43 protein-coding genes (1 of these 43 running past the window's edge) are annotated in these 57,671 nt (G+C 68.6%); 23 read left to right on the forward strand and 20 right to left on the reverse strand.

The genetic code is table 11. From position 1 onward, the window contains the following. Positions 1-111: 111 nt before the first annotated feature. The 5 genes from H5T77_RS07290 to H5T77_RS07310 all read right to left on the reverse strand — a co-directional run bounded on the left by H5T77_RS07290 (position 112) and on the right by H5T77_RS07310 (position 8,295). Positions 112-2,196: a RecQ family ATP-dependent DNA helicase gene (locus H5T77_RS07290; RefSeq protein ID WP_292647015.1), complete on the reverse strand. Its 2,085-nt coding sequence runs from the start codon at positions 2,194-2,196 to the stop codon at positions 112-114. Positions 2,197-2,586: 390 nt separating this feature from the next. After that, positions 2,587-4,251, reverse strand: a complete 1,665-nt coding sequence (locus H5T77_RS07295) for a M4 family metallopeptidase (RefSeq protein WP_292647018.1) — start codon at positions 4,249-4,251, stop codon at positions 2,587-2,589. A 162-nt stretch (positions 4,252-4,413) separates the two neighbouring features. Further along, positions 4,414-6,366, reverse strand: coding sequence for a M13 family metallopeptidase (locus H5T77_RS07300; RefSeq protein WP_292647020.1), 1,953 nt, complete (start codon positions 6,364-6,366; stop codon positions 4,414-4,416). 50 nt (positions 6,367-6,416) lie between these two features. Then, entirely contained in the window at positions 6,417-7,631 is a 1,215-nt protein-coding gene (locus H5T77_RS07305; protein WP_292647021.1) for a M15 family metallopeptidase, read from the reverse strand. Positions 7,632-7,722: 91 nt separating this feature from the next. Continuing rightward, on the reverse strand, positions 7,723-8,295 hold the full coding sequence (locus H5T77_RS07310) for a TetR/AcrR family transcriptional regulator (RefSeq protein WP_292647022.1): 573 nt from the start codon (positions 8,293-8,295) through the stop codon (positions 7,723-7,725). A gap of 123 nt (positions 8,296-8,418) precedes the next feature. Between H5T77_RS07310 and H5T77_RS07315 the strand changes: the two genes are divergently transcribed. The 3 genes from H5T77_RS07315 to ppgK all read left to right on the forward strand — a co-directional run bounded on the left by H5T77_RS07315 (position 8,419) and on the right by ppgK (position 12,239). Further along, the gene (locus H5T77_RS07315; RefSeq protein ID WP_292647024.1) at positions 8,419-8,982 is read left to right on the forward strand and encodes a TetR/AcrR family transcriptional regulator; all 564 of its coding nucleotides are present in this window, start codon (positions 8,419-8,421) and stop codon (positions 8,980-8,982) included. 24 nt (positions 8,983-9,006) lie between these two features. Further along, a complete protein-coding gene (locus tag H5T77_RS07320) occupies positions 9,007-11,349 on the forward strand; it encodes an MMPL family transporter (protein ID WP_292647026.1) in 2,343 nt (780 codons plus the stop codon). A 134-nt stretch (positions 11,350-11,483) separates the two neighbouring features. Further along, on the forward strand, positions 11,484-12,239 hold the full coding sequence (ppgK, locus tag H5T77_RS07325) for a polyphosphate--glucose phosphotransferase (protein ID WP_292647028.1): 756 nt from the start codon (positions 11,484-11,486) through the stop codon (positions 12,237-12,239). Between the two features lie 2,128 nt (positions 12,240-14,367). On the opposite strand, the gene H5T77_RS07330 is transcribed toward ppgK, so the two are convergent. Both H5T77_RS07330 and H5T77_RS07335 read right to left on the reverse strand, forming a co-directional pair. Further along, a complete protein-coding gene (locus H5T77_RS07330; protein WP_292647031.1) occupies positions 14,368-16,392 on the reverse strand; it encodes a hypothetical protein in 2,025 nt (674 codons plus the stop codon). Positions 16,393-16,501: 109 nt separating this feature from the next. Continuing rightward, positions 16,502-17,137 carry a YitT family protein gene (locus H5T77_RS07335; RefSeq protein WP_292647034.1) on the reverse strand — a complete coding sequence of 212 codons (636 nt, stop codon included), beginning with the start codon at positions 17,135-17,137 and terminating at the stop codon, positions 16,502-16,504. A gap of 98 nt (positions 17,138-17,235) precedes the next feature. Here H5T77_RS07335 and H5T77_RS07340 point away from each other — a divergent pair, with 98 nt between their 5' ends. Continuing rightward, positions 17,236-18,708: a hypothetical protein gene (locus H5T77_RS07340; RefSeq protein ID WP_292647037.1), complete on the forward strand. Its 1,473-nt coding sequence runs from the start codon at positions 17,236-17,238 to the stop codon at positions 18,706-18,708. Between the two features lie 57 nt (positions 18,709-18,765). On the opposite strand, the gene pntB is transcribed toward H5T77_RS07340, so the two are convergent. The 3 genes from pntB to H5T77_RS07355 all read right to left on the reverse strand — a co-directional run bounded on the left by pntB (position 18,766) and on the right by H5T77_RS07355 (position 22,929). Continuing rightward, positions 18,766-20,166 (reverse strand): Re/Si-specific NAD(P)(+) transhydrogenase subunit beta, encoded by a 1,401-nt coding sequence (pntB, locus tag H5T77_RS07345; RefSeq protein WP_292647040.1) that lies wholly within the window; start codon positions 20,164-20,166, stop codon positions 18,766-18,768. Positions 20,167-20,168: 2 nt separating this feature from the next. Further along, positions 20,169-21,698, reverse strand: a complete 1,530-nt coding sequence (locus H5T77_RS07350) for a Re/Si-specific NAD(P)(+) transhydrogenase subunit alpha (protein WP_292647043.1) — start codon at positions 21,696-21,698, stop codon at positions 20,169-20,171. 238 nt (positions 21,699-21,936) lie between these two features. After that, on the reverse strand, positions 21,937-22,929 hold the full coding sequence (locus H5T77_RS07355; protein ID WP_292647046.1) for a DUF2332 domain-containing protein: 993 nt from the start codon (positions 22,927-22,929) through the stop codon (positions 21,937-21,939). A 113-nt stretch (positions 22,930-23,042) separates the two neighbouring features. On the opposite strand from H5T77_RS07355, the gene H5T77_RS07360 reads away from it, so the two are divergent. After that, complete coding sequence (locus H5T77_RS07360) at positions 23,043-24,140, forward strand: citrate synthase (RefSeq protein WP_292647049.1); 1,098 nt, start codon at positions 23,043-23,045, stop codon at positions 24,138-24,140. Positions 24,141-24,158: 18 nt separating this feature from the next. Here H5T77_RS07360 and H5T77_RS07365 read toward each other — a convergent pair whose 3' ends face one another. Together H5T77_RS07365 and H5T77_RS07370 are read right to left on the reverse strand one after the other, a co-directional pair. Beyond that, complete coding sequence (locus H5T77_RS07365) at positions 24,159-25,403, reverse strand: glycosyltransferase (protein ID WP_292647052.1); 1,245 nt, start codon at positions 25,401-25,403, stop codon at positions 24,159-24,161. Then, complete coding sequence (locus H5T77_RS07370) at positions 25,400-27,427, reverse strand: ArnT family glycosyltransferase (RefSeq protein ID WP_292647055.1); 2,028 nt, start codon at positions 27,425-27,427, stop codon at positions 25,400-25,402. The genes H5T77_RS07365 and H5T77_RS07370 overlap by 4 nt, the downstream gene beginning before the upstream one ends. Positions 27,428-28,042: 615 nt before the next feature. On the opposite strand from H5T77_RS07370, the gene H5T77_RS07375 reads away from it, so the two are divergent. Then, positions 28,043-29,305, forward strand: a complete 1,263-nt coding sequence (locus H5T77_RS07375) for an HNH endonuclease signature motif containing protein (RefSeq protein WP_292647058.1) — start codon at positions 28,043-28,045, stop codon at positions 29,303-29,305. A 547-nt stretch (positions 29,306-29,852) separates the two neighbouring features. Here the strand turns inward: H5T77_RS07375 and H5T77_RS07380 are convergent. After that, positions 29,853-30,869 carry an LCP family protein gene (locus H5T77_RS07380; RefSeq protein ID WP_292647060.1) on the reverse strand — a complete coding sequence of 339 codons (1,017 nt, stop codon included), beginning with the start codon at positions 30,867-30,869 and terminating at the stop codon, positions 29,853-29,855. 50 nt (positions 30,870-30,919) lie between these two features. Beyond that, complete coding sequence (pepN, locus tag H5T77_RS07385) at positions 30,920-33,382, reverse strand: aminopeptidase N (protein ID WP_292647063.1); 2,463 nt, start codon at positions 33,380-33,382, stop codon at positions 30,920-30,922. Positions 33,383-33,561: 179 nt separating this feature from the next. Between pepN and H5T77_RS07390 the strand changes: the two genes are divergently transcribed. Then, entirely contained in the window at positions 33,562-34,176 is a 615-nt protein-coding gene (locus H5T77_RS07390) for a 50S ribosomal protein L25/general stress protein Ctc (protein ID WP_292647066.1), read from the forward strand. Beyond that, positions 34,173-34,796: an aminoacyl-tRNA hydrolase gene (gene pth, locus H5T77_RS07395; protein WP_292647069.1), complete on the forward strand. Its 624-nt coding sequence runs from the start codon at positions 34,173-34,175 to the stop codon at positions 34,794-34,796. The genes H5T77_RS07390 and pth overlap by 4 nt, the downstream gene beginning before the upstream one ends. Here pth and H5T77_RS07400 read toward each other — a convergent pair. Then, complete coding sequence (locus H5T77_RS07400; protein ID WP_292647071.1) at positions 34,793-35,404, reverse strand: response regulator transcription factor; 612 nt, start codon at positions 35,402-35,404, stop codon at positions 34,793-34,795. The genes pth and H5T77_RS07400 overlap by 4 nt on opposite strands. 419 nt (positions 35,405-35,823) lie before the next feature. Between H5T77_RS07400 and H5T77_RS07405 the strand changes: the two genes are divergently transcribed. The 5 genes from H5T77_RS07405 to H5T77_RS07425 all read left to right on the forward strand — a co-directional run bounded on the left by H5T77_RS07405 (position 35,824) and on the right by H5T77_RS07425 (position 41,958). After that, positions 35,824-36,798, forward strand: coding sequence for a sensor histidine kinase (locus H5T77_RS07405; protein ID WP_292647074.1), 975 nt, complete (start codon positions 35,824-35,826; stop codon positions 36,796-36,798). Next, positions 36,779-37,471: a LuxR C-terminal-related transcriptional regulator gene (locus H5T77_RS07410; protein ID WP_292647076.1), complete on the forward strand. Its 693-nt coding sequence runs from the start codon at positions 36,779-36,781 to the stop codon at positions 37,469-37,471. The genes H5T77_RS07405 and H5T77_RS07410 overlap by 20 nt, the downstream gene beginning before the upstream one ends. A gap of 160 nt (positions 37,472-37,631) precedes the next feature. Further along, positions 37,632-38,978: an exopolysaccharide biosynthesis polyprenyl glycosylphosphotransferase gene (locus H5T77_RS07415; protein WP_292647079.1), complete on the forward strand. Its 1,347-nt coding sequence runs from the start codon at positions 37,632-37,634 to the stop codon at positions 38,976-38,978. Positions 38,979-39,081: 103 nt separating this feature from the next. Then, positions 39,082-41,142: a serine/threonine-protein kinase gene (locus H5T77_RS07420; RefSeq protein WP_292647082.1), complete on the forward strand. Its 2,061-nt coding sequence runs from the start codon at positions 39,082-39,084 to the stop codon at positions 41,140-41,142. A 9-nt stretch (positions 41,143-41,151) separates the two neighbouring features. Further along, positions 41,152-41,958 carry a 3'(2'),5'-bisphosphate nucleotidase CysQ gene (locus H5T77_RS07425; RefSeq protein WP_292647083.1) on the forward strand — a complete coding sequence of 269 codons (807 nt, stop codon included), beginning with the start codon at positions 41,152-41,154 and terminating at the stop codon, positions 41,956-41,958. Positions 41,959-42,141: 183 nt separating this feature from the next. Here the strand turns inward: H5T77_RS07425 and H5T77_RS07430 are convergent, their stop codons facing one another. Further along, positions 42,142-42,612 carry an SRPBCC family protein gene (locus H5T77_RS07430; RefSeq protein ID WP_292647085.1) on the reverse strand — a complete coding sequence of 157 codons (471 nt, stop codon included), beginning with the start codon at positions 42,610-42,612 and terminating at the stop codon, positions 42,142-42,144. 83 nt (positions 42,613-42,695) lie between these two features. Between H5T77_RS07430 and H5T77_RS07435 the strand changes: the two genes are divergently transcribed. Next, positions 42,696-43,193 carry a gluconokinase gene (locus H5T77_RS07435; protein ID WP_292647087.1) on the forward strand — a complete coding sequence of 166 codons (498 nt, stop codon included), beginning with the start codon at positions 42,696-42,698 and terminating at the stop codon, positions 43,191-43,193. A gap of 145 nt (positions 43,194-43,338) precedes the next feature. Here H5T77_RS07435 and H5T77_RS07440 read toward each other — a convergent pair whose 3' ends face one another. Further along, positions 43,339-44,235: a crotonase/enoyl-CoA hydratase family protein gene (locus H5T77_RS07440; protein WP_292647089.1), complete on the reverse strand. Its 897-nt coding sequence runs from the start codon at positions 44,233-44,235 to the stop codon at positions 43,339-43,341. A gap of 206 nt (positions 44,236-44,441) precedes the next feature. On the opposite strand from H5T77_RS07440, the gene H5T77_RS07445 reads away from it, so the two are divergent. Further along, positions 44,442-45,581 (forward strand): sensor histidine kinase, encoded by a 1,140-nt coding sequence (locus tag H5T77_RS07445; protein ID WP_292647092.1) that lies wholly within the window; start codon positions 44,442-44,444, stop codon positions 45,579-45,581. Beyond that, positions 45,578-46,255: a response regulator gene (locus H5T77_RS07450; protein ID WP_292647095.1), complete on the forward strand. Its 678-nt coding sequence runs from the start codon at positions 45,578-45,580 to the stop codon at positions 46,253-46,255. The genes H5T77_RS07445 and H5T77_RS07450 overlap by 4 nt, the downstream gene beginning before the upstream one ends. Positions 46,256-46,291: 36 nt before the next feature. On the opposite strand, the gene H5T77_RS07455 is transcribed toward H5T77_RS07450, so the two are convergent. The 3 genes from H5T77_RS07455 to H5T77_RS07465 form a co-directional block, all read right to left on the reverse strand. Then, positions 46,292-47,080, reverse strand: a complete 789-nt coding sequence (locus H5T77_RS07455) for an ABC transporter permease subunit (RefSeq protein WP_292647097.1) — start codon at positions 47,078-47,080, stop codon at positions 46,292-46,294. Then, on the reverse strand, positions 47,080-47,805 hold the full coding sequence (locus H5T77_RS07460) for an ABC transporter ATP-binding protein (protein WP_292647099.1): 726 nt from the start codon (positions 47,803-47,805) through the stop codon (positions 47,080-47,082). The genes H5T77_RS07455 and H5T77_RS07460 overlap by 1 nt, the downstream gene beginning before the upstream one ends. 95 nt (positions 47,806-47,900) lie before the next feature. Beyond that, entirely contained in the window at positions 47,901-49,238 is a 1,338-nt protein-coding gene (locus H5T77_RS07465; protein ID WP_292647101.1) for an LCP family protein, read from the reverse strand. A 161-nt stretch (positions 49,239-49,399) separates the two neighbouring features. On the opposite strand from H5T77_RS07465, the gene H5T77_RS07470 reads away from it, so the two are divergent. The 7 genes from H5T77_RS07470 to H5T77_RS07500 all read left to right on the forward strand — a co-directional run. Then, positions 49,400-50,926, forward strand: a complete 1,527-nt coding sequence (locus H5T77_RS07470) for an LCP family glycopolymer transferase (RefSeq protein WP_292647103.1) — start codon at positions 49,400-49,402, stop codon at positions 50,924-50,926. Positions 50,927-51,000: 74 nt separating this feature from the next. After that, the gene (locus tag H5T77_RS07475) at positions 51,001-51,945 is read left to right on the forward strand and encodes a glycosyltransferase (protein WP_292647105.1); all 945 of its coding nucleotides are present in this window, start codon (positions 51,001-51,003) and stop codon (positions 51,943-51,945) included. Continuing rightward, a complete protein-coding gene (locus tag H5T77_RS07480) occupies positions 51,942-52,841 on the forward strand; it encodes a glycosyltransferase (RefSeq protein WP_292647107.1) in 900 nt (299 codons plus the stop codon). Before H5T77_RS07475 ends, H5T77_RS07480 begins: the two co-directional genes overlap by 4 nt. 67 nt (positions 52,842-52,908) lie before the next feature. Next, complete coding sequence (glf, locus tag H5T77_RS07485; protein ID WP_292647110.1) at positions 52,909-54,102, forward strand: UDP-galactopyranose mutase; 1,194 nt, start codon at positions 52,909-52,911, stop codon at positions 54,100-54,102. Continuing rightward, on the forward strand, positions 54,099-56,114 hold the full coding sequence (locus H5T77_RS07490) for a glycosyltransferase (RefSeq protein WP_292647113.1): 2,016 nt from the start codon (positions 54,099-54,101) through the stop codon (positions 56,112-56,114). Before glf ends, H5T77_RS07490 begins: the two co-directional genes overlap by 4 nt. Continuing rightward, entirely contained in the window at positions 56,098-56,997 is a 900-nt protein-coding gene (locus H5T77_RS07495) for an ABC transporter permease (protein ID WP_292647116.1), read from the forward strand. Before H5T77_RS07490 ends, H5T77_RS07495 begins: the two co-directional genes overlap by 17 nt. Beyond that, a protein-coding gene (locus H5T77_RS07500; RefSeq protein ID WP_292647119.1) for an ABC transporter ATP-binding protein crosses the window boundary here: on the forward strand, positions 56,994-57,671 show its 5' portion. 147 nt of this gene lie beyond the right edge of the window; 678 of the gene's 825 nt are visible here — the first part of the coding sequence; its start codon is at positions 56,994-56,996; its stop codon lies beyond the right edge, outside the window. Before H5T77_RS07495 ends, H5T77_RS07500 begins: the two co-directional genes overlap by 4 nt.

A 57,671-nucleotide genomic window follows, 5' to 3' on the forward strand; every position in this document is an offset into this window, starting at 1 on the left:
GAGCGAGCGTGTCGAGACCAACACAGTGCCCTCGGCGCTCGAGCCGACTGTGTTGGTCTCGACACGCCTCCGCCTAGCGGCTCCGGCGGCTCGACCAGCGGTGGGGCAAGGTCAGGTGGTGGTGGCGAGGACGAGGGGGTGGACGGTGGCGGCGCCGGCGTCGAGGAGGGCGCGGGCGGCGAGGGTGACGGTCCAGCCGGTGGCGACGCGGTCGTCGACGAGGAGTACGTCGGCGCCGGGCGGGACCTCGGCGTTCAAGGAGAAGCGGCGGCCGACGGCGGCGACGCGCTGGGCGGAGTTGGCGGCGCCCTGGCCGGGGGCGACGTCGGGGTCGACGATGGCCCACGAGCCGAGGACGGGGACGCGTAGGTAGCGCGCGAGGCCTTCGGCGAAGTCACGGGTCAGGGTGGGACGGGTCGCGGACTCGACGTAGACGATGCCGCTGACCACGGGGCGCCAGTCGCCGAGGACCTCCACGACCGCCTTCACCAGCGGGATGGGCACCGGGCCGTCCTGGGCGGGTTCGCGGAAGAGGTCGCGCAGCGCTTGGCCGTAGCCGAGGTCGGTCAGTCGCGCGACGGCGCGTCCCTCGAGCGGTCCCTGCTTGATCTTGCCCTTGAGGGCGATGCCGAGCCGGTCGAGGCCGGTGGGCCACATCTTCTTGGGCTCCACGACCACCCCGGGCCGCGCCAGCCGCGCCGAGGCCTCCTCCACCGCTCCCTCCGACACCGACGACGTCACCTCGAAACCACCGCAGTTGTCGCACCGGCCGCAGTCGACAGCACCGGGGTCGTCGAGCTGCTCGCGCAGGAACCGCATCCGGCACTGGTCCGTCGAGATGTAGGCGAGCATCGCGTCCTGCTCCCGGCGCCGGGCCTCGGCGACCCGCGCATACCGCTCCGCGTCGTACTCCCACGGAACACCGGTCGCCTCCCAGCCACCGCCGACCCGGCGGGCGGCGCCGTCGACATCGAGCACCTTCAGCATCTGCTCCAAGCGGGACCGCGACAGGTCGACGTACGTCTCCAGCGCCTGGGTCGAGAGCGCCCGTCCTGCCTCGGACAGGACTCCCAGGGTCTGGCGCACCTGCTCCTCACGAGGAAAGGCCAGCGATGCGAAGTAGGCCCAGATGTCGCGGTCCTCGACGCCCGGAAGGAGCACGACGGAGGCGTCCGAGGTGCCGCGGCCGGCGCGGCCGACCTGCTGGTAGTAGGAGACCGGCGAGGACGGGGCGCCCATGTTGACCACGAACCCGAGCGTCGCGTCGAAGCCCATCCCGAGCGCCGAGGTCGCCACCAGCGCCTTCACCTTGCCCGCCGCCAGCGACTCCTCCAGCGCGGCCCGCTCCGCGGCCTCCGTACGCCCCGAGTAGGCCGCCACATCGTGCCCGCGCGAGCGCAGGTAGTCGGCGATCTCCTCGGTCGCGGCCACGGTCAGGCAGTAGACGATGCCCGACCCCGGCTGCTCAGCGAGGTGGTCGGAGAGCCAAGCCAACCGCTGCTCGGGGGTCTTCAACGAGACCACCCCGAGCCGCAGCGACTCCCGATCCAGCGAGCCCCGTAGTACGAGAACATCCGAACCCATCTGCTCGGCGACGTCCGCGGTCACCCGCTCGTTGGCGGTCGCCGTCGTCGCGAGCACCGGGATCCCGGGGGGAAGATCGGAGAGCAGCGTACGGATCCGGCGGTAGTCGGGCCGGAAGTCGTGGCCCCAGTCGGAGATGCAGTGGGCCTCGTCGACCACCAGCAGGCCGCACTCGGCCGCCAGCCGAGGTAGCACCGCGTCGCGGAACTTCGGGTTGTTGAGCCGTTCGGGGGAGACCAGCAGGACATCCACCTCGCCCGCGTGGATGGCCGCCTCGATCGCGACCCAGTCCTCGGGGTTGGTCGAGTTGATCGTCACCGCCCGGATCCCGGCGCGCTGCGCGGCCGCGATCTGGTTGCGCATCAGCGCGAGCAGCGGCGAGACGATCACGGTCGGACCGAGGCCGGCCTCACGCAGCAGCAGCGTCGCCACGAAATAGACCGCCGACTTCCCCCAGCCGGTCTTCTGCACGACCAGTGCCCGGCGACGCTCGACGGCGAGCGCCGAGATCGCCGACCACTGGTCCTCACGCAGCGAGGCGTCGTCGCGCCCCACCAGGGCCTGCAGATGCGCCTCAGCACGAGAACGTACGTCGCCAGCCGGATCAGTCATGACCACAGGTCTATCAGGGACCACCGACGGAGTCGCCCAACGGCAGCCGCGGCCAGTCGGCGAGATCGTCCAGCATCTGCAGGCCGGCAGGCGTACGTCGCGCAGCGACGGGAACGAGGACGTGGAGCAGGGTGGTCTTGCCCCGGCCGCTCTCGTCGACGGTAGAAAGCCGGGACCGGTTGGAGGAAAAGCAACGCCGAGCCGGCGCTGTTGGTCCTCCCCCACGGGGACCCGCAGAACCGGCTCGGCATCTCCAGTATGCGTCCTATAGCCACACCGGCCTAACCACACGCCCGAATTCGTACTTTAGTTACCCGATGCGGACGAAAGCGCCGTCTACTGACGAGACGGCGCCATCGATCCGGACCATCGCAGCCTGTCTGACCGCGATCAGCTCACCGAAACCGCGTTCCACGCCGCCTCGACCGCTGCGACCTCGGCGCTGGAGGCCCCGTAGAGGTCGGACGCCGCCTGCACCGTCGCGTCGCGCGCGCCGGCGTAGTCGGTGGTCGAGGTGAAGTAGGTCGAGTTGGCGCGGAACCAGATCTGCTCCGCCTTGTCGCGCCCGATGCCGGTGATCGTCGAGCCGTCACACGTCGTGCTCGAGTGAGCGACCCCGCCGAACGTCTTCGACCCCGAGCCCTCGGCGAGCAGGTAGAAGAAGTGGTTGCCGACACCGCTGGAGTAGTGGACGTCGAGGCCACCGGTCGAGGACGACCAGCAGTTGACCGACTTGCCGTCGGAGGACGGGTTGTCCATCCGGCGCAGCGGGTCGCCGCCGTCGAGGATGAACGACTCACCGATCAGGTAGTCGCCCGGGTCCTCGGCGTTGTCGGCGTAGAACTCGACCATCGTCCCGAAGATGTCCGAGGTCGCCTCGTTGAGGCCGCCTGACTCACCGGAGTACTCCAGGCCCGAGGTGTTCTCGGTGACGCCGTGCGTCATCTCGTGGCCGGCGACGTCCAGCGACACCAGCGGCCCGTAGCCGACGCCGTCACCGTCGCCGTACGTCATCTTCTCGCCGTCCCAGAAGGCGTTGACGTAGTTCTTGCCGTAGTGGACCCGGTTGAAGGAGCCCGATCCGTCGCCGAAGATGCCGTCACGGGCGTGGACGTTCTTGAAGTAGTCCCAGGTGACGTTCGTGCCGTACTGAGCGTCGGCCGCGGCGGTCGCCCGGTCGGCGTTGGAGCCGTTGCCGAAGGTCGTGGTCGGGCTGGTGACCACCGTCCCCGCCGAGCACCCGAACCCGAAGATGGTGCAGAAGATGGTGTCCTCGGCGTTCTTCATGTCGGTCGTGTAGGTGCCGCCGCGGGTCTCGTCGCGCAGCTCGTACGTCGAGCCGTTCTGCTTCACCTGCAGCGGGACGGTCCCTGAGTAGAGGGTGTTGCCCTCGCCGTCGATCGTGTGGATGCCCTCGACCCGGCGCAGCACCTTGCCGCTGGCCGCGTCGACGTAGGTCGCGAGGCGCGAAGGCGTGCCGTCGTCGTGCTTCCCGGTGGTGGTCACCCGCCACGCCAGGGTCGGCGAGCCCTCGACCGCGTCGACGACGAGCTCGGGCGCGTGCTTCTTGTCGGCCTTGAGACCGGTGATCGTCTTGGTGATCTTGTCCAGGGTCAGGGCGGCCTTGGTCGCCGCGGCACCGGTGACGGCGGGCTTCACCGAAAGGTCGAGCACCTCGGTCAGCCCCTGGGAGACGGAGGTGACGGCGCCGGACTTGGTCTGGTGGGCGACCAGGTCGCCGCCGACGACCTCGAGCCCCTCGTACGTCCGGTTCATCCGCACGTGGGTGGACCCGTCGGTGTCCTTCAGGGTCACCACGGGCTCGAGCTCCTGGCCGGCGCCGACCTTCCATGTCGACGGCTTGCTCGCCAGCGCCTTGACGGCCCGGTCCGCGACCGACTCGTCGTCGATCACCTTCTGGGCCGCCAGGGTCGTCGGCGTGATGGTGGAGGCGGCCGGAGTGGCACCGGCCGGGCTTCCGAAGGAGGCGATGAGGGCAGTTCCTGCAACAGCGACGGCGGTGGTGGCACCGGCCGCTCGAACGAGTCTACGCATGGGGGTTCTCCTCGAGATCAGGACCAGGATTGGACGGGATCCTTCCATCCAAATCGGGCCCGCGGCCGAACAAGTTCCTGCAATGCAGGTCCATGAACCGGCCGCCCCGCGTAACTCTTTTACCTTGTTATCAAGAATTAACCAAACACGCCCGGGGGCATGTCACCAGATCCGCACGCGCTCCTCGGGATCGAGCCAGAGGCCGTCGCCCGGAACGGTGCCGAAGACCTCGTGGAACTCGTCCAGGTTCCGTGCGATGTTGGCACGGTGCTCCGGCGGGCTGTGCGGGTCGATCGTGAGGTACTGCCGAGCCTGCTCCTTGCGTCGCACCGTACGCCACACATAGGCCCAGTTGAGGAAGAGCCGCTGCCGGTCGCCAGCGCTGGCGGCACCCTCGGTCGCGAGCAGGTAGGCGGTGTGCGCGATCGTCAGGCCACCCAGGTCGCCGATGTTCTCACCGACGGTCAGCGCACCGTTGACGAACTCGCCGGGCAGGTCCCGCGGCGAAAGCGCCGAGTACTGCGCGATGAGCGCCTTGGTCTTCACCTCGAAGGCCGCCTTGTCCTCCGGCGACCACCAGTCCTGCATGTTGCCGTCGCCGTCGAACTGCGCACCCTGGTCGTCGAACCCGTGGCCGATCTCGTGGCCGATCACCGCGCCGATGCCGCCGTAGTTCTCCGCCGGATGGGCGTCCAGCGCGAAGAACGGACGCTGCAGGATGCCTGCCGGGAAGCAGATCTCGTTGGTGCCGGGGTTGTAGTAGGCGTTGACCGTCTGCGGGAGCATGAACCACTCGTCGCGGTCCACCGGCTGGCCGAGCTTGCCGAGCTGCCGGTCGGTCTCGAAGACCGAGGCAGCCGAGACGTTGCCGATCAGGTCGTCCTTGGAGATGGTCAGCCCCGAGTAGTCGCGCCACTTCGAGGGGTAGCCGATCTTCGGCGTGAACTTGTCGAGCTTCTCGTAAGCCTTCTGCTTGGTCTCCTCGCCCATCCAGTCGAGCTCGGAGATCGACTTGCGGTAGGCGGCCAGCAGGTTCGCCACCAGCTCGTCCATCTCCGCCTTCGCCTCGGGCGGGAAGTGGCGCGCGGCGTACTCCTTGCCGACCGCCTCCCCGAGCGCACCCTCGACGATCGCGACCCCGCGCTTCCAGCGTTCGCGCAGCTCAGGGGTGCCGTTGAGGGTGCGGCCGTAGAAGTCGAAGTTGGTCTCGACGAAGTCGTCGGTCAGGTAGGGCGCTGCCCAGCGGAGCACGTGGAAGTAGAGCCACAGCTTCCAGTCGTCGATGTCGACTTCGCCGAGCACTGCGGAGAGGTGGGCGAAGTAGGACGGCTGCCGGACGACGACCTCGCCGAGCGCGGCGTCGGTGTCCAGCTTCGAGCCGGAGAGGTTGCGGATGTACGCGTCCCAGTTGAAGTTGGGGGCCAGCTCACGCAGCTCGGCGAAGGTCAGCAGGTTGTAGGTCTTCTGCTTGTCCCGGGTCTCTTCGCGCGCCCAGTGGCCCTCGGCCAGACGGGTGTCGATCCGGATGATCGTCTCGGCGGCCGCGCGCGGGTCGGGGTGCTCGGCGAGCTCGTAGAGGCGGGTCAGGTAGTCGGCGTACTTCCCCAGCACCTCGGCGAACTTCTCGTCGAAGTAGTAGTCCTTGTCGGGCAGGCCGAGGCCGCCCTGGAGCAGGTTGAAGATGTAGCGGTCGGACTGCTTGTCGTCGTTGTCGACGTAGGACCCGAACAGCCCGTGCCCGCCGATCCGCTCGACCTCGCCCAGGAACGCCGCCAGGTCGTCGGCGTCGCGGAGGCCGTCGACGGCAGCTCTCAGGCCATCAAGAGGTCGTACGCCGCGCTCGGCGACCGCCGCCTCGTCCATGAAGCTCGCGAAGAGGTCACCGATCTTCTGGGCGTCGCTGCCGGGCTCGCCGCCCGATGCCGCGAGCTCCTCGATGATCTCGCGCACGTGCTTCTCGGCCTGGTCGGCCAGCATCACGAAGGGCCCCCAGCTGGACCGGTCGGAAGGGATCTCGACCTCCCGGAGCCAGGTGCCGTTCACGAACCCGAACAGGTCGTCCTGGGGTCGGATGCTGTCGTCCATGCCCGGGCGGGCGTCATCGAGGATCGTCACGTGCCCCAGCGTAGAGCCGACCACCCAAGCGGCTGGGCACTAACCCGGGGTTAGCCGGGTTTGACGATCCGGTTCATCTCGAAGTGCATGGGGTCGGTCCACTTCCAGTTGCCGCCCCAGGTGAAGCCCCAGCGCTCGAAGATCGCCACCACGGTGCGGTCCATCTCGCCGACGGTTCCGCGCTGGTTGCCGGCGGTGTTGAGGTCGACGGCGGTGCCGAAGGCGTGGTTGGAGAGCTGGGTGCTGTTGGCGATGAAGCGGGGGTAGTAGCAGCCGGCGTACTGCTTCGGGTCGATCGTCTTGGCCAGGCCCCGGTCGACGACCTCCTGCAGCGCCGCGCGCAGCTGCGGGACCATCACCTTGTTGCAGGTCACCGAGCCGAGGATCGGGACCTGTGCGGTCACGATGTGGGAGCTCACCCAGCTCGCGGCGGGCGTGATGGTGCCATCGCCGTTGGCCCGGTAGGTGAAGTTGCCGACGGCCTCCGCGACGGTGCCGACGACGTGGGCCTGCTGAGGTGCGTTCGGGTCCAGGCCGGCGCGCGCGACGACGTCGAGGCGCTGGACGGAGGCGTCCTCGCCGACGATCTCCTGGATCGGCTTGACGACCCGGTTGGGGGCGATGGCGGCGGTGGAGACGATGAGCGCATTGCCCTTCTCCATGCCCATCTCCTCGCCCCACTTGTGGTTGACGACGGCTGCCGCGAGGCCCGGCGGCTGCGGTGCGTAGGCACCGACGTGGACCGAGGTCGCGTCCTTGCTGGACCCGAGGGTCACGAAGCCGTCCTTGTCGGCCGGGAGCTCGTCCTGGCGCTCGGGGTCGATCGCGACCTCGCCCCCGGCGACGCGCTGCCAGACCTCGTCGGAGTCGGCGCTCTGGAAGGGGGCGAAGTTGCGGTAGGTCGACGGGTCGACCGCGACCACCTTGACCAGTCGCCCCTGCACGCTGACCTGGGCCAACGAGATCTGCTCGACTCCGGAGACTCCGTCGAGGCCGCGGACCTTCTTGACGTCGCCGGCCGAGAGGGTCTCCTCGGAGAGGATCAGCAGGTCGGTGGAGTGGAGCGTCCCCTCGCGCTTGCCGGGCATGTCGACGGCGTGCGACGGGTCGGCGACGGGACTGTCGGCCGTGGCGGACTCACTGGCCTCCACGCTCGGGCTGCTGCTGGGAGAACCCGGCTTCGACGGCTCGCCCGCACAGGCGGCCAGGGTCACCACGAGGACCGCCCCGATCGCGGCGGCCGCTCTCAACGAGACCAATCGCATCCGTCCACCTCCCCGCAGGAAGATTAGGCGAGGGCTGGTGACCGCCCAACTCGCCGGTAACCCCAACTCGTCGGAAACTCAGACGTCCGGCTCACGCACGCAGCACCCGCGACATCAGCCAGGCGATGTCGTCGGCGGTCTCGCCGGGTGACTTGGTGGGCTGCATGACATGGCTGAGCACCACGCGCACCGTCATCTCGATGGCGGCATCCGCCTGATCGTCGCTCAGCCCGTGGTCGAACTTCCTGATGTGCTCGTGGATGATCTCGGTCGCATAGCCGAGCAGCCCCTCGCTGTGGCTGGTCAGATAGGGCAGCAGCTCGGTGTCGGCGCCGTGGGTCGCCGAGACCACCGCGTGCAGCAGCTTGTTGTCCTGGGCACGGTCGAGGACGGCGTACGTCGCCTGGCGGATCGCCCGGAGGAAGTCGTCCTCCTCGTCGAAGGCCGAGCTCACGCCCGCGAGGAACTGCTCCAGCTCACGCAGGATCAGCGACTTCGCGAGCGCCGGCTTGGCGCCGATGTCGTTGTAGACCGTCTGTCGGCTGACCCCGCATCGCTCCGCGATGCGCGACATCGTCACGCTCGCCCACCCTGCTTCGGTGGTCATCTCGACAGCGGCATCGAGGATCCGCTGTCGAGTGGTTTCAGGTACGCCGGGCCCCATGGGGGCACAGTCTAGGACCTCGCTCCGTTGGGGATGGGCGACCAGTGAACCTGGCCACATTTTTTGCACTCAATACCCCCAGAGTGCAAAAATGCACTCTGTGAGAGAAAGTGCAACGTTCTGATGCGGCCGGCCAACGACGCCGCGGCGGCGATCCACCGGGCGGCGCTCGAGATGACCGACGAGTTCGGCTTCGACGGCTGGACGATGGATCATCTCGCCGACCGCGTCGGTGTCTCGCGGCGTACGTTGTTCAATCACGTCCCGAGCAAGATGGACGCCGTCCTCGGCCCTGAGCAGGAGCCCGACCCGGAGCTGCTCGAGACCTTCCTCAGCGGCGGTCCGACCGGACATGTCGGCCGCGACCTCGGCGCGCTGGTGCGCACGGTGCTCGATGCCGAGCCCATCGATCACGACGAGCTCGTCCTCGTCCGCCACATCCTCACCACGGACAAGCACGTGCTGGATGCGGCCCGCACGCGCTTCGAGCAGATCGTCGTTCGGCTCGCGGAGCTGATCTCCGAGCGCGACGGTGACCAGATGACCCCCGAGCTCGCGGGCGTGGTCCTGCATCTCGTGATCGTGGTCTTCAACGCCTCGCTCGACGCCTACCTAGCCAACCCGGCGGCCGGCACCGTCGCCGACCACTTCACCCGGATCTTCGACGACCTCGTCGATCTGTTCTGACAACTGACCAAGGGGAACCCTGTCATGGCCAAGCTGCTCTATCGGCTCGGAAAGACCGCCTACCGGCGGTGGCCGATCTTCGTCGCCGTCTGGTTGATCGTCATCATCGGCGTCGGCGCGGTGGCGACCACGATGTCCAAGCCGATGTCCACCACGTTCAGCATGCCCGGCCTCGAGTCGGTCGAGGCGGCCGAGGAGCTGCCCGAGATCATGGGCACCGAGGGTGGCTCGGTGCTCGACGCCGCCTCCATCGAGGTCGTCGTCGCAGCTCCTGAGGGTGAGACGCTCACGACCCCGGAGAACCAGAAGGCCGTGGCCGAGATCGTCGCGGACCTCGCCGCGCTCGAGGACGTTCCCGACCAGATCTCCTACATCTGGACCTCGGAGCAGGCCGAGACGGCCGCTCCTGCGTACGCCGAGGCGATGTCCGCCGAGAGTGGGCAGCAGGTCCCGACCGAGCAGGCCCTGCAGATGCTGCTCGGCCAGCTCGAGGCTCAGCCGACCCTGTCCGAGGACGGCCGGATCGGCCTGATCTCGACCGAGTTCGAGGACGTCGAGGTCGCCGATGTGACGCCCGAGATGCAGCAGGAGGTCACCGACGTCGTCGAGCAGGCGGCCGACGACTCCGGACTCCAGGTCGAGGTGCGCGGCCAGGGCATGCAGGTGATGGAGATGGGCAGCGCCAGCGCCGAGCTGGTCGGTATCGCGCTCGCCCTGCTCATCCTGCTGCTGACCTTCGGCTCCTTCGTGGCGGCCGGGCTCCCGATCCTCACCGCCGGTGTCGGCGTCGCCATCGGCACCCTCAGCATCACCGCGCTGACTGCGTTCACCGAGGTCTCCTCGACCACCCCGATGCTGGCCACGATGATCGGCCTCGCCGTCGGGATCGACTACGCGCTGTTCATCCTCGCTCGCTACCGCAGCGAGCTCGACCACACCGACGACCGGATGGAGGCCATCGGCATCGCCGTCGGCACCGCGGGCTCGGCCGTCGTCTTCGCCGGCCTGACCGTCGTCATCGCGCTCACCGCGCTCAGCGTGGTCGGCATCCCGTTCCTGACCGCCATGGGCATCGGCGCCGCGGCGACCGTCGTGGTCGCCGTCCTGGTGGCGCTGACCCTGGTCCCCGCCCTGCTCGGCCTGTTCAAGTCGAAGGCCTTCGGCCTGTCCGTACGCCACTACCGGCCCAAGCGCGAGGCCAACGGCCGCGTGCTCAACAACGGTGTCCGCTGGGCTCGGTTCATCGGCAAGGCCCCCATCGCCTGGGTGCTCATCGTGATCATCGGTCTGGGCGCGCTGGCGATCCCCTTCAAGGACCTGCACCTGGGTATGCCGAGCGACAGCACCGCGCCGGAGGACAGCTCGCGCCGCCAGGCGGTCGAGCTGGTCGTCGAGGGCTTCGGCCCGGGACGACTCGACCCGATGATGCTGGTCGTCGACGCCCGCGAGATGTCGGGCGACCCGGCCGAGAAGCAGGCCGCGTACGCGAAGGTCGCCGAGTGGGCCGGCTCCATGGACGGGGTCGCCAAGGTGGTGCCGCCCTCGGGCAACGACAACGGTGCGGTGATCCTGATCGAGCCCGAGACGGCGCCGGAGGACGTGGCGACCGACGAGCTGCTCGCGGAGCTGCGTGAGGGCGAGGGCGCGCTCGAGGAGGAGACCGGCACCGACCTCGCCGTCACCGGAACGTCGGCGATCATGTCCGACATCTCCGAGAAGCTCAACGACGCGCTGCTGCCCTACCTCGCGATCGTGATCGGGCTGGCGTTCATCCTGCTGATGCTCGTCTTCCGTTCGATCCTGGTGCCGCTGACCGCGACGCTCGGCTTCCTCCTCTCCGTCCTGGCCACCCTCGGCGTCACCGTGGCGGTGTTCCAGGAGGGTGCGTTCGGGATCTTCGCCGGCCAGCCGATCGTCAGCTTCATGCCGATCTTCCTGATCGGTCTGGTCTTCGGTCTGGCGATGGACTACCAGGTCTTCCTGGTGACCCGGATCCGCGAGGCCCACGTCCACGGCGCCTCCTACAAGGAGGCCGTGGTCGACGGATTCCGCAACTCGGCCCGGGTGGTCACCGCCGCCGCGCTGATCATGACCGCGGTCTTCGCGGGCTTCATCATGATGGACGACCCGATCATCAAGTCGATGGGCTTCGCGCTCGCCGCGGCGGTCATCTTCGATGCCTTCATCGTGCGGATGCTGCTGATCCCGACGCTGATGTACCTGATGAAGGAGAAGGCCTGGTGGCTGCCGAAGTGGCTCGACCGGATCCTCCCGAACGTCGACGTCGAGGGCGAGGGCCTGGAGCGGCACTACCTCGCCGACCACTACGCCGACGACCCGCGTGAACAGGAGCTCGTCAAGAGCTGACCGTCGCGTCACAGGAGGGGGTAACACGTCGTTCGTAGGACTACTCGCCCGTTATAACGACCGGATAGACCTACGAACAGCGTGTTACCCCAACGCGGCCGCGCCACCAGTTGCCTCATAAATAGGATGGGTCCATGACGACGAGCCTGCCCTTCGGCATCGACTTCGGCGGCACCGGCATCAAGGGTGCCCCGATCGACCTCTCGATCGGCGAGTTCGCCGCCGAGCGCGTACGCATACCGACCCCCGAACATTCCACCCCCGAAGCGATCGCCGAGATCTTCGTCGAGCTGCTCTCACACTTCCCGGAGTGCGACGGGAAGGTCGGCGTGACCGTCCCGGGCGTCGTACGCCACGGGGTGGTCCACTCCGCGGCCAACATCGACAACTCTTGGATCGGCACCGACGCGGACGCGATCTTCACCGCGGCCACCGGCCGGGACGTCCACGTGGTCAACGACGCCGACGCCGCCGGCCTGGCCGAGGTCCGCTACGGCGCGGCGAAGGGCCGTCGCGGCCTGGTCATCATGACCACGCTCGGCACCGGCATCGGCTCAGCGCTCCTCTACAACGGTGTGCTCGTGCCCAACTCCGAGCTCGGCCACCTCGAGCTCGACGGCCACGACGCCGAGACCCGCGCCTCCAACATCGCCCGCAAGCGCGAGGACCTCTCCTGGAAGCACTGGGCCAAGCGACTGCAGAACTACTACCAGCACCTGGAGATGCTCTTCTCGCCCGACCTATTCCTGGTCGGCGGAGGGGTCTCGAAGGAAGCGGCGGAATTCCTCCCGCTGCTCGACCTCGACACCGAGATCATCCCGGCGAAACTCCTCAACACCGCGGGGGCCGTCGGGGCGGCGCTGTACGCCGAAGAGTTCGCCACCGACTGAGGGCGGCGGGCCGTCGGGTGGGCGGGGCGGCTCCGGTCGATCCCACGGAGCGCCCGCCCTCTTCGTCTCCTTGACCTGCGCGAGGAACGCCTTGCGGTTCACCCGCCGCTGCCGGCGACCCTCCCGCCGGCGGCGGGCCCACGGGCTGCGAAGCACCCGGAAGACTGCGTACGCCGCACCGGCGAGCACCAGCAGCGCGACCAGTCCGACCAGCAGTGCCCAGTCGGCCCGGGCGCTCACCCCGGCGGCAGTGGCCGATGCGTCGTCCAGCTGGCCGTCGTCCAGATCGGCCCGGGCGCTGGCCGCCCCGGCGTCGAGGAGCAGCACCAGCTCGCCGAGCTCGGTGGCCGGGTTCTGGATGCCCGCGACGGCTGCCGTGGCCGCACCGACCTCGGTGGTCACCTTCGCGGCCTTGGGCAGGGTGGTGGCCAGTGACTCGTACTCGGCGGCGAGGTTGGCGCTCTCGTAGGCCTCCTTCGCGGCCGACGACACCGGCAGATCCGCCGCCTCGGCTGCCTCTTGGATCTTCGCGGCGCCGGCGTTGGCACCGTCGAGCAACCCGCTCACGGTCGCCGCATCGTCGAACGCCCATGAGGCCATGGAGTTGCGCAGCCCCTCGGGAGGCACCCAGTCGCCGTTGGCGCGGTCGAGGGCGGCGTACGTCTTGCGGGCCTCGGCCCGTTGCTGGAGCTCTTTCGCCTCCGCGCGCGGAAGGACCCAGGTGCGCAGCGCCTTCTCGGCCGAGGCGTCGGTGTCGTGCTCTTGCACGAGGTCGAGGAACGTCCGCCAGTTGGTCGAGCCCTGGATGAGGTTGTCGCCCGGCCGGTCGTAGGCGTTGCGACCCTCGTAGGCGTCGTTCACCACCGCCGTGAACTCCTCGTCGGACAGGTCCGCGACGATGTCGGAGACGGCCTTGTAGGCCGCCGGATAACCGTAGGAGTCGACCTCGGCAGTGACGTCGCGACTGGCGTCGTCCCAGGTCAGGAGGGCGAAGGAGGCCTTGCTCCGGCGCTTCACCTTCGGGTACTTCTGTCCCTTGGCGCCGACCTGCTGCGCCGCCCGCTGGGCGAGCACCTCGGTCAGTCCCTCACTCAGCCAGCGGCCTCGGACGGTGTTCGGGTTGATCCAGGCGTGGGTCATCTCGTGGTAGAGGACGACCGCGTCGAGGTCCTCGGAGACGACGATCTCCTTGGCGTTCTCGTCGAACCAGGCATACCCGAGCGCCTCGGAGGAGACGTCCTCACGGATCGTGTCCAGGCCACCCGGCCACTTGGACCCGATCAGCTTCTCGAGCACAGGCAGTCCCGATGTCACCTTCTCGTCGGCGAACTCGAGCCACTCCTCGTCGCCCGGGAAGCTCTGCAGCGAGACGTCGGTGTCGCCGACCGCGACCTTCGCCTCGTCGAAGGCCTTCGGATCGCGCGCAGAGACGCCGCCCTCGATGAAGCCCCCCGTCGCCTTCCACGTCGTCGTGCCACCCTTGGTCTTCTTCTTGAAACCCGGAGCCGAGCTGGAGAACTCCATCGACTTGGGCAGTACGACCTCGACGGTGACCGAGTCGTCGTCGCCGACGCCGAGCACGGGGAAGACCGCGTATCCCTCACCGATCCGGATGTGGTTCCCCTTGGCGCGGATCGGAGCGCCCCGCAGCTCGTAGGTCCAGGTGATGGTGCGCGACTTGCCGTAGTAGAGGTTCGGGAACGACGCCGAGACCACCTCCAGCCCGGTGCCCTTGATCTTCTCGGTGCTCACCGCGAGCCTGGAGCCGTTGCTGGTCGCCTTGACCTTCTTGGCGCCAGCCGGGATCGGGATGGAATGACCGGTCAGGAAGTAATAGGTCGTCGCTGTGCTCGGCTGCCGGTTGGTGACCGTGATCTCGGCCTTCACCTTGACGGTCTTGGCCTTCTCGTCGAGCACGTAGCGGGTGCGCGAGGACTCACCGACACCGTCATCAGGCGCCGCCACCGCCGCAGGCGCGGTCGTCACCAGCCCAGCACCCAGCGCGCCCAGCACGACCAGACCTACCGCCAGCCGCCGGAGCAGACCTGTTCCTCGACCGCCCTTCACCCCGGCACCTTAGTCCCATGCCCCTTCGGGTACGACCTTTTTGGGATCTTGCGGCCCCCAGTCAGGCCGGGATCTCGACCTCGGCCTTCTCGACAGTCTCCGAGTCACGATGCGGCTCGCGGCGTTCCTTGCGCACCCGCCGCCTCGACCGGACGCGGACTCCGATCCGGCGGACAAGCCTGAAAAGACCGTACGCCCCGCTGATCAGCGCCAGCCACGCCGCGATCCCCGCGACGAGCACCCACTTCGAGCGAGCGGTGTGGGCAGCTGTCGTTGCGGCCGCCTGTTCCACCCTTCCGGCATCGAGATCACTCCTGGCATCTGCCGCCCTCGTGTCGAGACGAAGCAGCAGCTCACCCACCTCGGTCACCGGTCCGTGGAAGCCCGCGACGGCTGCCGAGGCCTCTCCGACCGAGGTGGTCACCTCAGCCGCCTTCGCCAGCGCGGTGGCCACGTCTCCGTACTCGCTGGCGACGTTCGCCGACTCGTACGCTGCCCGCATCGCCGTCGATGCAGGCAGACCGGCCTTCTCCGCGGTGCTCTGGAACTTGCCGGCTTCCTCGGCCGCCTTCCCGGCGAGGTCGCGGATCGTCGCCGCGTCCTCGAACTTCCAGTACGCCATCGCTTCGCGCAAGCCTTTCGGCGGCAGCCACTCACCGTCGGCCTCGTCGATGACGTCGTACGCCGCCTTGGCCTTCTTCGCCGCCGCGAGCTGCTTCGTCTGACCTCGGTTGAGCGCCCAGGTCTTGAGCTCCCGGTCGATGTTCGGGTCGGCACCGTGCTTCACCGCCAGGTCGAGGAAGGTCCCCCAGACGGCCCCACCGCCCTGGTAGCCCGCCTCCTCCGGGCCGTCATAGGCGGTCCGCCCCAGGTAGAGGTCGCGGACGAACGCCGTGAACTGCTTCTCGTCGAGGTCCTCGAGCATGGCGGTCACCGCGGTGTAGGCGGCTGCGTACCCATAGTCGTCCTGGCGCCGGGTCGCCTGCCCGAAGAAGCCCCATTCAGTCAGCGGGAACGCCGCTGAGCCCTTCCGCCTCGGAGCCTTGCGAGGTTCGTGCTTCACCCCGGTCTCTCGTGCGACCCGCACGGCGATGACCTCCGTCAGCCCCTCATTGATCCAGCGCTCGTCGGTGGTGTCGTGATCGATCCACGCATGGGTGAGCTCGTGGTAGAGCGTCGGGGCGTCGAGCCGCTCCGAGACGACGATCTCCCGTTCCCCCGAGTCGAACCAGGCGTACCCGGTTGCTTCGGAGCTCGTGTCCTCGCGGATCACATCCAGCTCCCCGGGCCACTTCTCGCCGACGATCCGCTCTAGCACGGGCACGGCCTCGGCGATGTTCCGCTCCGCGAAGTCCAGCCACTCCTCGTCGCCGGGGAACGCCTGGATGACGACCTCGGCGCCACCGATCGAGACCGTCCGCTCGATGTGCTTCTCGGGGTCGCGGAGCGAGATGCCGGCGAACTCGATGTTCGAGGCCGTCCAGGTGACCGACTTGCCGGTCTCCTTCCTGATGAACGCTCCGTCGCTGGCCTCCAGCTCCATCGCCGGAGGCCCGACGACCTCGACCGTCGAGTCGTCACCGACGCCCACCGTCCCGAAGACGGCGTAGCCGTCACCGACCCGGACGTTGCTCTTCTTCGACCGGATCGGCGCGGCGGGCATGGTGTAGCCCCAACGGATGGTGCGCGTCTGGCCGTAGTACAGGCCCGAGAAGCGCACCTTCGCGAACGACCCGAGGTCGTCCGGGACCGGTTCCACGCTCACCGGCAACGTGACACCGTTGCTGGAGGCTCTGACCTTCGTGGCCTTCGCCGGGATATAGATCGAGTACGCGTTGAAGTAGTAGCGGGAGTTGCCTTGGTCCGGCTGTTGGTTCGTGATCGTCAGGTCGATGGACGCCCGCACCTCGCGAGCCTTGACGTCCACGACGTAGCGAGCCTTCGACGATTGAGCCAGCCCGTCGCCGGGAGCGGCTGCGACCGGCGACGCCGTCGCCACAGCCAAGCCGGAGGCCAGCAGACCGATGAAGATCAACGTCGCCACCAGGCGCTGACGCGGTCCGGGCCGCTCTCTACACAGTTGCACCAGCGAAATCTAGACAGCCGCCGCTCAGGCGTTTCACGTTATTGGCGTTCTGTGCCCAAACCGTGGCGTCTGCCGGAAAACGTCGCTCGACGGCTACCCATCGGCTACGTCAGGCGAGGTAGCGGCCCGGGCGGTGGTTGAAGGCCAGGATGATGTTGAGGATCACCGCGCCGAGGGCGGAGAGCAGGACGGTCGCGGGCGAGACGACGGCGAGCGCGAGCAGGATGACGCTGAGGTCGAGGCCCATCTGGACGTACCCGGCCCGCAGGTCGAGCCGCTCCTGCAGGACCAGGGCGAGCACGTTGAACCCACCCAGCGAGGCACCGTGGCGGAAGATCACCAGGAGCCCGATGCCGACGAGCAGGTTGCCGGCCACCACGCCGTAGATGGTGTCGAGGCCATAGAGCGGGAGCAGGTCGGCGTGGACCCGGGTCATCGCCGAGACCGCGATGACGCAGCCCAGCGACCGGACGGTGAACCAGACGCCCTTCTTGGAGAGCGCGAGCCCGAAGAACGGCAGGTTCACCAGCACGAACAGCACCTCGAACGGCAACCCTGTCCAGTAGCTGACCAGCAGGCTCAGGCCCGCCGTCCCGCCGGTCACGGCGCCGACCGTCTGGATCAGGTAGAGACCCAGCGAGGTCACCACGATGCTGGTCACGTAGCCGAGCGCGTCCTCCACCAAGGTGTGGGGGATGCGGATCGACTCGAGGGAGTCTGCGTACGGCTCGGACACGACGCTCATTCTGGGTGTCGTGCCCGAGCCGCGCAGAATCCACCCGAGCGAGACGTGCATCACGTTTCCGCTGGTCAGGGAGACGTTCCCAGAGCATGATGTCCCCCATGAACCAGCCGCCTCGGGACGACCAGCCGCCACCTCCGCCACCGACGACGCCACCGCCTGGGGCGTGGGCCCCGCCGCCGCCTCCGACCGGCAACGTGTGGATCCCACCGCCGCCGCCAGGTGCCGCCTACGCCACCGCGCCGCAGAAGAAGCGGTCCGAGACCGGCCTCTGGCTCCTCGTCGGCGGCGGACTCACCGCGCTCGTCATGCTCGTCGTCGCCGGGGTCGGGGCCTTCCTGATCTTCGGTCCCGATGAGAAGGGCGGCTCCGGGGACGACATGGTCGAGACGGCGGGGACCAACAGCGATCTCGACGCCCTGACCTCGGAGCCCGAACAGAGCTGGGCCTGGAAGGCCACGGACACGGTCCGCTGGGCAGTGCCCGGTCCCGACTTCACGATCGTCCTCCTCGAGGACAAGGCAGGTCTGGTCGTGCTCGACGACCAGGGCAAGGAGAAGTGGCGCCCGGAGAAGCACGACTACGGCGGCGCCTGGGTCAATGAGGAGACCAAGACGATCGAGGCGAGCTGGTACGGCCCGGTCGCGACCACGGCGAAGGGCAGCAGCAGCGACAGCGGCAACATCGTCTGGGACTACGACGGCAACGTCCTGTGGAAGGACACCAGCGAGGACCACTACCTGTACGGCGTCGAGGGCGACGGTCGCTTCCTGCTCTGGGACGCCAAGGCCGAGACGCTCGCGAAGGTCCGCGAGCCCACCGATCCGGGTGAGTGGAAGATCGAGGGCGAGGAGTTCACGCTCTTCGACGACGCGGTCTACGCCCTCGACGGTGACACCCTCGCTCGCTACGCACGCACTGATGGCGAGCTCGTCTGGAAGATCGATCTCCAGCCCGGTTGGAAGGGAATCAAGCAGTCCTACGAGATCGAGCACCAGGCCAACGACGACCTGGTCATCCTGGCTGCCGACCGCACCTTCGGCTACTCCGCCAAGACCGGAAAGGCGCTGTGGGATGCGCCCGGGAGCGGTGACGTCGTCGCGACCGCCGGCAACCGGCTGGCGGTGATCGAGCCCGGCACGTACGACGAGAACCAGGGCGTCACGATGCCGTCGACCGGGCCATACCCGATCTACGACACCACAGGCGAGGTCGGCTCGCTCCCGTTCTCGACCGGCACGCCCTATGCCGCGGTGCAGATGGTCAAGGTCGACGGCAAGGGCGAGCAGGTCAACTTCGGGACCGACAACGGCGCGCTCTTCGACGCGGCCGGGAAGCCGATGGGCGAGGACCGCTACGAGGATGCCTTCCAGGCGCTCGACGACGGCGTCTACCGGCTCGACCGCGCCACCATCTCGTTCCGGGAGTGGCGCAGCACCGAGGACTCATGGTCGCTGACCGTGCCCGACGTCGAGTCGGTCGGCGACAAGGAGAACCAGCGCGACATCTACATGCAGGTCGACGACGAGCGCCTGGTCGTCAACGACAAGCACACCGTCCGGCTCTACGAATGAGCCGGCGAGGGGCTGGTGGCGTACAGGATCCTGTACGTCACCAGCCCCTCGAGCAGGTCAGGCGTTGACGCGCGCGAGCGCACCTACGATCTCGTCGACCTTGGTCTTGGCGTCACCGAAGAGCATCTGCGTGTTCTCCCGGAAGAAGAGCGGGTTCTGCACACCGGCATAGCCCGCGGCCATCGACCGCTTGAAGACGACCACGTTCTTCGCCTCCCAGACCCGCAGGACGGGCATCCCGGCGATCGGGCTGCTGGGGTCCTCCGCGGCGGCTGGGTTCACGGTGTCGTTGGCCCCGATGACCAGGACGACGTCGGTCTCGGCCAGGTCGTCGTTGACCTCGTCCATCTCCAGGACGATGTCGTAGGGCAGCTTGGCCTCGGCCAGGAGCACGTTCATGTGGCCGGGGAGACGGCCGGCGACAGGGTGGATGCCGAAACGTACGTCCACGCCCTTCTCCCGCAGGATGCGAGTGAGCTCGGCGACCGGGTACTGCGCCTGGGCGACGGCCATGCCGTAGCCGGGGGTGATCACGACGCTCGAGGCGCCGGCGAGCAGCTCGGCGGTGTCCTCGGCGTTGATCTCGCGGTGCTCGCCGTAGTCGACGTCGCCACCCGGGCCGGCCTCGATGCCGAAGCCACCGGCGATGACCGAGATGAACGAGCGGTTCATCGCCTTGCACATGATGTAGGAGAGGTACGCACCCGAGGACCCGACCAGGGCGCCGGTGACGATCAGCAGGTCGTTGCTCAGGAGGAAGCCGGAGGCAGCCGCGGCCCAGCCGGAGTAGCTGTTGAGCATCGAGACCACGACCGGCATGTCGCCGCCGCCGATCGAGGCGACCAGGTGCCAGCCGAGCGCCAGCGCCACGACGGTGACCGCGATCAGCAGCGGGAGCGTCGGGTCGATGACGTAGACGACCGTCAGGATCACGAAGACGACCAGGGCACCGATGTTGATGAGGTTCTTGCCGGGGAGCATCAACGGCGCCGACTTCATCCGCGCGGAGAGCTTGAGGAAGGCGACGATCGAACCGGTGAAGGTGACCGCACCGATGAAGACGCCGATGAAGACCTCGGCTGAGTGGATGGCGCCACCGTGGATGTGACCGGCGGCCGCCTCGAGGTGGCCGTTCCAGCCGATCAGGACGGCGGCCAGACCCACGAAGGAGTGCAGCAGCGCGATCAGCTCGGGCATGCCCGTCATCTCGACGACCTTGGCGCGCCACAGGCCGATGACCGCGCCGACGGCGACAGCGGCGACCAGGACGATCACCGCGGTGGTCGTGCCGCCGTCGACGACCTGGATCACGGTCGCGACCAGCGCGAGCGTCATGCCGGCGACGCCGTAGAGCCAGCCCTGCGAGGCGGTCTCGTGCTTGGACAGACCTGCGAGCGACAGGATGAAGAGGAGGGCGGCGACGAGGTAGGCCGCACCAGCGATCGAGAAGATATCCATGATCAGGCCTTCCGGAACATCGAGAGCATGCGACGGGTCACGGCGAAGCCGCCGAAGATGTTGATGCTCGCCAGCAGCGTGGCGACGCCCGCGAGCACGAGAACGACGTTGTCAGCGACGGTGAGCTGGAGCAGAGCACCCACGACGACGATGCCGGAGATCGCGTTGGTCACCGACATGAGCGGCGTGTGCAGCGCGTGGTGCACGTGGCCGATCACGTAGAACCCGATCACGATCGAGAGCGTCAGAACCGTGAAGTGCCGGGTGATCTCGGCCGGGGCGACGGCGTTGAGCAGGAAGAGGGCGAGCGCACCGGTGCCGACCAGAGCGAGCTTGGCGGAGGCGGAGAGCGGCTTCTTCTCCTCCTTCACCGCAACCTCGGCGGGGGCCGCGGCGGCCGGAGCCGCCGAGACCTGCACAGGCGGAGGCGGCCAGAGCACGCCACCGTCGTGCACGACGGTCAGGCCGCGCTGGACCTGGTCCTCGAGATCGAGGGCGAGCACGCCGTCCTTCTCAGGCGTCACCAGCTTCATCAGGTTCACCAGGTTGGTGCCGTAGAGCTGGCTGGACTGGGCCGGGAGGCGCGCGGGCAGGTCGGTGTATCCGATGATCGTGACGCCGTTGGGCGTGGTGACGACCTCGTCCTTGACCGTGCCCTCGACGTTGCCGCCCATCGCGGCTGCCATGTCGACGATGACCGAGCCCGGCTTCATGCTCGCCACGTCCGCCGCCGTGATCAGCTTCGGCGCCGGACGGCCCGGGATCAGTGCGGTGGTCACGATGATGTCGACGTCCTGGGCCTGCTCGGAGTAGATCTCCGCGGCACGCTGGTCGTAGGCCTCCGAGGTCGCCTTGGCGTAGCCGTCGGTCGACTTCTCGACCTCGACCTCGACCTTCAGGTATTCGCCGCCGAGCGACTTCACCTGGTCGGCGACCTCAGGACGCGGGTCCGTCGCACGCACGATCGCGCCCAGCGAGCTCGCGGCACCGATGGCAGCCAGACCGGCCACACCAGCACCGGCGACGAGCACCTTCGCCGGCGGGACCTTGCCGGCCGCGGTCACCTGGCCGGTGAAGAAGCGGCCAAAGTGGTGGGCGGCCTCGACGACGGCTCGGTAGCCGGCGATGTTGGCCTGGCTGGAGAGGATGTCCATGGACTGCGCCCGCGAGATGCGCGGCACCGCGTCCATCGCGAACGCGTCGACCTTGCGGGCGGCCAGGGCGTCGAGGAGCTCGCTGCTCTGCGCCGGCGCCAACGGGGCGACCAGCGTGGCGCCGCTCTTCAGCAGCTCGACCTCGCCGACCGAGGGGGCGTTGATCCGGAAGACCAGATCCGCTCCCCACGCGTCGGCGGCCGTGCCGATGCGGGCGCCGGATTCGGCGTACGCCTCGTCGGTGAAGCTGGACGCCTCTCCGGCTCCACCCTCGATGACGACGTCGTAGCCCAGACCGGTCAGCTGTTTGACGGTCGTGGGGGTTGCCGCCACCCGGGTCTCGCCGGGCTTCGTCTCTCGGGTCACTCCGATGAGCATCCTCGACTCCTTGGGTCTAGCTGCGCAGTGTCTTCAGTGTCCAGCACGGTGGCGTCCCGGTCAGCCGATCAGCGCGTGACCGATTCATGACCGGCTCCGGTCCGGAACCCCACCGTGCTGGTTACCGGTCGGTAACGGTAGGGCAGATCAGCACGTGGACACCAGGGTTGTCCGGTTGTATCGGTCCAAGACCTGTGGTCTTCCTCACGGTCTCACTGCCGGCTTCCGAACTGGGCGCCTACTCGTCGGCCTGCGCCCATCCGAGTGCCGCGCCGTGGCCCTGGAACCAGCCGACCGCTCGCCCGTCGACCGCCAGACAGAAGTGACGGTCCGCATCTCGCCGGCTCTCTGCCGGCGCGACGGACGGGATCACTCGCCGACCTTCCAGGCTGATCCAGTGGCAGCGGCCGGCCGCCACCAACGTACGCATGCGCTTGTCCAGCTCGGCTCGCTCTCGCTCGTCCAGGTACGCGGCTGCCGCGCTGTGGTGGACCACCGGGGTGCCACCCGAAGCAGCGGCGAGCTCGATCGCGCCGTCCAGCCGGTCGAGCATGTCGCCGGTGATGAGGTGGGGCGGCTCTGCCCTGGTCACCTCGATCGCCGCAGCCAGACGGTCTCGACGCTCGTCATGACCCGGCCAGATCAAGGTGAGCAGCCAGTTCATGTCCTCCTCGTCGGTGACGTCGAGCGGGTTGAGGTCGACCCCGATGCGAGCGGTGATGCGCGGCGGCTCCGTTGGCACTGGGACCGGGCCGGTCGTCGGGACCCGGAGCGTCGGACCTCCTGATCCGCCGAGCTCACCCGCGCCGTCCCAGATGTAGTCGTAGCGGTCCGGGTAGAGGCACAGGCCGGCGCTGGCACCGAGCTCGACAAGAGCCAGCGGCCCGTCGCCGAGCATCCCGAGCGCCGGGGTCAGTGCGGTCAGCCGGGCGACCTCGTTGGTCTGGGTCCGGCGGGTGAGGATCGTCGCTCGTACGGCCGGCCACTCGGGCCCGAGGAGCAGGGCCCGCAGATCATCGTAGGGGCCGGGCTCCAGCCCGTGATGGCGGGCCGCGGCGAAGACGAGGTTGGCCTGCTGCTTCAGGATGGGCAGGTCGCTCAGCAGCCGGAGCACCTCCGGGTCGTCGGCGACGCTGCTCGCCCAGGCCTGGTAGCACGGCGAGGTGGCCATCTCGACGGCGTAGAGCCGATAGCTCTCTTCGATGTCGGTCAGATCGGTCAGCGGCAGCATGGCGTCGCTCCTTGATGAGGTCCCGGTGGTCGAGCTTGTCGAGAACCCACCGTGACGCCGCGGGGCGGGGCGGCGCGATGTCGATCGAGTCGACATGGCGCCGGAGCCGGTCCGTGAGCGAGAGTGTCGTCGTGACGGAGTGGATCACGACCCGGGAGGCGGCTCAGCGCCTCGGGGTGAAGCGCACGACGCTCTACACCTATGTCAGCCGAGGCCTGCTCACCCGGCGGCGCAGTGGCGGCGAGAGCCTGTTCGACCGGGCGGAGATCGACGCGCTGGCCGGCACCCGTCACCACCCCGGCTCCCCGCTCGGCGTGCTCCCGATGCGTTCGGTCCGTTCGAGCGTGAGCGAGGTACGTGAGGGAGAGCTGTTCCTGCGCGGCGTACCGCTGGCCGACCTGGCCGACGAGCCGTTGGCGGAGGCCGTCGATCTCGTTCTCGGCCCGGCTCCTGAGGTCGTCGTCTCCGCCCCGGCGCATCTGACCGCGCTGCCGCTTCACCGCCGGCTGCCCGCGCTCGCGCAGTGGGCAGGGTCCGAGAGCGAATGGGTCGACCCCGCCGCGGCTGCAGGCGTCGCCAAGGGGCTGCTCGGCGCGGCGCCGGTCGCGCTCGGCTCCGCTGGGCGACCGGACCGACCGGTGCCCGAGGCGATCTTCGCCGCGGTCGCCGGGCGTCCCGGCAGCCCGCGGGAGGTGGCGACGCTCAACACCGCACTGGTCGCGCTCATCGACCACGGCCTGGCCGCCTCGGTGGTGGCGGCCAGGGTCGCCGCCTCGGCGCGGGCCTCGGCGTACGACTGCCTAGTGGCGGGTTACGCCGCGCTCTCGGGTCGGCTGCACGGCGGCATCGGGCCGTCCGCGCTCGCCGTGCTGCGGGACGGCCCGGCGGGCTCCTCGGGCAGCCCTGTTCCCGGCTTCGGTCACTGGCGGCATCCCGACGGCGACCCGCGTGCCGACGCGATCCTCGCTCGCCTCGCCCTCGTCGACGGCTCCGCGCCGGTCTTGGCGCGGCTGTCGGAGATCACCTCCCTGGCCGGTCGCCGGCCGAACATCGACGGGGCGCTCGCAGCATTCATCGTGGTCTGCGGGCTGCCTGATGGCGCTGCGGAGGTGTTCTTCCAGGTCGGGCGGACGGTCGGTCTTGCTGCTCATATCGTCGAGGAGGCTGGGGAGGATCCGCTGCGTTGGCGTGCGACCGACCCCACCGCCTGACCTGGTGCGAGGTCCTGCTCACCGAGGAGGCCGACGTGAAGCTGCTCGCGTACGTCCCGCTCGAGGGCTCATCACCCATCTGAGCGCAATGAAGCGGATCAGCGTGGCCGCGGCGTTGGCGGCCACCAGCACCGCCACCTCGATTCCGCGGGCCGGGATCGGTGCGGCCAGGTGGAGGAGCGCGAGCGATCCCGAGGTCAGTACCAGCCCGACCCCGAAGGCGGCCAGCCCGGCGACGTGGTGCTTCACCGCACCCTGTCGCGCGGTGATCCCGAAGGTCAGTCGACGGTTGGCAGCGGTGTTGCCGATCGCGGTCACCAAGAGCGCGACGAGGTTGGCCGCCTGGGCGCCGACGGCGGTGCGGAGCAGCACATAGAGGACGAGGTACGCCAGTGTGCTCATCACCCCGACCGCGCCGAACCGGATCACCTGCGCCGCCAGGCTCGGGCTCCGGACGGGCCCGGGAGGACGTACGCCGCTGAGGTCGATCCGCCCGCTGACCAGCCCGAACAGGAGTCGTCTGATCCCGTCGAGGTCCTCCTTGATCGTCGTGACGATGTCGACGCGCGAGTCGGTGTCGTCGACCCAGTCCACCGGCACCTCGTGGATGCGCAGTCCGGCCTCGGAGGCGATGACCAGCAGCTCGGTGTCGAAGAACCAGCTGTCGTCGTCGATCAGCGGGAGCAGCTTCTCCGCGACGTCGCGCCGGATCGCCTTGAAGCCGCACTGGGCATCGGTGAACTCCGCGGACAGGACTCCCCGCAGCAGCAGGTTGTAACCCTTGGACAGGAAGTCCCGCTTCGGGCCTCTCACGATCCGGCTGCCTCTCGCCAGCCGGGTGCCGATCGACAGGTCGGAGTGTCCGGACAGGAGCGGGGCGAGCAGGGGCGGCAGGGCCCGTAGGTCGGTGGAGAGGTCGACGTCCATGTAGCCGACCACCTCTGCCTGCGAGGATCTCCAGGCAGCCTTGAGCGCTCGACCACGGCCCTTCTCGTCCAGATGGACCGCGCGTACGCGGCCGAGCTCGGTCTCCAGCCGGCGGGCGATCTGCCAGGTGGCGTCGGTGCTGGCGTTGTCGGCGATCGTGATCGTGGTGGAGTAGGGCAGCTGCCGGAGGTAGTCGTCGAGCCGGCGGACGGCCCCCTCCAGACCCTGCTCCTCGTTGTAGACCGGGATCACCAGATCGACCGCCGTGCCGACGCGCCCGGAGGTCGGGGTTGTCGATACCGTCCCGGGGCCGGGCGACATCTGCTCGGCGGTCACGAGGCGCCCTCCGTCAGGTCGTAGACCGTGGCGTCGCCGATCGTGGTCTGGGTGAAGTTCTCCTCCACCCAGGCACGGATCTCGGAGGCGCTGGAGGTCTCGTCGCTGCTGCCTCCTCTGCCGCCCATGCCGCCACCGGAGATGAAGTAGTGGATCTCGCCGTCGGCGACGTACTGCTGGAACTGCTCCAGGGTGATGCTGTTCGAGGTGCCGTTGAAGCCGCCGATCGCCATGACGGGCTCCTCGGTCTCGAGCTGGAGGCCTGCCGCGGTCTGCGAGCCGATCGCCGCGGCCACCCAGGTGTACTTGGCGGCGTTGGTGCTGACTGCCGCGGCGAGCTCGGCGTCGACCTGGCCGCCACCCATCGGGCCGCCGGCACCGCCCGCGGGCATACCGCCGTTGCCCCGCCTAGGCATCTGCCGGGTCTGGCCGTCTGTCTGGCCGTCTGTCTGCGGGCCGGGCACCTGGGTGCCGAGCATCTGGCCGGCCGGCGGAGTGCCGTTCCGACCCCCTGGCCCGCCCATCTGAGCGACACGCCCGCCGCCTGGCCCGCCCATGCCACCGCTCTGATAAGGACCGGCGGTCACGATCGAGCCGGTGTGTGCAGTGCCAATGGTCTGGATGGCGTACGCAGCAGGCCCGACGCCGACGGCCACGGCCGCCGCGGCGAGGACCGTGACCGCGGCCCGGCGGGTGAGCCTGTCGGCGAAGACGAACCCGGCGGCGACCCCGAGAGCGATGATGAGGACGGGCCAGCGCAGCGCGTCGTACGGCTGCTCACCCGACTGCCCGAGAAGCACCCATCCCCAGACGCCGCTGCCCGCCATCGCGACCGCCAGGGTGATCCGGGAGACGAGGTTGTCGCGGTCACGCCACAGGATCACCGTGCCGACGACCGCGGTGATCGCGATCCACGGAGCCAGCGCGACCACGTAGTAGTCGTGGTAGATGCCCGCCATGAAGGAGAAGACCAGCCCCGTGACGAGCATGGTGGCGCCGCTGAGCATCAGGGCAGCACGGGTCAGGTCGGTTCGCGGCGCCTTGCGCAGCGCGACGAGGCCGGCGACGAGGGCGAGCAGGGCCGCCGGGAGCAGCCAGGAGACCATGCCGCCGGAGACGCCCTGGAAGAGGCGCAGGATCCCGGCAGCGCTGGAGAAGCCGGCGTTGCCGAGGCCGCCGAAGTCGCCGCCGTTGAGCCGGCCGACGCCGTTGTAGCCGAGGGTCAGCTCGAGGAGCGAGTTACCGGTCGAGCCGTCGATGTAGGGGCGCGCGGACTCGGGGAGGAACTCGACGATCGCGACGTACCAGCCCGCGCTCGCGACCATGGCCGCGACACAGGCGACGCCGTGAGTCAGCCTCCTTCCGAAGGAACCCTTGCCGGTGACCAGGTAGACGACCGCGATCGCCGGAACGATCAGGAACGCCTGCAGCATCTTGGTCAGGAAGCCGAAGCCGAGCAGCACACCGGCCAGCACCATCCATCGGCCCCTGCCCGTCTCGATCGCCTTCAGCGTCGAGAACCCGGCACCCACCAGGAGCAGGAGCAGCAGCGCGTCCGGGTTGTTGAACCGGAACATCAGTGCCGCCGCCGGGGTCAGCGCCGTGAGCGCCCCTGCCACGATCGCCGCCTGCCACGGTGCGACCTTCTTCACCATCGCGAAGACGAGCCACACGGTGCCCACACCCATCAGCGCCTGCGGAGCCAGGATGCTCCACGAGGAGAGCCCGAAGATGCGTACGGACAGGCCCATCACCCACAGCGAGGCGGGTGGCTTGTCGACAGTGATCGAGCCGCTCGCGTCAAGCGCCCCGAATACCCATGCCTCCCAGCTCTCGCCGCCGGCCTGGGCGGCTGCGGAGTAGTACTGATTGGCGAAGCCCGACTCCGACAGCGTCCACAGATACGCCAGACCAGTCAGGGCGAGCAGAATGATGAGGGATGCCCGTTCAGGGGTCGGGCGCCAGGATCGTTGCGGCACCGGCGTCGGCCGGCTGGTCGCCTGGGGGTCGAGGAGTGTCGTCATGGCGACCACGCTCGTGCGGTTGGCTGTGCTTGTCGTACATCGAGGCTGTGGTGTGACTATGGGTTGATCTGGAGTTGAGATTGGCGAGACCACCCCGCCCCGGTGGTCGAGCTTGTCGGCCCCGCCCCGCTGGTCGAGCCGCCGGAGCCGCTAGGCGGAGGCGTGTCGAGACCAACACGGCTCCCTGTCGGAACGGCTAGCTCCCGGTGGTCGAGTTTGTCGAGACCTCCCTGCCGGAGACCTTTCGCTCGAAGGTCGGTGTGGGCCGCCGACCCTTCTTCGAGAGTGTTCTCGACATGCCCCGGAGTCAAGGACGGCCTACGGCCGCCGGCTACGCCGGCCGCTACGCGGTCCTGGACACCGGACCATGTCGAGAAAAGATTTGGCTGGCTATCGGGGCGGCGGCCCGGGTGTGGCGCAGCGCATTCATGCCTCGGAACGGTGACGCGCGTGGGGTGGAAGGGGTGGCCCTTCGGGCCACTTACCATCCACAGGTTCGCCACCGTTCGCTCACCGCGAAAAGTAGGTTTGACCTGCGCAGATAGGTGTCCAAGGAGGTGTGGAGGAGGTAGAATCGGAGGCACTACGACGCGCCTTTGAAGGGAGGTGACAGCCATGAGCATCGACCACTGGGGCACCAGCCCTGGAGACCTCGTCTCGTCGGCTCTTGCTGCCATCGAAACCTCCCTTGAAGAGCTCCTTGCGATGGACCCGATCTACTGGCGCACCAGCCAGAAGAAGGACTACCTCGCGAAGGTGGAGAAGCTCCAAGCCCAGCAGGCCGCGTTGACGCTGCGAGTGCTCGCTGCCTCAGGGGACATCGCGGAAGAGACCGGCGACAAGGACGCCTCGGCGTGGATGCGCGCCGAACTGCTCGTCGACAAAGGTGTCGCGCGGTCGCAGATCAAGCTCGCTGCGGGAGTGGCGAAGTACGAGTTGGTCGCTGCCGGCCTCGCTGAGGGCGTCGTCTCTCAAGAGAAAGCCCGGATCATCACCCGCGCCTTGGACAGGGTCGAGGCTGACCCGTTGGCCACCGCCGAGCATCTGGTCTTGGCTGAGAAGCTGCTGGTCGAGTACGCCACCCAGTTCACGCCCAAGGAACTTCGGATCATCGGCAAGCGGATCCTGGTCGAGGTCGACCCCGCCCGGTTTGAGGAAGCAGAAGCCAAAGCCCTCCTCGCTGAAGAGGAACGTGCCCAGCAGAAGACGGCGCTACGGGTGTGGGACAACGGCGATGGAACCGTCGGGTTCGAAGGGGTTCTCCCGACATCGATCGGGATGCGGTTCAAGAAGCAGGTCGAGGCCTGGGCCCAGCCGCGTAAGCAGCAGCTCGTGGAGAAGGGTGCTCCGTTGCCGCCGTGGGAGCGGTTGATGGGGCAGGGGTTCGCGCGGTTGATCGAGACCATCGATCCGAATGCGCTGCCCCGCCATGGTGGTGACGCGACCGTGGTCAACGTGGTGATCTCGCTCGAGGAGCTCCGCAAGGAGCTCGGTACCGCCACGTTGGGGTTCGATGAGACCAACGGGACCACGATCACCGCCGCTGAGGCCCGACGGATGGCGTGCAACGCCACGATCATCCCGTGGGTGTTGGGTGGTGACAGTGAGGTGCTGGACATGGGCCGGGCCAGCAGGGTCTTCGTGCCGATCCAGCGCAAAGCGCTTCGGTTGCAGCAGAAGTGCTGCCAGGCCGAGGGGTGTGACATGCCACCGGAGTGGTGCGATGCCCACCATTTCAAAGCCTGGGCCGCGGGCGGAAAGACGGACCTGAAGGACGGGGTCTTGCTATGTCCGCACCATCACCGTCTGGCGCACAACCCTGCCTACGTTCATGAGCGGTTGCCCGACGGCACCGTCCGGTTCACCCGCCGCCCCTAAACCGGCAAGTCGCGACTACCCGCCACGGCCTCGCGCCAAGTCATCCGCCTATGCGCGGAGACGGTCGTCTGCCCTGGGCCAGGGCAGGCTCCGCTTGCGCCATGCGTCATCGATGTGGACCTGGGTGCATCGCGTCAACGCTCGGATTTCGTCGAGCCCATTCTCAGAAGCGTTAAAGCACTCACGCTCTCCTCCATCGCCCACCGCGGCCATGACTCCTCGGACCCTGACCGCCCGTCGGGCCTGATGCTCCCGAGCCGGCGGCACTTCCCCACTCGTGCAGATCTCTCCCCATCCCAACGCAACTTCCCCACGCTCCGGAAGATGGGGAAGCTCCGTGAGAGTGGGGAACGGTGTGGACGAGTGGGGAACGAGTCGTCCGCCAGATCAGGCGACACCTTGTGATCGATTCACAAGGTGTCGCCCACTGGCGTAGGCACCGACGACCTATGCCCCTTGCCCCAGCAGCACACCGGCCACCACTCCCAAGCCCGTGCCGGATTGAATCCGCTGCGCCAATCCCCGCCGCCGATCAGCCCCGAAACCCTCAGCTGACCGTCCCGCCGGTCACGACCTCGGGGTTCGCAGCCAGCCACACACCCATCTCGTCCTCGCGCATCGCAGCCCAAAGACGCCGGCCCTTGCGAGCATCGAGGTGAACGACGCTCTGCGCGCCCTCTTTGCCCAGCCCCGCCACAGGGGCGGTGAAGAACGTCAGATCCGAAGAGGACATTCGGGCCAGGTCGAGGGCCAGGCTACGGAGATCACCGCCCGAGAAGCCGGAGTCAACGGTGAGGTGGCGGGTGATGATGTCGAGGAGGTCGTAGGCCTTCTTGGGGTTCTTCGGGTCGACGCTCTGCCGCAGGCCGCGGAGGATGGAGCGGAGGACGTACTGCTGGCGCTTGACCCGGTCCAGGTCTCCGCCGGGGAGGCCGTAGCGCTGGCGGACGTAGAGCAGAGCCTCCTCGCCGCTGAGCAGGTGGGTGCCCTTGGTCCAGGTGTGGTCGCGCGCCGAGTCGTGGACGGTCTCGGGGACGTAGACCTCGACGCCGCCCAGCAGGTCGCCGATCTCCTCGAAGCCGGCCCAGTCGACCCAGGCGACATGGTCGATGCGTACGCCGGTGAGCTTCTCGACCGTCTGCACGCTGAGTCGCGGCCCGCCCTGGGAGAAGGCGGCGTTGACCTTGGCCTTGCCGTGGCCGGGGATCCGCACCCAGGAGTCCCGGGGGATCGAGACGACCGAGGCCGAGCGGCGGTCCGCGCTGAGATGGAGGAGCATCATCGTGTCCGCCCGCTGCTCACCGGGCGTCCACGACCCTGTCGCCCCGCTGCCGGTGGTCGACTTGCCGCCGGTGCGCCCGTCGGTGCCGAGCAGCAGGATGTTCATCGCCCCCGCGGCCGCGTCGCTCGCCGGCTCCGGACGCTCCTCGAGGCCGGAGAAGACATCGACGGTCTGCACCTGACGATCGAGGCGGTGGGCGAGATACCAACCGGAGCCGGCCACGGCGACGACGAGCACGACGAACGCGATCCCGACGCCGAGCCAGATGCGCGACTTCTTCATGGCCGTCCTCAGAGGGTGGGGGATCGAGGGCGACAAGAGGCTAGTGGGCGCTACTCGCGGTCGTCGAGGTGGTCCTCCCAGGACCGCCGCAGGATCGTCGGTACGTCGCCGGCCAGGGCGGCGCGCAGCGCGTCGAGCTGAGCAGCATCGAGAGCGATGCGCGGAAACGCGTGCCCGACCTCGATGGCGAAGGCCTGACCGCGCGAGACGAGGGCCGGGGCCTCGGCGAGATAGTCGGCGACGTAGGGACGAAGCAGGTGGGTCTGCTCGGGGATCCACATGCCCGACGCCAGCGCGCCGAAACGACGGTTGTCGACGCCGGGAGCGAGCATCGCCTCCCAGGCGGCATCCTTCGCGATCGTCGATGGGCGCGCGGCGAGGGCGCGGGCCGCTCCGAGGTCTCCCTCGGCGGTGCCGTCGCGGTCGCGCTCGGTGGCGATGAGACGCGCGTCGGCCTCACCGAGGGAGGCGAGGCGTACAACCGCCTCCCAGCGAGTCGTCGGCAGCAGCGGGACGCCGGCCGCGATCCGATCGGTGTCCAGCCAGCCGCGCAGCATCTCGGCGTCGGCGCTGGTCGCGGCCAGGGTCGCGGCCCAGGCCAGGGCGCGCTGCTCGTCTTCCCCGGAGGCCGCCAGGCCCGCGGCGGCCGCGGCGGCGACCCGGGCCACCGCCCCGGCGGCCTGCGAGGCCGGCACCCGTTGCGGGATCACCACGGACCGAGCCGCTGAGAGCACGCCCTCGATGATGTCGGCGCGGGTCTCTGCGGGCAGGTGTGCCTCGACCAGGTCGAGGTAGTCGTCGGCCGAGAGGTCGCGCGAGCGCACCTGGAGGGCGGTGGAGGACCAGAGCACAGCACGTACGAGCGGGTCCTCGATCCGGGACAGCCCGCCGGAGAGCGTCTCCCACGATGCGGGGTCGAACCGCAACGCGGCGAAGGTCTCGCCGCCGGCGTTGGGCACGACCGCGAGACCGGCGAACTCCGGCAGCGACAGCGGCTCGGCCCCCAGCTCGACCCGCCTGCGCCCGACGAGCCGGAGCGCGGAGTCGTAGGCGGCCACGGTGAAGGCGTTCGGCCGGCTCCCGTCGCGCTCCAGCACGGGCACGTCACCCTCGCGTCGCGCCACCACCGTGTCGAAGCCGGGTCGCCGGAGCCAGGCCTCGACCCAGCCGCGTACGTCCTTCGTCGAGCTCGCCTCGAGCGACTCGACGAAGTCGGCCAAGGTCGCGTTCGCGAAGCGGAAGCGGGTCAGGTGGCGGTTGACCCCGGCCATGAACTCCTCGTCGCCGAGCCAGAACGCGAGCTGCACCAGGCAGGCCCCGCCCTTGGCGTAGGAGATGCCGTCGAAGATGGTGGCGGCAGTGTCCACGTCGGGTACGTCATCGGCGAGCGGAGCGACCGGATGGGTCGAACGCCGTGCGTCGGCGCGGTAGCCCCATGGCTTGCTGCCGATCTCCACCTCGACCCGAAGGTCGGAGAAGCCCGCCCCCGCCTCCGCGACCCGGTAGCCCATGTAGTCGGCGAACGACTCCTGCAGCCAGGTGTCCTCCCACCAGGTCATGGTCATCGAGTCGCCGAACCACATGTGCGACATCTCGTGGGCGATGATCACCGCGCGGATCGCGCGCTGGGTATCGGTGATCGCGCCGCGCGGCAGCAGCTCGTCGCGGTAGGTCACGCAGCCCGGCATCTCCTGGGCACCCCAGTTGAGCCCGGGCACGAAGACCTGGTCGTAGGAGTCGAAGGGGAAGGGCTCGTCGATGAGGTCGGCGTAGTGGGCGAAGCACGCCTCAGACGTACGCCGCAGCTCGGCCGCGTCCCGGTCCAGCTCGGTCGCCAGCGACCGCCGGGCGTGCCAGCCGAAGCCGAGGCTCGTCCCGGAGTCGAGCTCGGCGGTCCACCGCACCGAGTGCCACGGCCCGGCCGCGACCACCAGCAGCGCCGGCGGGATCGGGGGAGTGGTCGCGAAGACCCAGCGGCCGGCGTCGTGCGAGACGACGGCTCCGTTGGCGAGAACGGTGTCGGCCGGGTCGGCGCTCACCGAGACCGCGAACGTCGCCTTCAGATCGTTCTGGTCGAAGCAGGCGAAGACCTTGGCAGCGTTGTCCATGCCCAGGTAGGCGGACACGTAGCGCGACCCGTCTGCGGGGTCGGTGAACGTGTGCATCCCGTCGCCGTCGGTCGTGTAGGGCAGCGTCGCGGCCACCTCGACGTCGTTGACCGCCTCGGTCAACAGCCCGGTCAGGCGCAGCCGCCCACCGTCGTACGCAGCCTCGACCGCCGCCCCGTTGACGAGCAACGACACCGTGAGCGCGCCCTTCAGCTCCAGGAACGTCTCGGCTACCGCGGAGCTGAACCGGACCCGGGTGAGACTTCGGAATGTCTCTGCGCCGGTGAGGTCGAGATCGAGGGAGTAGGAGACCGAGCTGAGCACGCCGGCCCGGGCGCGGGCCTCGTCGAGAGTGAGGGACACGACCGCCAACGTACGTCCTCGCAGGTCAGCACGCGCGAGCATTTCGCTGTGAGCGTGATCCGGGGATAGGCTGTGGCAGTTGCCTCGGCGAGGGAGCGCCTCGCGCTCCGTGATCGACAAGGCGGACGTCTCCTCATGAGACGCCGTGCCTTCGTCGCACGGCCTTCGTTGGACCTGCCGGGCGCCATGACGCCAGCACCACTCATCGAGGAGTTCACCGCATGTCCAGCGAGAAGATCGTCGCCGAGAAGCGCACCGAGTTCGGCAAGGGTGCCGCTCGCCGCATCCGCCGTGAGAACAAGATTCCGGCGGTCGTCTACGGCCACGGCGCCGACCCGATCCACCTGAGCCTGCCGGGCCACGCCACCATGATGGCGCTCAAGAACCACGGTGCGAACGCGCTGCTGGAGCTCGACATCGAGGGCAAGATCCAGCTCGCCATGACCAAGCAGGTCCAGGTCGACGACGTCCGCCGCGTCATCGAGCACGTCGACTTCGTCGCCGTCCGGGCCGGCGAGAAGGTCACCGTCGACATCACCGTCCACGTCGTGGGCGACGCGATCTCCGGCACCATGGTCGTCACCGACGCCAACACCCTGACGGTCGAGACCGAGGCCACCCACGTTCCGGAGAGCATCGAGATCAGCGTCGAGGGCCTCGAGGCCGGCACGCAGATCCTCGCCGGTGCCGTCGAGCTGCCGAAGGGCACCACCCTGGTCACCGACCCGGAGGCCCTGGTCGTCAACATCACCGAGGCCAAGGTCAACGAGGAGCCCGCCGACGGCGAGGCCGCTGAGGGCGAGGCCGCTGAGGCCGAGGCCGCCGACTCCGAGTGACCTCGGACTCTGTGACCGACGGCGTCTGGCTTGTCGTCGGCCTGGGCAACCCCGGGCCGACGTACGCCGGGCACCGTCACAACATCGGCTACCTCGTCACCGACGAGCTGGCCAACCGGCTGGGCAGCAAGTGGCGTGCCCACAAGTCCGGCCGTGCTGACGTCGTGGAAGGGCGGCTCCCGGGTGCCAGAAATGGACACAGCCCGGGGCTGCCCGGCCCACGCGTCGTGCTCGCCCGTTCCCGGACCTACATGAACGAGTCCGGCGGGCCGGTCAAGGCGCTCGCGACCTTGTACAAGGTCCCGCCCGACCACGTCATCGCCATCCACGACGAGCTCGACATCGCCTTCGACACGATGCGGGTCAAGCTGGGCGGTGGCGACAACGGCCACAACGGCCTCAAGTCGATGCGGTCCTCCTTGGGCACCGGCGACTTCCACCGGGTGCGCGTCGGCATCGGCCGCCCGCCCGGACGCCAGGAGGTGCACGATTTCGTGCTCTCCAACTTCTCCAGCACCGAGCGCAAGGTGCTGCCGTTCGTGGTCGACACCGCCGCCGACGCCATCGAGACGCTGATCTCCGAGGGTCTGGAGAAGGCCCAGCAACGGTTCAACTCCTAGGCGCGAGTCGGCCGCAGATACCGGTCGTACGCAGCCACCGCGGCCAGCTGGGAGCCGACCTCGAACTTGCGCAGGATCGCCTTCACCTGGCTGCGCACCGTCGCCTGGGCCACGCCGAAGCGGGCCGCGATCTCAGTGACCGTGGCCCCTTCGTAGAGCAGGTCGAGCACCTCGTGCTCGCGCACCGTCAGGGAGGCGACGAGACGGCTCATCCGGTCCCTCGCGTCGCGCATCAGGCGCCACTGCGTCAGCAGCCCCTCGATCTGTGCCGGCGACTGCCCCGGGCGGCCCTCCGCCGCGTCGTGAAGCGCGCCTTCGATGGCGTCGGAGTCGGCTTCGGCGGCCAGCACCGTGACCGCGCCGGCCTCGAGCAGCGCACCCCACAGCCCACCCCGCGGCGCGGTGGTGAGCACGACTCCCGGCAGGCGTACGCCGCGCACCAGGGCGCACACCTGGTCCAGCTGGCTCCAGCGGTCGAGGTCGGTGACCATCAGCCAGGTGGCGGGGTCACCGTGGAGGAGTGCGACCGGGTCCGCGTCGGTCGCGGTGGTCGCCGTCACCGTGATGCCGCGCTCGTCGAGCGCGACTCTCACCGCGTCGAGGGTCATCGTCTCGTCCGCCGATACCGCGACCCTGAGTCCTACGGTCGATCCTGCCATGTCTCCCGCGCCGTCCGGTCGTCTCGAAACCTCGCCAGATCTCCCTGGGGGTATGTCTATTCTGGGCGGCGATAGAAGCAGACTGGGAACATGTTCTACAGAGCCCCAAGTTTGGGGATGACCTGGGACAACGTGTCCCGCATTGTAGGTTGTGGACGACCTCGAGATTCTATGAATCCTCAATTCTCGGTATTGGCCCGCAACGAGGTCACGCGACGATAACGTGATGATTACGTTTCCTTCAGCGAAGGATCCGGTCACATCATTCAAACTGGGAAGGCCCGACAAGCTCGGGCTGGGGGAGCAGGGCCTGGACACGGCCCTTTCGGGACTCATACCTCACTGGCCGACCCGTCCTGGGGAGCAGTATGTCTACGTCCATTTTCACGCGGGTCAACTCGGGTTGGTTAGCCACCGCCTACGCAACCACTACGGCTGTCTTCATCGGCGTCCAGAGTCTTCTGATCGCCGTACTCCAAGGCCCGTGGGTCTCATTTCAGTCCCACGGATCTCTTCTCTGGGTTCTCCCGGTCATCGTCATCGCCACGTCTCTGGTCGCGGCTGCAGGCCTCCTGTTCGGCGGCGTACGCATCTATCGGCGCGTGTGCGCGGCGGAGGCGAAGGCAGCCGACGAGATCTACCACGACCTACTCAGCTCGCGGGAGACACAGCGTCTCCACCGGGCCCGGATGCACGAGGTGACCTCGACCCTGGCCGGGGTGCGCTCGGCCAGCGAGCTGCTGCGCAGCTGCGAGACCCTCGACCCGGAGCGTCGCGTCGCGATGCTGGCCATGATGGGCAGCGAGCTCAGGCGGCTCGAGCGCCTCGTGCGCGCACAGCGTGGCGGCGCCGACACGATGCCGATCGACGTCGGCGTGATCGACGTCGACGCGGTGATCCACAATCTCGCCCTTGCCCACGAGGCCGGTGGCGCCACGATCGTCCGCACGCCCAGCAACGCACTCGCCACCGGAAGCTCGGACGCAGCCGCGCAGATCATCAACATCCTTCTCGACAACGCTGCCAAGCACGGCTCCGGCACTGTCGGCGTCGCGGTCCGGCACGAGGCCGGCGAGTCCGGCCAGATGGTCGTGATCGAGGTCTCCGACGACGGTGCCGGTGTCGCTCCTGAGGTGCGTGACCGGATCTTCGACTGGGGCGTCCGCGGGCCGGACTCGGCCGGCCAGGGCATCGGGCTCAACGAGGCCCGCACCGTCGCCGATCGGATGGGCGGCTCGCTCCATCTCACCGCCACGGAACGTACGACCTTCGTGGTCACCCTCCCCAGTGCCGTGATCGAAGAGAAGAAGGAAGGCGCGTCTGATGACGCAGTCGCCGCGTAGCCAGTACAGAGTCGTCATCGTCGAGGACCACGTCCTCTTCGCCGAGTCGCTCGAGCTCGCCGTCTCGATGGAGGGATACGACGTACGCCGCGTCCCGATGCCGAGCGAGCCGGTCTCCACCACGACCATGGTCTCCGTAGTGCTCCGCAACAAGCCGAAGGTCGTGCTCCTCGATCTCGACCTGGGGCGCTACGGCGACGGCGTGCGGCTGATCGAGCCGCTCGCCAAGGCCGGCATCGACGTGGTCGTGGTGACGGGAGCGATCGAGGAGGCGCGCTGGGGCCAGGCGCTCCGCAACGGTGCCCGTACGGTGCTGTCCAAGTCCCGCCCGCTCGGCGAGATCCTGGGCACGGTCAGGCGGCTCTACCAGGGCGCCTGCGTGCTCGCGGTCACCGACCGCGAGCGCCTGATCCGGATCTGGTTCGAGCGTCAGCACGAGATCGCCGAGCTCAGCCGCCGCATCGAGCTGCTCACCAAGCGGGAGTCGCAGGTGCTCGGCCACCTGATGCTCGGCCACACCGTCCACGAGATCGCCGCCATCGGCGTCGTGTCCGAGGCGACCGTGCGTACGCAGGTGAAGTCCATCCTCGCCAAGCTCCAGGTCACCTCTCAGATCGCCGCCGTCGGTCTCGCGCACCGGCTGGGCTGGCGATCGCCCCAGTCGCTGGCCTGACTCGCGCGCAGACTCGGCGCTGGTACTGGTCTGGACCAGTGCCGGGTTGTTCCCTCATTTGGTCTAACCGGACCCCTGTCGGGCCCCATCAGGCCATTCCATACCGCATTGTTCTGTCATGAAGTAGCGTTCGGGCGCGCCGCAGCGACGGGGGAGATGAATGACGATCGAGCTGGCGTCGGTGGAGACGACCGCCCCACTCGACCTCAACCGGCGGCGGGTGTCCCCGAAGACACTCTCCCTTCGGGTGCAGGCCTCGATGCTGGATGGGCTCGCGGTGGTGCTGTTGGCGCCGTTGCTCCTGGGGCAGGAGATCGTCCAGGCTCTCGGGTGGGGGCTGGCCTGGGCGCTGACGACGAGGATCACCGCCCCGAAGATCCTTCCCGGGGCCGAGCGCCTGCGGGCGACGGTCTCCGGGGTCTTCAAGGCGTTCATGGCGATGAGCATGGCGACTTGGTTGCTGGGCGCGCTGGTCACGCTCCCACAGGCGCAGCTGGTCGCGCAGACGATCCTGGGGCTGCTGACCGCGCTCGTGTTCCGGGTGGTGGGCTACATCTTCAGCTCCCGGCCGCGCAATCCGCTGCGGGTCGTCGTCGTGGAGGCCGCCCATGACACCGGCGCGATCCCGGAATGGACCCATCGGCTCAGCGGGGGCCTGATGGAGGCGGCTGCCGTCTGCCGCGCAGACGGACTCTCCGGCGCGATCGCCTCGGTCGCGCCCGACGCGGTGCTGGTCGTCCCCGGCCCCGACCTGGCCGGCCGCGAGATCCAGAGGCTGGCCTGGACGAGCGAGTCCTTCGGTCTACCGCTGCTGGTCAGCACCCGGATGCAGGACGTCACCCCGCAGCGTACGTCGTCGATGCGGCTTGGCTCGATGACGCTCCTCTACGTCGACGAGGCCCTCCGGGCGCGGCTGGCCCGGGTCGCCAAGTACATGTGGGAGTGGCTGGCCGCGGCGGCCGCCGTCGCCGTGCTCCTCCCGGTCTTCGCGGTCGTGGCGGTCCTGATCAAGCTCGACTCCCCGGGCCCGGTGTTCTTCCGGCAGGTGCGTGTCGGTCGGGGCGGTGAGCAGTTCCGGATCTGGAAGTTCCGCACCATGGTGGTGGACGCGGAGTCGCTGCTGCGCACGCTCGAGCACCGTCCGGGACATGTCCTCTTCAAGCTCCGTGCCGACCCTCGGGTGACCCGGGTGGGACGGGTGCTGCGGAAGTACTCCCTCGACGAGCTGCCGCAGCTGCTCAACATCGTGCTGGGACAGATGTCGCTGGTCGGTCCCCGACCGGGTCTGCCGAGCGAGGTGGCGCTGTACGATCGCGACTCTCATCGCCGACTTGCGGTTGCTCCTGGTCTGACCGGGTTGTGGCAGGTCTCGGGGCGTTCGGACCTCTCCTGGGAGGACACGGTGAGGCTGGACCTGGACTATGTGGACAACTGGACGCTGCTGCGTGACTTCGGGATCGTCGTGCGCACAGTGAAGGCTGTAGTCCGGGGCTCTGGCGCCTACTAGCCGGAGTCCCCTAAACTCCCAGCCCGTTGTGTGAGCAACCTGACATGAACTGACAACTGGATCCTCGACGGGAACGTCCCCCATGCAAACCTCCCCCCAACCCATGATCGCCGGCCGATACGAGCTGCACCGCTTGATCGGGCGAGGCGGTATGGGCGAGGTCTGGCAAGCCATGGATCTCACCCTGCAGCGCTGGGTCGCGGTCAAGGTCGTGAGGACATCCGCCGACCCGACGATGGTCGAGCGATTCCGACGCGAGTCGCTCTCCACCGCGGCCGCCAGCCACCCCGGCACCGTGCAGGTCCACGACGCCGGGATGGAGCAGACCAGCAGCGGGCCGATGGCCTTCCTCGTCATGGAGCTCCTGGCCGGCCCCGACCTCGGTGAGCGCCTGCGCTCCCACGGTCCGCTGATCGCCCGGGAGGCCGGCGAGGTGGTCGTCCAGGCCGCACGTACTCTCGCAGCGGTCCACGGCCAGGGGATCGTCCACCGCGACATCAAGCCCTCCAACCTCGTCTACGACGGCGAGCGCCGGATCAGGATCGTCGACTTCGGGATCGCCCAGCTCGCCCGGCTGGGCGACCAGCGGCTGACCTCCACCCACGATGTCGTCGGCAGCCTCGGCTATCTCTCGCCCGAGCGTGGCTCGGGTGGCGAGGTCGGTCCGCCGAGCGACATCTACTCCCTGGGCTGTGTCTTCTTCGAGATGCTCACCGGGCGGACCCCGTACTCAGGCGGCGCACCGGCCACGATGGTCTACCAGCACGCCAGCGCGCCCATCCCGAGGGTCAGCGGCACGGTCCAGTTGCCGGGGATCATCGACGACCTGGTCGCGATGATGATGGCCAAGGATCCCGAGCAGCGGCCGAACGCCCAGGATGTCGTCGCGGTGCTCACCGGGTCGGGGCCGTTGCCGGTCTTCGACGCGAAGGTGCCGAGGCCGCGTACGACGCACGCATCCGGCCCGATCAGCACCTCCGGTGCGTTCGAGCGAGTGAGTGCGAGCGGCGCGCAGGCGTTCGGTGGGAGCGGATCGTTCCCGGCCGCCGACGCCACCGGGTCGACAGGCGGGTTCGCCAAGATCGGCGCCAGCGGCTCCTTCCCGACAGGCGGGGCGCGGGCTGCGAAGCGCTCTCGCGGCGGTCGTCGGGTGGTGAACATCCTGCTGGCCGTCGCCCTGCTCGGCATCGTCGTCGGCGGCTGGGCGACTTTCGCCGCCTTCCGCAGTGCCTCCGAGGCGGGCCAGGCGGCCGCGATCAGCGAGGCGCTCCCGGAGACCGTCGAGCTCGCCGTCGACGTGATCTTCGAGCGGGACGCGCTGCAGCCGGTCTCGCAGGCGCCGGTCAACGTACGCTCCACGTATCTGCACACCACCGACCTCGCGATCGCGGAGTGGCGGACCGCCGCGGCCGAGATCGACGTCGACAGCGACACCGAGCTGCGGACGCTCCACCAGGACATCACCGAGGTGCTCGACGACTTCGAGCTCTACCGGGTCGAGATGCAGGAAGGCGACCGGGCCAGCCAGGATGCGGCCCGCGAGGTCTACACCGGGCTGGCCGGCGACCTGCTGATGCTTGCGGCGCAGCTGCCGGAGCTGGAGGACGAGACCGGCGACCAGCTCCGCAACATCAGCAGGCTGAAGACGGCCGCGGAGGCGTTCAGCACCGAGCGGGAGCTCATGATGGTGGCGCTGACCGAGAACGAGATCGACACGAAGTCGGTCAAGGAGCTCGTCGACGCCGAGGCTGCGTGGGTCAAGGCGTCCTCGGCGTTCTACTCGGGTGCCTCGCCCGCGTTGCAGGCGGACCTCGACCGGATCTCCGAGGGCACCTTCGACAAGGGTTCGGGTGCGATGATGGTGCAGCGTACGGTCCGCGACGTCGCGGCCAAGGGGAGCGTCGAGGGTGTTGCCAAGGAGCTGCGGGCGGCGTCCAAGGGCGAGCCGATCGTGCGCACCTGGTCCGACGGCGCGGTGGAGTACATCCAGAGTCTTCGCGACGTGATCCTGAAGTCGACCGAGAGCATGGCCAACAACGTCACCGACCAGCACGAGCGTGCCAAGTCGGGTCTCGTCCTTCGCGCCGTGCTGACCGGGGTGGCGCTGGTCGCCGCTCTCGGGCTCGGACTGGGCCTTTATCGGAGTCGCCGGGCGTCTCGATAGAGTGCCGCGGTGACCTTCGATGCCGGTGTGCCCACGCCCGAGATCCTCGCCTCCGATCACCTGCTGGCCGCCTGGCTGGCCGAGACCGCCGGCCGGCGGCTGCTCGAGGTGCGCGCCACCTCCGGTCTCGAGGGCAAGGAGCTCAAGGACGCCGGTGACCTGGCGGCCCACGAGCTGCTGATGGAGCTCGTGGCCGAGCACCGCCCCCAGGACGGTGTCCTGTCCGAGGAGGGCAAGGACTCCAAGGAGCGGCTCGCCCAGGACCGGGTGTGGATCATCGACCCGCTCGACGGGACCCGCGAGTTCTCGGAGCCGCCGCGCGACGACTGGGCGGTGCACGTGGCGCTGTGGGCCTCATCCAACGGTGGAGAGCTGATCGCCGGTGCGGTTGCGCAGCCGGCGCTCGCGGACGCTTCCCTGCAGAGCACCTTCCACACCGGTGCGGCTCCTGTCGTGCCGCCCTCGACCTCGGCTCGTCCCCGGATCGCGGTCTCCCGCAGCCGCCCGCCGGCCTTCGTCGAGGCGCTGGCCGAGGAGCTCGACGCCGAGCTGGTCCCGATGGGGTCGGCCGGGGTGAAGATGATGTCGGTCGTGCGCGACATCTCCGATGCGTACGTCCACGCGGGCGGGCAGTACGAGTGGGACTCCGCAGCCCCCGTCGCCGTCGCCGCCGCTGCCGGGCTGTTCACCTCCCGCATCGACGGCTCGCCGCTGCGCTACAACCAGGACGACGTCTACCTGCCCGATGTCATCGTCTGTCGCCCTGAGCTCTCCGAGCAGATTCTCTCGTTCATCAAGCGGCACGGGGTGGAGTGACCGGTCGGGGCCGCGGAACACTCACTCCGCAGTAGGTAGCCGTTCTGCGGCGAACGAAGATTCGTCCGCCGCCGATCGACCATGCAGAAGGGAACTCTCACGGGTGAAAGAAAAATTTCTTTCACGTGGGGCGGATCCCCAAGCTGGCGAGGGCCGACTAGCCAGGCAGGACGAAAGCAAAGCTCAGGCGCCGACCAACAACTCCTCGAGATCCTCCAGGCTCTGCCGGGCATACCCCTTCCACATCCAGCCGAAGACGGGCATCGCAACGGATGCGGCAGACGAGGTCGGGGTGACGTCCCAGGACCAGGTGATCCGGGTGCCGGTGCCGGCGGGGGAGAAGGACCAGCGGCCGGCGACGTGACCGACCAGGAGCTTGAGCGGGCCGGAGAGCGGCGTGATCTCGTAGGAGAACGAGGACGGGGCATCGATCGCGGTCAGGGTCTCCTGCATCGTCGCGCCGTCGGCGAGGACGATGGTGCGGGTCTGGCCGGCGGTGTCCCAGGTGCTGGCCTGGTCGCGGACCTCGGCGATCGGGCCGATCGCGGCGTACCGGCGGCCGAAGATCTTCGGCAGCGGGGCGGGGAGGACGAGACCGAGGGCCTTCTCGTGCTCGACGGGGACGGCTCGGGATGCTTCGAGGTGCAGTGTCATGACGACGAGCATGGCAGCAATCGGTCGGGGACTCGACGGCACTCCGAGGAGATCGAGTCGCTCTACGCCCGTACGATGGTCTGATGGCGAAACCGGTGGTGGTAGTGATGGGTGTCTCGGGGTCGGGGAAGTCGACGATCGGGGCGGCGATCGCCGGCAGACTCCGGGTGCCGTACGAGGACGCCGACGACCTGCATCCGCAGGCGAACATCGAGAAGATGACCGCCGGGATCGCGCTCGACGACGACGACCGCTATCCGTGGCTGGACGTGGTCGGGGAGTGGCTCGCCAGGCACGCCGAGCGCGGCGGCGTGATGAGCTGCTCGGCGCTGAAGCGGAAATACCGCGACCAGCTCCGCCGTCACCTCCCCGAGGTGACGTTCCTTCACCTGGAGGGCACGCCTGAGGTGATCGCGAGGCGCCAGGCGAGCAGGCCCGGCCACTTCATGCCAGCCACGCTCCTGGAGAGCCAGTTCCGGACGCTGGAGCCGCTCGGCGACGACGAGGCCGGGATCGTCATCGACGTCGCCCAGCCCGTCGACGCCATCGTCGAGGAGTACGCCGCTCAGATCGGCGCCTAGCCCTGCCCGCGAGGCGGCCGACACGCGCCCATCTCGGGTTGGGCACTGCGTGCCGGCCGCGGCCTCACCCGGGTATGGACCAGCGGGCGGGCCTACTTTCGACGGTAACCCAGGATACCCCGGAACAACAGAGGGTTCGCGACCGTCAGTGCAGGTCAGAAGGGCAAAATACGTCCGGGACCTCGGACACCTTCGAGGTGAACTCCGGGTCCCGCTTCTCGCGGAACGCCGCGACTCCCTCCTTGCCGTCTCCGATCGAGCTGTAGAACATCGCCAGCGAGTCGGCCATGTGCGCCTCGAGCGGATGGCGCGCGGAGGCGTTTCGGGTGATCAGCTGCCGGACGAGCGCGGTGCCGACCGGCGAGCGGTTCTGGGTGAACCTCCGGGCCAGCTCGAAGGCGGCGGGCAGCAGCTCGTCGGGCAGGTGGATGCTGCGGACCAGGCCGCCCTCGAGAGCCTGGTCGGGGCCGAGGATCTCCGCGGTGTAGAGCCACTCGAGCGCCCGGGGGATACCCACGACTCGCGGCAGGAAGTAGGACGAGCAGGCCTCGGGGACGATGCCGAGCTTGCCGAAGACGAAGCCGATCTTCGCCTTCGAGGAGGCCAGACGGGCGTCCATCGCGCACAGCATCGTGGCGCCGATGCCGACCGCCGGTCCGTTGATCGCGGCGATCACCGGCTTGGGAAGCGCGTGGATCGCGAGGGTGACCTTGCCGCCCGTGTCACGGACACCCTCGGCGTACTCGGGGTGCTTGGCCGGGTCGGCGAGATGCTCGCCGAGCTTCTCGGGTGTCGGCTGCAGCGACTCGTCGAGGCCGAACACGTTCCCCTCCGCGGACAGGTCCATCCCCGCGCAGAACGCCCGCCCGGCGCCGGTCACGATCACCGCGCGCACCTCGTCCGCCATCGCGTCGATGGTGAAGACCTCCTCCAGCTCGCGCGCCATCGTCACCGTGAACGAGTTGAGCGCGTCGGGGCGGTTGAGGGTCAGGAGCGCGATGCCGTCGGCGTCCACGTCGAAGGTCAGGGTCTCGTAAGCCATGGGTCACAGTCTGCACCGGAGGTCGAGCTTGTCGAGACCCGAGTGTCCGCTGGTCGAGCGTGAGTCGCCGGTGGCCGAGCGTGAGTCGCCGGTGGTCGAGCTTGTCGAGACCCCTGTCCCGTATCCGATCGACCGTGGACAGGCGGGCCTACGTACTGTCGAAAGTCGGTACGCCCCGGCGCGATACGGCAACTACCGTGGAGAGCGTGAGCCTGCTACGCCGTTCCCGCACCTGGCCGCGGTCCCACGTGGCGGAGATGCTGTCGGTGCTCATGGTCGCCGCGGTCGCCGCCGAGCACCTCTACATGAGCGGTGCCAGCCACCCACAGTGGTCGGGCTGGGCGGCGGTGGCCGGCGTCCTCGTCGTCGCGCTCGCGCTGTGGATCCGGCCGAGGCACCCGGCCGTCGCGGTCGCGATCACGTGCGCCCTGGTCGGCGGCACGGTCGTGGTCTTCGACGGCTGGTCCCTGCTCACCTACATCGCCTTCGCGGTCTTCATGAGCTTCCTGGTCGGCAGACATGCCGAGCGGGTGCTGCCGGTGGCGATCGTGGTGGGTGTTGCCGTGGTGACGCTGACGGTGGTCGATGCCGTCGTCAACGGCGGCGGCATTCAGGTGGCGATGGCCGGCAACATGGTCATCTTCATGGCGCTGCCCTGGCTGAGCGGTCGCTATCTGCGCCAGGTCGCGAGCAGCCACTCGACCCAGGTCGAGCAGGCGCAGCTGACCGAGCGCGCCCGGATCGCCCAGGAGATGCACGACTCGCTGGGCCACGAGCTCAGCCTGATCGCGCTGCGAGCCGGCGCCCTCGAGGTGGCGCCGGGGCTCGCCGAGAACCATCAGCAGGCTGCCGGAGCCATTCGCGCGGCCGCCGCCGAGGCCACCGCGCGCCTCGGTGAGATCGTCGGCGTCCTCCGCCCTGCCACCGAGGACGCCCCGCTCGCGCCCGTCTCGGACGGGATCGAGGGCCTGGTCGAGCGCGCCCGTGCGTCGGGGATGGACGTACGCCTGCTGGGCTCGCTCGAGCCCGGAGACAGGGTGCGCGACGCCGCCGCCCACCGCATCGTGCAGGAGGCGCTCACCAACGCTGCCCGACATGCTCCCGGGTCGGCGGTGACGGTCTCGGTGGACACAGATGCCACCGGCGTACGCCTCCGCGTGACCAACGGCCGCGCGACCCTTCCGCCCCGTGCCGGGCCGACGACGGGCCTCGGCCTGGCCGGGCTCGAGGAGGCGGCACATGCCGCCGACGGCAGTCTGCGCCACGGCGCCACCGCCGGTGGCGGCTTCGAGGTGGTCGCAGACCTTCCGGATCGTGCCGACCAGCGCCGCGAGGTGAGCCTGTGATCCGGGTGCTGCTGGCCGACGACGAGGCGATGGTGCGGGCCGGCGTACGCGCGATCCTGGAGACCGACGAGGCGATCGAGGTGGTCGCCGAGGCCGCCGACGGGCGAGAGGCGGTCGACGCGGTCCAGCGGCACCGGCCAGACGTCGCGCTGCTGGATGTCAGGATGCCGCGGATGGACGGCCTGGCCGCCGGCGCCGAGATCGCCCGGACCGCCCCGGCGACCGCGCGGATCATGCTGACCACCTTCTCCGAGGACGCCTACATCGCCCGGGCGCTCGGCGACGGGGCGAGCGGGTTCCTGCTGAAGTCCGGCGATCCGCGCGAGCTGCTCGCGGGCGTGCACGCCGTCGCCGACGGTGCCGCCTTCCTCTCCCCGAGAGTCGCCCAGCGGGTCATCGCCGAGCTCGGCGCCGGCGCGGGCGATCGGATGTCGCGGGCCGCGGACGCGCGGGCCAAGGTCGCCACCCTGACCGACCGCGAGCGCGACGTGATGGCGCTGGTCGGCGCCGGGCACTCCAACGCCGAGATCGGCCGCCGGCTGCATCTGGTGGAAGGCACCGTGAAGGCCTATCTGAGCAGCGCTTTCGGTCGACTCGGCGTACGCAACCGGGTGCAGGCAGCGATCCTCGCCCACGAGGCCGGGCTCGTGAGCGAGGATCCAGCTCCTCGGTGATGGAGTCCCGCGCCGCTGGTCGGGCTTGTCGAGACCTCAGGCGTCTCGCCGGCGGAACACCACGTAGCCGGCCAGGAGCGTGACCACCGACCAGGCGGCGAAGAGCCCGAGACCGCCGGTGGCGTCGTAGGGGAGCCCGTCGTCGAGCCCGAAGAGGGTCGCGATCCCGATGCCGAGGTACTCGGTGCCCGCCGTCCCCGGCAGGTAGTAGGAGACGTCGGTCATCAGGTCCATCCCGCTCATCATCAGCACCATCGGCAGCAGGAAGAGCGCCAGGAAGGCCACGACGAGCGCCCCCGCCGTGCTGCGCAGCGCCACCGCGAGGCCGATGGCCAGTGCGACGACCACGCCCATGTAGACGCTGACCTTGCCGGCCACCGTGGCCACCGAGGAGACGTCGAAGACGCCGTAGTCACCGGCCGCCAGGTAGCCGAGGCCCGCCCCCAGAACGGCGAGCAGCGCCCCGGAGACGAGCGCGACGACCTCGACGACGAGGAGCTTCGCGACCAGCACCCGGCCACGCCGGGGCTCGCACTGCAGGGTGGTGCGCATGCTGCCGGAGGCGTACTCCGCGGTCACCGTCAGCAGCGCCAGCGCGATCAGCGCGAACTGGGTGAACAGCAGCCCAGCGGTGGCGACGTCCTCGACGTGGAGCAGCTGGTCGGCGCGGGACAGGTTGGGGTTCGGGTCGGCGGCGTCGAAGCCCAGCGGAACCGAGTAGAGCGCCATCAGCGCGGCCGCGCCGATGAGGCACCACCAGGTCGAGCGGACCGACCAGAGCTTGGTCCACTCGGATGCGATGGTCGCCAGGAATGGGATCAGCATCAGGCCACCTCGCTTCCCGTGTACTCGACGCTCCCGGCGGTCAGCCGGAAGTACGCCTCCTCGAGCGACCCGTGCCCGGCGACGAAGTCGGCCATCGGGGAGTCAGCGAGCAACCGCCCCCGGCCCAGCACCACCAGATGGTCGGCAGTCTGCTGCATCTCGCTCATCAGGTGGCTGGAGACGAGGACCGTACGCCCCTCCGCGGCGAGCGACCTCAGCAGCTTCCGGATCCACATCACCCCGTCGGGGTCGAGCCCGTTGACCGGCTCGTCGAAGAGCATCACCCGCGGGTCGCCGAGCAGCACGCCCGCGATCCCGAGCCGCTGGCTCATCCCGAGCGAGAGACTGCCTGCTCGGCGCCGAGAGACCCCGGCCAGCCCGACCCGCTCGAGCACCTCGTCGACCCGAGCCACGGGGATCGAGTTGCTCCGCGCCATCGCCAGCAGATGCGTACGCAGCCGACGACCGGGGTGCACCGCCTTGGCGTCCAGCAGCGCGCCGACCTCGCGCAGCGGACGCTGCAGCGAGGCGTACGGACGGCCGTCGATCGTCGCGGTCCCGGACGTGGGCCGGTCCAGGCCGAGGATCATCCGCATCGTGGTCGACTTCCCGGCGCCGTTGGGGCCGAGGAAGCCGGTGACCCGTCCGGGTTCTATCTGCACGGTGAGATCGTCGACCGCGGTGGTCGCGCCGTATCTCTTGGTCAGGTGGTCCAAAGTGATCATGCCTCGAACCTAGGGACGTACGCAGCCGGGCACAGTGGACGAAAAGCAGCCGTCCCTACTGACGAAGGTCAGTAGGGACGGCTGGGCGGAACGGGTTATTCGGGCAGACCCGTCGGCGTGCAGATGTCCGCCGGGATGTCGTCGACGGTGTCGTTCTTGATGTGGCCGAACATCGTCAGCGCGTCCTCCTTGCGCCAGTTGACCGCGAAGTCGCGGATCGGGACGCCACAGGTCATCGCGGAGCCGCCCGCGAGCGCCTTGAACGCCCACAGGAACTGGGCGCCGCCGATGACGCTCATGCCCTCGCCGACCTTGAGCCCGGCGGCGCCCTCGCCCATCTCGGCGAGCTTGAACGGGTTGAGCAGCGTGGCCGGGTTGGTGGCCTTCTTGCCGATCGCCGAGATGACCTCGGTCTGGTTGGCGCCGCGACCCAGGTCGCCGGCCTCGGCCGCGTAGCGGGAGCGCGAGTAGGCGAGCGCGGTGACGCCGTCGACCTCCTGGCAGCCCTTCTGGATGTCCAGGCCGGCCTTGGGGTCCTTCATGTCCTTCTTCGGGCAGATCTCGATGCCACCCACGCCGTCGACGAGCCGGGCCAGACCGCCCATGCCGATCTCGACATAGCCGTCGATGCGGACGCCGGTGTTCTGCTCGATCGTCTGCACCAGCAGCTCGGGCCCGCCGTAGGCGAAGGCCGCGTTGATCTTGGTCTCGCCATGACCCGGGATCGGCACGATGGAGTCACGCGGGAGAGTCACCACGATCGTCTTGCCTGCGCCGGTGTGCAGCAGCTTGATCGTGTCGGTGCGGCTGCCCGCGGCGTCACCGGTGGAGAGCTTCTTCTTCTCCTTGGCGGTCAGACCCTCGCGCGAGTCGCTGGCGACGATGAGGTAGGTCTTGCCCGGCTGGTCCGCAGGGCGCTCGCCCGCGGTCGGCTCGTAGGGGACCTTGTCGACCTTGTTCCAGGCACTGATGCCGATCCAGGCGACCGCGCCGACCAGGATCAGGACCGGGATCATCACGATGGCGACGAACCGGCGGAACGGGTGGCGCTTCTTCGGCTTCGGCGTGCGACCCCCGCGACCGCCGCGACCTCCGCCGTATCCGTCACCCGGACCCCCGGGCCCGCCGTAGCCACCGTTGCCGCCGCCGTACTCGCTCGGCTGGCTCCAGCCGCTCTGCTGGTAGCCCTGGTCATAGCCCTGCTGGGCGTACCCAGGTGTCGGCGCGATCTGCCCAGGCTCGGGCAGTGGCCGGTCGTAGCCACCGCGCGGCGGCGGCGGGGGCGGCGAGCCCGCGTGGGGTCGCCCGACCGTGGGCATGACGTTGGTGGGCTCCGGTCCCGAGGACGGAGCGGGCTGACCGCCACCGTAAGCCCAGCCGTACTGCTGCGACCGGGGATCGTTGGGGTTGCCCGGGTTGCGGGGGTTTGGCATGCGCTCAAAGGTACCGTGCCGCGCCGCTAGAGTTAGACGGCGCGTCGCACCCCTTTGTTACGCGTGTGACTAGTGATACTGACGGGGCAACCCTTTTGCCAGGTAGCCCCCTCGCCCGGCAAAACCCGCCCGGCAAGATGAACCTTCCCGAGGGACCTGTGATGGCTGACCAGAACTACCGGCCCCAGCGTACGGCCGCCGAACGCGCCTCCCGCGTGCGTTTCCGCCGTGCCATGGCGCTGTTGCTGATCACGCTGCTGCTGCCCGGCTCGGCCCAGCTCGTCGCCGGCAACCGCCGCGTCGGCCGGATCGCGATCTGGACCGTCATCGGTCTCGCGGTCACCGCCGGGCTGATCTTCGGGATCTCCCTGCTGTGGCACGGCCTGATCTTCCAGCTCGGCACAAGGCCGTGGCTGCTGGGCCTGTTCCGCATCGTGCTCATCGCCGGCGCCGTCGCCTGGGCCGGCCTCTTCATCGACGCCTGGCGCCTGGGCCGCCCGCTCGAGCTCGATCTCAAGCAGCGCCGCATCGTGGTCGCGATCAACGGCGCGCTGGCCTTCTCCGTCGCCGCGACCCTGATCTTCGGCGCCCACCTGGTCGGCGTGCACAAGAGCATGGTCGAAGCGATCTTCGCCGGCGCCGAGGCCGCCGAGGCCCACAACGGCCGCTTCAACATCCTGCTCGCCGGCGCCGACTCCGACGGCGGGAAGACCCGCTGGGGCCTGCGCCCCGACTCGCTCACCGTCGCCTCGATCGATGCCGTGACCGGACGCACGGTGCTCATCGGCCTGCCCCGCAACATGCAGAACTTCAACTTCGACGACGGCTCGCCGATGGACAAGGAGTTCCCGCGCGGCTTCGACTGCGACGGCTGCTACCTCAACGGCGTGAGCACCTGGGCAGGTGAGCACAAGGAGCTCTACAAGGACGAGAAGGACCCCGGCATGGCTGCCACCGTGGACGCCGTCGAGGGCATCACCGACCTGCAGATGAGCTACTACGCCATCGTCGACCTCAACGGCTTCGAGGAGATCGTGGACGCCATCGGGGGAGTCACCCTGAAGGTCCGCCAGCCGATCCCGGTCGGCATCCCAACCGACAGCTTCTACACCCACATCGAGCCCGGGACGAAGAAGCTCGACGGGTGGGAGACCCTCTGGTACGCCCGGGCTCGCCACGACTCCGACGACTACTCCCGGATGGCCCGCCAGAAGTGCGTCCTGAACGCGATCCTGCAGCAGACCAGCCCCGCGGACGTCGTACGCCACTACCAGGACGTCGCGAAGGCGACCGGGTCGACGATCACCACGAGCGTGCCCCCGAGCGAGATCGAGCGCTTCTCCGCGCTGGCATTCAAGGCCAAGTCGCAGAAGATCTCGACGCTCTCGCTGGTGCCGCCCCTGGTCAACACCTCCGACCCGGACATGTCCGACATCCACGCCGAGGTGCGCAAGGCCGTGAAGAAGGCCACTCCGAAGAAGGAGGAGATCTTCGAGTCCCCCGGCACCGACGGCGAGACCAAGGCACCCACCCAGAAGGCCGATGGCAAGACCGACGGCAAGACCAAGTCGGCTGGCGACGCCGAGGCCGGCTCCGACAAGGGTGGTCCGGTCACCGGTGGCTCCCTGGGCTCGCGCAACAAGGGCTACCAGGCCAACGAGACCGACGACCTCGCCTCGGCGTGTTGAACAACGGGTTAACCGCAGGTCGCAGCGACTCGCTGATTCCCGGGTTCCACTGCGGTCGCGGCTAGTCTGGATCCGTGCCAGGGAGCAATCGTGTCGCCGCGGTCGTGGTGACCTTCAACCGACTCGAGCTGCTGCAGCGACTGCTGGAGCGGCTCGACGGGGTCGACGGCCTCGACGAGGTGATCGTCATCGACAACGCCTCCACCGACGGTACGTCGCAGTGGCTCGCCGGGCTCGACGGTGCCGAAGGGGGCTCGACAGGCTCGACCACCGGAACAACGGTCGTCGCTCGCACCCTGACGCGCAACAGCGGCGGTGCCGGCGGCTTCCACGACGGCCTGGAGATCGCGATCGAGCGCGGGGCCGACCTGGTCTGGCTGATGGACGACGACGGCCTGCCCGACCCCGACTGCCTCGACCTCCTGCTGAAGCAGACCGACCTGGACTTCTGGGGGCCGCTCGTGGTCGACGAGGACGACCCCGGCCGTCTGGTCTTCCCGATCCGGATCCCCGGCCGCTCGAAGGTCGTGCACCAGCTCGCCGACGTCGAGGCAGCGGCCACCGACGGCCTGATCAAGGACATCGTGATCCCGTTCAACGGCGTCCTGGTCACCCGCGACCTCGTGGAGCGGATCGGCTACCCCCGTGCGGAGTACTTCATCTGGGGCGACGACCACGAATACCGCCTCCGCGCCGAGAAGGCCGGGGCTCGGATCGCGACCGTCGTCGGCGCCCAGGTGCGCCACCCGGCCGTGGGCGACCTCGGCACCCCGATGGCGTGGGGGAGAGCGACGTACAACCACACGCCGAGCGACCTGAAGCACTACTGCATGGCTCGCAACAACCTGCTCAACCTGCGCGACTACCGAGGGTGGCCCTTCGCTTTGGCTTTCGTCGCGAAGACTCTATGGTTCTACCTGCTCACCAAGCCGCAGCCGAAGCGGATTCGGCTATCTGTGCAGGCGTGGTGGGCGGCCGTCCGGGGGGACTTCAGTGGACACGAGAGGTTCCTTCGTTGAGCACCACCCGTGAGACGGTCGCGATCGTCGTCGTCACCTACAACCGCGCCGACATGCTGCGCGGGCTGCTCGACGGGCTCACCAAGCTCGACCAGCCCGCCGACGCGGTGATCGTCGTGAACAACGCCTCCACCGACCACACCGCCCAGGTCCTGGCCGAGGCGGTCACGCCCAATCTTCAGGTGATCGACAGCCCGGAGAACCTCGGCGGCGCCGGCGGTTTCCATCTCGGCACCAAGGCCGCGGTCGAGCAGGGCTGGGACCGCCTCTATCTGATCGACGACGACGTCGTCCCTGCCCACGACTGCCTCGAGGTGCTGCTGGCCCAGGACGAGGACTGCCTCTTCTCGGTCCGCGAGGACCGCAACGGCAAGCTGATCGAGCTGGCCGCGCTCAAGTTCGACCTGCGCAACCCGCTCGCGATCAAGCCCAAGACCGCCTCGGTCATGGACACCTACCCGACCCGGGACGCGCTTCCCGAGCGGGTCGCGGTCGAGAACGTCGCCTTCGAGGGCTTCATGATCCGCCGCAGCGTCCTGGAGGAGATCGGCCTCCCCGATCCGTCCTACTTCATCTTCTACGACGACGTGGATCTCGCGATCCGCGCCCGCCGCGCCGGCCGCACCATCTGGGCCGTACGCGACGCGGTGCTCGTGCGACAGCTCGACTTCAGCCAGCAGCACGACCTGGCCGGCTGGAAGGGCTTCTACATGTACCGCAACCTCTTCGTCGTCCACTTCCGCTACGGCGAGAACGTCCTCGTACGCCTCAAGCCCTGGCTCATCACCGCGGCTGTGGTCCTCCTCAGCCCCCTGCGCGGCGGCAAGCACGAGGCCGTCAACGTGATCAAGGCCCTGCGCGCCGCGCGGGACATGCGCACCCTGCCCAAATCTTGAACGTCCCATCCTTCTGAACGAACTCCCTGTCCAACTCATCACCCACAGAGACCTAGACTGAGCGATCGTGTCCTTCCCTGAAACCACTCCTGACCTCGTCGTCGTCGGCTCCGGCCTCTTCGGCCTGACCATCGCCGAGCGCGCCGCCTCCGAGCTGGGCAAGAAGGTGCTCATCATCGAGCGCCGCCACCACATCGGTGGCAACGCCTACTCCGAGTTCGACGAGGAGACCGGCATCGAGGTGCACAAGTACGGCACCCACCTCTTCCACACCTCCAACCAGAAGGTGTGGGACTACGTACGGAAGTTCACCGACTTCACCGACTACAAGCACAAGGTGTTCGGGAAGTACAAGGGGCAGGTCTACTCCCTGCCGATGAACCTGGCGCTGATCAACCAGTTCTTCGGGAAGTCGCACACTCCCGACGAGGCGCGCGCGCTGATCGCCGAGCAGGCCAGCGAGTTCAAGACCGAGGACGCCCAGAACCTCGAGGAGAAGGCGATCTCGCTGATCGGCCGCCCGCTCTACGAGGCCTTCATCAAGGGCTACACCGCGAAGCAGTGGGAGAAGGACCCGACGGAGCTGTCGCCCGACATCATCACGCGCCTCCCGGTCCGCTACACCTTCGACAACCGCTACTTCAACGACAAGTACGAGGGTCTGCCGGTCGACGGCTACACCGCGTGGCTGGAGCGGATGGCGGACCACCCGAACATCACCGTCATGCTCGACACCGACTTCTTCACCGTGGTCGACGACTTCAAGGGCAAGGTCCCGATCGTCTACACCGGTCCGGTCGACGAGTACTTCGACTTCTCCGCCGGCAAGCTCTCCTGGCGCACCGTGGACCTCGACTCCGAGATCCTCGACGTCGACGACTACCAGGGCACCGGCGTGGTGAACGCCAACGACCCCGAGGTCCCGTTCACCCGTGAGCTGGAGTTCAAGCACCTTCACCCCGAGCGCGCCGACCGCTACAAGCCGGGCAAGACGATCGTGGTGAAGGAGTACAGCCGATTCGCCCAGGAGGGCGACGAGCCGTACTACCCGATCAACACCGCCGACAACCGCGAGAAGATCCTGGTCTACCGCGACCTGGCCAAGAAGGAGCCCATGGTGCTCTTCGGCGGCCGCCTCGGCACCTACAAGTACCTCGACATGCACATGGCGATCGCCTCGGCGCTCACCATGTTCGAGAACAAGCTCCGTCCCCACTTCGAGGACGGCACCCCGCTCACCTCCGGAGGCGTTGACGAATGAGCGTGACCCGACTGCTCCAGCGGCAGATCCTGCCCCTGGACCGTGACTCCGACGTACTCCCGCTCTACGTCGACAACCAGGCTGCCATCCTCGACGCGGACAAGTACGAGGTCGGCTCCGACAAGACGGCTCAGGCGCTGAACAACGCCCAGATCCGTCAGTCGATCAACGACGGGACCCAGATCCACCCCGACCAGATCGAGTCGCGTACGGCGCTGCGGATCCTGAAGAGCGAGCGGCTCTCGCTCGGCACCTACTTCAACGCGTTCCCGGCCAGCTACTGGCGTCGGCACACCGTGGTCAGCGACGTGAAGCTGACCGTCGCGCTCCAGGGCCGCGGCGCGAGCGTGATCGTCTACAAGTCGATGGCCAACGGCCGCTCCCAGCGCGTCGACGCCGCCGACACCGGCACGAACCCCGAGGGCACCTTCACCTTCGACCTGCCGCTGAAGCCGTTCGTCGACGGCGGCTGGTACTGGTACGACGTCGTCGCCTCCGACGAGGACGCCGTCATCACCTCGGCCGAGTGGACCGCGGAGGTCCCCGACGACCGTGCCGAGCACGGCACGGTCGACATCTGCGTCACCACGATGAACAAGCCCGACTTCTGCGCCAAGCTGCTCGCGCAGATGGGTGAGGACGAGGCGCTGCGCCCCTACCTCGACACCGTCTTCGTGATGGAGCAGGGCACCAAGAAGGTCGCCGACGACGTCGAGTTCCCCGCGGCCGAGAAGGCCCTGGGCGACCTGCTGCACATCATCGAGCAGGGCAACCTGGGCGGCTCCGGCGGCTACGCGCGCGGTCAGCTCGAGTCGCTGCGCAAGGGCACCGCGACGTACGCCCTGATGATGGACGACGACGTCGTCTGCGAGCCCGAGGGCATCATCCGCGCGGTCACCTTCGGTGACCTCGCCAAGCGGCCGACCATCGTCGGCGGCCACATGTTCTCGCTCTACGCCAAGTCCCGACTGCACTCCTACGGCGAGATCGTCCAGCCGTGGCGGTTCTGGTGGCAGTCGGCTCCCGGCGTCTTCGGCGACTGGGACCTCGGCGCCCGCAACCTGCGGTCGACCCGCTGGCTGCACAAGCGCGTCGACGTCGACTTCAACGGCTGGTTCATGTGCCTGATCCCGCGCAAGGTGATCGAGGAGATCGGGCTCTCGCTGCCGGTCTTCATCAAGTGGGACGACTCCGAGTACGGCCTGCGCGCCAAGGAGGCCGGCTTCCCGACCGTGTCGTTCCCGGGTGCGGCCGTGTGGCACGTCCCGTGGACCGACAAGAACGACGCCCTCGACTGGCAGTCCTACTTCCACCAGCGCAACCGCTTCGTCGCCGCGCTGCTGCACTCGATCTATGACGACGGCGGCCGGATGGTCACCGAGTCGTTCTCCCACCAGGTCAAGCACCTGGTCTCGATGCAGTACTCCACCGTCAAGCTGCGCCACCAGGCGCTGCTCGACGTGCTCGCCGGCCCCGACAAGCTCCACGAGACCCTCGCGACCCAGCTTCCCGCCGTACGCCAGATGGTCAAGGACTTCCCGGACGCGCAGCTCAAGGCAGACCGTGACGAGTTCCCGCCCGTGCGCCGCCACAAGCCGCCGCGCAAGGGCAAGGAGGACACCGACGTCCCGACCAACCGCGAGGTCAAGCTGGCCGCGCTCAAGGCGCCGATCCGGCAGCTCATGAAGCCGCGCAAGCTCTCCACGGAGTTCCCCGAGGCCGAGCTCGCCGCGATGGACAACCAGTGGTACCGGATCACCAAGTACGACAGCGCCATCGTGTCGATGAACGACCAGCAGGGTGCTGCCTTCTACCGCCGTGACAAGAAGCTCTTCAACCAGATGCTGAGGGACACCATCAAGGTGCACCGCCAGCTCAAGCGGCGCTGGCCCAAGCTGGCCGAGGAGTACCGTTCCAAGCTCAGCGAGTTCACCTCGCCCGAAGCCTGGGAGAAGACCTTCGAACCGTGGGCGGCCGCTGAGGAGAAGGGGTCCGATGGCAACCGGAGTTGATGAACGTCCCGTACGGATCGTCGACGCACCGCTGGCCCCGCCGGCGGAGAACCTCGGGCTGCTCTCGGTCTTCAAGCGCCGCTATCTCCTCAAGCTGCTCGTGCAGCGGGAGATCAGCGGTCGCTACTCCAACTCGATCCTCGGAGTCTTCTGGTCCTACATCAACCCGCTGACGCAGTTCTGCGTCTACTGGTTGTTCATGGGCAAGATCATGGGCGCCGACAAGGGGATGGAGTACTACCCGATCCACCTCTTCGCCGGCCTGGTGATCGTCCACTTCTTCACCGAGACCTTCGGGGCGGGGACCCGCTCCCTGCTCGGCAACAAGGGTCTGCTGAAGAAGATGGCGATGCCGAAGGAGATGTTCCCGGTCGCCTCGATGCTGGTCTCGCTCTACCACCTCGTGCCGGCGACCCTGATCCTGATCGTCGTCTGCGTGCTCAGCGGATGGACCCCGACGTGGGAAGCGGTTCCCTCGCTCCTGCTCGCGCTCGGCATCGTGATGGCGCTGGGGACGGCACTGGCGCTGGTCTTCAGCCTCGCCAACGTCTTCTTCCGTGACTTCGGCAGTGCGGTCAACATCGTGACCAACTACATCCGGTTCGGCGTACCGATGATGTATCCGTTCTCGATGATCGTGGACTTCCTCGGTGACAAGTCCTGGATCTATCTGCTCAACCCGATCTCGGATGCCGTCCTGCTCTTCCAGCAGGCCTTCTGGATCGGGGTTACCAAGGACCCCGAGGCGACCGCCGCCAAGCACCTGCCCGACAACCTGTGGATGTGGGGCCTGGGGGCGTTCGGTGCCTCGCTGGTGCTGCTGGTGATCGCCCAGGTGATCTTCAGCAAGTACGAGAACAAGATCCCGGAGCGCCTGACATGACCCTTCGACAGGCTCAGGACGCCGGCGCCGCGGACTCGATCGTGGTGGACGGGGTCACCAAGCACTTCACGCTCCGCTATCACCGCAGCATCAAGGACATCACCGTCGCCAAGATGAAGGGGCGGGCGATCTCGAACACCTTCAAGGCGCTCGACGACGTCACCTTCACGATCAAGCAGGGCGAGTCGGTCGGGCTCATGGGGCTCAACGGCTCCGGCAAGTCGACGCTGCTGAAGCTGATCAGCGGCGTGATGCGCCCCGACACGGGTTCGGTGAAGACGCGTGGTCAGATCGCCGGCCTGATCGCGACCGGTGCGGGCTTTCACCCGCAGCTCTCCGGCAGGGAGAACATCTTCCTCAACGCGGCGATCTACGGGCTCTCCGAAGAGGAGACCGCCGAGATCTATGACGACGTCGTGAAGTTCGCCGAGCTCGGTGACCACCTCAACTCGCCGGTCGGCAACTACTCCTCGGGGCAGTACTCGCGCCTGGGGTTCTCGGTCGCCGTCCACATCGACTCCGACATCTTCCTCGCCGACGAGGTTCTCGCCGTCGGTGACAAGCCCTTCAAGAAGAAGTGCATGGAGAAGATGGAGGAGATCCGCGACAGCGGCCGGACCGTGGTCTACGTCAGCCACGCCGCCGGCTCGGTCAAGCGGATGTGCGATCGCGTC

The sequence above is a fragment of the Nocardioides sp. genome (assembly GCF_014360585.1).
Classification (GTDB): Bacteria; Actinomycetota; Actinomycetes; order Propionibacteriales; family Nocardioidaceae; genus Nocardioides.

Bases quoted from the DNA above. Each gene is read 5' to 3' on its own strand.
- H5T77_RS07290 (WP_292647015.1), bottom strand. From the start codon at position 2,196: ATGACTGATCCGGCTGGCGACGTACGTTCTCGTGCTGAGGCGCATCTG.
- H5T77_RS07295 (WP_292647018.1), bottom strand. From the start codon at position 4,251: ATGCGTAGACTCGTTCGAGCGGCCGGTGCCACCACCGCCGTCGCTGTT.
- H5T77_RS07305 (WP_292647021.1), bottom strand. From the start codon at position 7,631: ATGCGATTGGTCTCGTTGAGAGCGGCCGCCGCGATCGGGGCGGTCCTC.
- H5T77_RS07310 (WP_292647022.1), bottom strand. From the start codon at position 8,295: ATGGGGCCCGGCGTACCTGAAACCACTCGACAGCGGATCCTCGATGCC.
- H5T77_RS07315 (WP_292647024.1), top strand. From the start codon at position 8,419: ATGCGGCCGGCCAACGACGCCGCGGCGGCGATCCACCGGGCGGCGCTC.
- H5T77_RS07320 (WP_292647026.1), top strand. From the start codon at position 9,007: ATGGCCAAGCTGCTCTATCGGCTCGGAAAGACCGCCTACCGGCGGTGG.
- ppgK (WP_292647028.1), top strand. From the start codon at position 11,484: ATGACGACGAGCCTGCCCTTCGGCATCGACTTCGGCGGCACCGGCATC.
- H5T77_RS07335 (WP_292647034.1), bottom strand. From the start codon at position 17,137: ATGAGCGTCGTGTCCGAGCCGTACGCAGACTCCCTCGAGTCGATCCGC.
- H5T77_RS07340 (WP_292647037.1), top strand. From the start codon at position 17,236: ATGAACCAGCCGCCTCGGGACGACCAGCCGCCACCTCCGCCACCGACG.
- pntB (WP_292647040.1), bottom strand. From the start codon at position 20,166: ATGGATATCTTCTCGATCGCTGGTGCGGCCTACCTCGTCGCCGCCCTC.
- H5T77_RS07350 (WP_292647043.1), bottom strand. From the start codon at position 21,698: ATGCTCATCGGAGTGACCCGAGAGACGAAGCCCGGCGAGACCCGGGTG.
- H5T77_RS07355 (WP_292647046.1), bottom strand. From the start codon at position 22,929: ATGCTGCCGCTGACCGATCTGACCGACATCGAAGAGAGCTATCGGCTC.
- H5T77_RS07370 (WP_292647055.1), bottom strand. From the start codon at position 27,427: ATGACGACACTCCTCGACCCCCAGGCGACCAGCCGGCCGACGCCGGTG.
- H5T77_RS07375 (WP_292647058.1), top strand. From the start codon at position 28,043: ATGAGCATCGACCACTGGGGCACCAGCCCTGGAGACCTCGTCTCGTCG.
- H5T77_RS07380 (WP_292647060.1), bottom strand. From the start codon at position 30,869: ATGAAGAAGTCGCGCATCTGGCTCGGCGTCGGGATCGCGTTCGTCGTG.
- pepN (WP_292647063.1), bottom strand. From the start codon at position 33,382: ATGCTCGCGCGTGCTGACCTGCGAGGACGTACGTTGGCGGTCGTGTCC.
- H5T77_RS07390 (WP_292647066.1), top strand. From the start codon at position 33,562: ATGTCCAGCGAGAAGATCGTCGCCGAGAAGCGCACCGAGTTCGGCAAG.
- H5T77_RS07400 (WP_292647071.1), bottom strand. From the start codon at position 35,404: ATGACCCTCGACGCGGTGAGAGTCGCGCTCGACGAGCGCGGCATCACG.
- H5T77_RS07405 (WP_292647074.1), top strand. From the start codon at position 35,824: ATGTCTACGTCCATTTTCACGCGGGTCAACTCGGGTTGGTTAGCCACC.
- H5T77_RS07410 (WP_292647076.1), top strand. From the start codon at position 36,779: ATGACGCAGTCGCCGCGTAGCCAGTACAGAGTCGTCATCGTCGAGGAC.
- H5T77_RS07415 (WP_292647079.1), top strand. From the start codon at position 37,632: ATGACGATCGAGCTGGCGTCGGTGGAGACGACCGCCCCACTCGACCTC.
- H5T77_RS07420 (WP_292647082.1), top strand. From the start codon at position 39,082: ATGATCGCCGGCCGATACGAGCTGCACCGCTTGATCGGGCGAGGCGGT.
- H5T77_RS07430 (WP_292647085.1), bottom strand. From the start codon at position 42,612: ATGACACTGCACCTCGAAGCATCCCGAGCCGTCCCCGTCGAGCACGAG.
- H5T77_RS07435 (WP_292647087.1), top strand. From the start codon at position 42,696: ATGGCGAAACCGGTGGTGGTAGTGATGGGTGTCTCGGGGTCGGGGAAG.
- H5T77_RS07440 (WP_292647089.1), bottom strand. From the start codon at position 44,235: ATGGCTTACGAGACCCTGACCTTCGACGTGGACGCCGACGGCATCGCG.
- H5T77_RS07455 (WP_292647097.1), bottom strand. From the start codon at position 47,080: ATGCTGATCCCATTCCTGGCGACCATCGCATCCGAGTGGACCAAGCTC.
- H5T77_RS07460 (WP_292647099.1), bottom strand. From the start codon at position 47,805: ATGATCACTTTGGACCACCTGACCAAGAGATACGGCGCGACCACCGCG.
- H5T77_RS07465 (WP_292647101.1), bottom strand. From the start codon at position 49,238: ATGCCAAACCCCCGCAACCCGGGCAACCCCAACGATCCCCGGTCGCAG.
- H5T77_RS07470 (WP_292647103.1), top strand. From the start codon at position 49,400: ATGGCTGACCAGAACTACCGGCCCCAGCGTACGGCCGCCGAACGCGCC.
- H5T77_RS07490 (WP_292647113.1), top strand. From the start codon at position 54,099: ATGAGCGTGACCCGACTGCTCCAGCGGCAGATCCTGCCCCTGGACCGT.
- H5T77_RS07495 (WP_292647116.1), top strand. From the start codon at position 56,098: ATGGCAACCGGAGTTGATGAACGTCCCGTACGGATCGTCGACGCACCG.